Source organism: Stenotrophomonas sp. Steno-C17, assembly GCF_056393165.1.
Map to the genome: position 1 here is coordinate 1 of NZ_JBWJPD010000027.1, position 52,714 is coordinate 52,714.

Consider the following 52,714-nt stretch of genomic DNA (forward strand, 5'->3'; position numbering starts at 1 on the left):
AGTCGAGCCAGCCCGACGCTACTGCCGTTCAAGAAGGAAGCATGTGTATGGAAGCAGCCATCCCCATCGCGATGATCGGTGCCCTGCTGGGCACGCTCATTGGCTTCATCGGCCCGGCGCGGTGGCCCTGGCAGTTGCTGAGGTTGGCGCCGCTGCTGGTGCTGCCGTTCGCCCTGTACATCCTGCAGCACACCAGCTGGATACTGGGTGGGGGCGGGCCGTGGGTGAACGCCGCCCTGATGGCGCTGGTGGGCGCGGTGGGCTACCTGCCGTCGGTGCTGGCCGTGGCCGTGCTGCGCTGGGCAATCTGGCGCCGAGGCTGAACCGACGCCGCAAAAAAGTCCTCAAGGCCCGGCAATGGCGGCCGATATCCAGACTGCCTCCCTTGCCGGAGGCGCTTGCTGCCGCTCCGCGCCATCGCTCGAGTGACGCCGCCCCCCAGGTGTCTGCAGGTTCCAGGCAATCGATGTTCCCGTGGGTATTCCGCCCATGGGTCGCACCGCTCACGGAAACCAAGGAACAGACCATGCTCATGCCAGGCTTCACCGCGGGCGCGCAGGCGCCGGCAGACACACCGTCCCGTTGGTCTTTCTGGCGCGCCCTGCAGGGGCGCCTGGCCGGCCAGGGCGGCAATGCCGCGACCGAGACGGCGGCCGAGCGCGAGCGCGCCGACATGGCCGCACAGGTGGTGGCGCTGCACCGGGTGCAGGCGGTCATCGAGTTCGCGCTGGACGGCACCATCCTGCAGGCCAACGACAACTTCCTGCAGGCGGTGGGCTACACCCTGGATGAGATCCGGGGCAAGCACCACTCCCTGTTCGTCGATCCCGACCAGGCCCGCAGCGCCGAGTACCGCGCGTTCTGGGCACGCCTGGGGCAGGGTGAGTTCGACGCCGGCCAGTACCGCCGCTTCGGCAAGGGCGGCCGCGAGATCTGGATCCAGGCCTCCTACAACCCGGTGCTGGATCGCCACGGGCGGCCGGTGAAGGTGGTGAAGTTCGCCACCGACATCACCGCGCAGAAGCAGCAGGCCGCCGAGCTGGCCGGGCAGCTGGCCGCGATCGACAAGTCACAGGCGGTCATCGAGTTCAGCATGGACGGGCGCATCCTGGCCGCGAACGCGAACTTCCTGGCCGCCACCGGCTACACGCTGGACGAGGTGAAGGGGCAGCACCATTCGCTGTTCGTTGAACCGGAGTACCGCGCCAGCCCTGCCTACAAGCAGTTCTGGGAAAAGCTGGGGCGCGGCGAATACGATGCGGGCCAGTACCGGCGGCTGGGCAAGAACGGCCGCGAGGTGTGGATCCAGGCCAGCTACAACCCGATCCTGGATGTGAACGGGCGGCCGCTGAAGGTCGTGAAATACGCCACCGATATCACCGCGCAGATGCACGAGAGCCAGGCCATGCAGGAGGCGGTGGCGCAGACCCGCGAAGTGGTGGCGGCCGCCAAGCTGGGCGATCTGACCGGGCGCATTCCGCTGGATGGCAAGCGTGGCCCGGTGGCCGAGCTGTGCGAGGGCGTGAACGCGCTGGTGGAGACCATGGCCGGCATCATCGGCCAGATCAAGTTCGCCGCCGACACCATCGCGGTGGGTGCCAGCGAGATTGCGCTGGGCAACAGCGATCTGTCGCAGCGCACCGAACAGCAGGCCGCATCGCTGGAGGAAACGGCTGTTTCGATGAAGGGCCTGGCCGACACCGTGCAGCGCACCGCCGGCAATGCCCGCCAGGCCAGCACGCTGGCCGGCGGCGCGGCCGAAGTGGCTGCGCGCGGTGGCAGCGTGGTGCATGAGGTGGTGTCCACGATGGCCGTCATCAATGCGTCGTCGCGGCGCATCGTCGACATCATCGGGGTGATCGACGGCATCGCCTTCCAGACCAACATTCTGGCCCTGAACGCCGCGGTCGAAGCCGCGCGCGCCGGTGAGCATGGGCGTGGCTTTGCCGTGGTGGCCACCGAGATCCGTGAGCTGTCACAGCGCTCGGCCAGTGCGGCCAAGGAGATCAAGCGGTTGATCGACGAATCGGTGGCCAATGTCGGCGCCGGTACCGCCCAGGTGGAAAGCGCCGGGCGCACCATGGACGAGATCGTGCGCGACGTGCGCCGGGTGAGCGATCTGATGGCCGACATCAGCAGCGCGGCGCAGCAGCAGAGCGACGACATCCAGCAGATGAACCAGGCCGTGGACCTGATCGACCAGGGCACGCAGCAGAACGCTGCGCTGGTGGAAGAGGCGTCCGCTGCGGCGCGCAGCATGGAAGAGCAGTCGGCACATCTGCTGCACACCGTGGCCGGGTTCCGGGTCGAGGCCGGGGCAGGGCATGGGCCGGCCGGGCATGCGCCGGTGCTGCGGGTGGTGTGAGCGCGCCAGGGGCCTGAAACGCCAAAGGCCAGGTCGGTGACCTGGCCTTTGATGCGTTGGTGCCGGTGAAAGGACTCGAACCTTCATGGGGTCACCCCCGGCTGATTTTGAGTCAGCTGCGTATACCATTCCGCCACACCGGCAGCAGCGGGCTAGTGTAACCGAGCCCGACGGCTGTTCATAGAGGGCGCCGGGAACTGAGACGATTCCCCCGTAATTTGTCGGTAACGGCACTGTGATGGCTATACTGCAGCGGCTTAACACGTGCCGGAGCAAGAGCCCATGTCAGCGTTGCAGGACCTGCGGGTGCTGGTGGTCGAGAACGACGAAATGAGCGCTTCGCTGCTGCAGATGCAACTGGAGCAGTTCGGCGCCGACGTGGTCGGTGTGGCCGCTTCGGTGGCCGAGGCGCTGCGTCTGTTGGCGGCGCAGAAGCCGGACGTGGTGCTGCTGGATTACCGCCTGGCCCGCAACGAAACCAGTGAGCCGGTGGCGGCGGCGCTGGTCGAGGCCGGTGTGCCGTTCGTGCTGGCCACCGGCATGAGCGCCGCGCAACTGCCGGCATCGATGACAACGGCGGTGCTGCTGGTCAAGCCCTATCTGTCGGCCGATCTGTGCAGCGCGCTGCAGCGTGCGGTCGGGCGATCCAGTCAGGCGGCCTCTTCGTACACGTAGTGGATGTCCTCGCGGTCGTCCAGGATCGCGTACTGAAGCCCCAGTTGATCCGGATCCGGATTGAGCCACTGGTCCAGATGTTCGGGCCTGATCGGCACCACCCCGCGGTCGTGTCCGGCGGCGGCGACGTCGCTGGGCGGCGCATCGGTGATGGTGGCAAACGATAGCAGCCGACCTTCCGGCCCCTCCCATTCGGCCCACAGGCAGGCCAGCAGCAGGTCGCGCGGCGGGTCGGGGCGGAATTCCAGCACCACGTCCTGTTCCTTTTCATCGGTGTCCAGCTGTCGCCCGGCGATCGCATGGCGCGGCACGTGCTCGTAGAACGCGCGCACCATCACCACGCCGTGGCGAAGGCCGAACGCACCACGCCAGTAACCTTCCAGACTGTCGCGGCGCGCATTGTAGGTGCCCGGATAGAGCACATCGTTGCGCGCGGGCTTGTCGGGCAGGCGGCATTGGTAGCGCATTGGCTTGATCACCCGCTGGCCGTTCTCGCTGACCATGACCGGCGCATAGGTGCCGGGGAAAATGCGGTTGTCGCGCGGCAGCAACTGCACGCGGTGCAGGTCGTCCAGGCGCGCCTGTGCGCGCTCGATGCGGTTGCCGGCCACGCGCAGGTCGTTGCGCGCCTTCTGCGTGGGCCGGGTGGCCAGTGTGGCGGCGGCAATGTCGCGGCGCTCGCTCTGTCTGGCCAGCTCCGCCTGCAGCGCCTGCTGTTCTTCGGCGTGCCACTGCTGGATCTTCGCCACGATGTCGCGACCCTGTTCGGTGCGTGCGCCGGCAAAACCATCGTCCATGGCCTTGGGGGTCCTGGGCCGCTTCTTGCCGGGATCATGTGCGTACAGTTCGGCAAATTCTTCCAGCGACAGCACGGCGCCGTATTCACGCACAAGCTTGGCGTAGTCGGCGCGGATCAGGGCGGAATAGCACATGCGGGCGTGGCCGGTGGGGGTCGCAGCAGTTGCGACGGGAGTGCGGCAGGATAGCCGGACAATCCGGGAGAACGTGTATGAATGCTGCAAGCAACTGCCTGTTCCGTGAAGCGGTGCCGACGGTGGAGGACTACTGCCAGTTGCGGGCCCTGGCCGGGCTGAGTGCCAAGACCGCCGAGGCGGCACAGCGTGCGTTGCCCAACACCGTGTTCGGGGTGTGCGCCTACCAGGGCAGCGAACTGGTGGCGATGGGCCGGATCGTCGGTGACGGCGGCTGCCATCTGCAGGTATGCGACATCGCGGTGCTGCCGCGCCTGCAGGGGCAGGGGCTGGGCAAGCAGGTGATGGCACGGCTGGATGCGTGGATGCGGGCCAACCTGCCGCCGTCAGCGTATGTGAGCCTGCTGGCCGATGGTGAGGCGCATCGGCTGTACGCGCAGTTCGGATTCGCGCCCACCGCGCCGGCTTCGATTGGCATGTACCGGCGGTTTTGAATGCAGGGCGGCGAGGCATTCATCCACGCATGCCGGACCACTCCGGTAGATCCACGCCATGCGTGGATGCACCCGCCAGGATCGCAGGCAAAAAAAAACCGGCCGAAGCCGGGTTTTTCAAAGAATTGGCGTCCCCACGGGGATTCGAACCCCGGTCGCCACCGTGAAAGGGTGATGTCCTAGGCCTCTAGACGATGGGGACGCACGAAAACTTCAAGTTGTAGAACCTCGACGGCCTAATGTCGAAGTGGTGGAGCCAAGCGGGATCGAACCGCTGACCTCCTGCATGCCATGCAGGCGCTCTCCCAGCTGAGCTATGGCCCCAATGAAACTCCGGATGATCTGCCGGGAGCAGAGTCCGTTTTGAAACTGGCGTCCCCACGGGGATTCGAACCCCGGTCGCCACCGTGAAAGGGTGATGTCCTAGGCCTCTAGACGATGGGGACGCACGAAAAACTTCAAGTTGTAGAACCTTCGACGGCCTAATGTCGAAAGTGGTGGAGCCAAGCGGGATCGAACCGCTGACCTCCTGCATGCCATGCAGGCGCTCTCCCAGCTGAGCTATGGCCCCGTGTTACCGAGCCGCCTATCTTACCAACGTATTCACCTTTGTGGAAGCTTTTTTTTCGCTTTCTTCGTTGGGGTTCCACCAGGCCACGAGGGCAGGGGATCCGCAACGCCACAACCTGAACGCCGGTGGGCGGTGAACAAAAAAGACCCGGTTATCGGCCGGGTCCTCGTTGTTCATGATGAGTTGGCGTCCCCACGGGGATTCGAACCCCGGTCGCCACCGTGAAAGGGTGATGTCCTAGGCCTCTAGACGATGGGGACGCAGATCTCATCAATGTTCTTTGCGACCTTTCGACGGCCTAATGCCGAAAGTTTGGTGGAGCCAAGCGGGATCGAACCGCTGACCTCCTGCATGCCATGCAGGCGCTCTCCCAGCTGAGCTATGGCCCCACGTCGCTGAGGAGCGAAATAATAGCTGTGCCCCGGGGGGTTGGCAAGCGTTTGTTGCACTTTTCTTCACGTTGTCTGCGACGCCCGTGTCAGCCACCCGGCAGACGCTGTGCGCGCAGGCGCAGCGCGTTGCTGATCACCGAAACCGAACTCAGGCTCATCGCCACCGCTGCCAGCATCGGCGACAGGGAAATGCCCCAGGGCACCAGCACGCCGGCCGCCACCGGAATGCCGAGGCCGTTGTAGAGGAAGGCGAAGCCGAGGTTCTGCCGCATGTTGCGCACGGCCGCACGCGACAACTGGCGCGCACGCAGGATGCCGCGAAGATCGCCCTTCACCAGCGTGATCTGTGCACTGGACATGGCCACATCGGTGCCCGTCCCCATGGCAATGCCGACATTGGCGCTGGCCAGGGCGGGTGCGTCGTTGATGCCATCGCCGGCCATGGCCACGGTGCGGCCCTGCGCCTGCAGACGCTCGATCAGCGCCGCCTTGTCGGCCGGCCGCGTTTCACCATGCACTTCATCCAGGCCCAGCGTGCTGGCCACGGCCTGTGCCGTCAGCACCCCATCGCCGCTGGCCATGATGATGCGCAGGCCGTCCTTGCGCAGTGCCGCGATCGCTTCGGCGGTGGTGCTCTTGATCGGATCGGCCACCGACAGCAGTCCGGCCAGTCGGCCGTCAGCGGCCAGGTACATCACACTGGCGCCGCGCCGGCGCAGGTCGTCTGCGATGCGCTGCAACGCGGAAACGTCGATGCCCTGGGCGTCCATCAGCGCGGTGTTGCCAAGCCACAGCTGTCGGCCGTCCACGCTGCCGCGCACGCCCAGCCCGGTGATCGAATCGAAGTCCTGTACAGGCAGCAGCGTTACGGCGCGCGCGCGGGCCTCGGCCACGATCGCGGCAGCCAGTGGATGTTCGCTGCCCTGGTCGAGGCTGGCGGCCCACTGCAGTACCTGGTCGGGCGCGTGGTCGCCGGTGCCATGCACCGCGTCGAATGCCGGGTGGCCTTCGGTCAGCGTGCCGGTCTTGTCCACCACCAGCGTATCGACCTTCACCAGCGCCTCGATGGCCTCCGCGTCGCGGAACAGCACGCCGTGCTGGGCGGCGCGACCGGTGGCCACCATGATCGACATCGGTGTGGCCAGGCCCAGTGCGCAGGGGCAGGCGATGATCAGCACGGCCACGGCACTCAGCACGCCGTGGGTCCACGACGGCTGCGGGTCGAACAGCCCCCAGCCGAACAGCGTCAATGCGGCCACCGCCAGCACCGCCAGCACGAACCAATAGGCGACTTTGTCCGCCATGCGCTGCATCGGCGCGCGCGAGCGCTGCGCCTGTGCCACCAGTTGCACGATCTGCGCCAGCATGCTGTCGTCGCCCACACGCTCGGCTTGTATCACCAGCGCCCCCGAGCCGTTCATCGTGGCGCCGATCACGCTGTCGCCGGCCAGTTTGCTGACCGGCACCGGTTCGCCGGTGAGCATCGATTCGTCCAGCGTGGAACGACCTTCCAGCACGCGGCCATCCACGGGCACCTTTTCACCGGGACGCACCCGCAGGCGGTCGCCGGCCTTCACGGCGGCCAGCTCCACGTCGTGTTCGCTGCCGTCGGCGTCGATGCGTCGTGCAGTCTTCGGTGCCAGCCCCAACAGCGCCTTGATCGCCGCCGAGGTGCGGGCGCGGGCACGCAGTTCCATCAACTGGCCGAGCAGGGTGAGCGAAATGATCACCGCCGCCGCTTCGAAGTACACACCCACGTGCCCATGCTGCTGGAACGAGGGCGGGAACAGGCCCGGGGCGACGGTGGCCACCACGCTGTAACCGTAGGCGGCAATCACGCCCGTGCCGATCAGGGTCCACATGTTCGGGCTGCGGTTGGCGATCGACTGCGCCCAGCGCTGCAGGAACGGCCAACCGGCCCACAGCACCACCGGGGTGGCCAGTGCGCCCTCGATCCACACCCGCAGGGTGGGTGAAAGTGCATGCAGCAGCGGCGTCATCGCCAGCATGGCCAGCGCCATGGTTGCCGCGCTCAAGGGCAGCGACACCCAGAAGCGGCGGCGGAAATCGGTCAGCTCCGGGTTCTCGCCTTCGTCCAGGCTGGGCATCATCGGTTCCAGTGCCATGCCGCAGATCGGGCACGTGCCTGGGCCTTCCTGCACGATCTGCGGGTCCATGGGGCAGGTGTACAGCGTGCCGGCCGGCACGTCCGGGGCGACGTGCGAGGCGGGGTCCAGATAGCGCTGGGGATCGGCCACGAATTTCTGGCGGCAACCGCCGCTGCAGAAGTGGTAGTCCTTGCCCTGATGATGGGCATGGTGCGCGGTGGTGGCCGGATCGACATCCATGCCGCAGACCAGATCCTTCACCGTGTTGGCCGTTTTCTTCGTGCCACCGCAGCAGCCGCTCTTGGCCGCGGGGGCGTTCTGCAGCGGGCCGTGCGCGTGCCCGGAGTGGGGGCTGTTCATGCGTTGTCCTCGGTCAGGGCGGCCAGGATCGGGCACTGTTCCAGTGCGCCGTGGCCGGGGCAGGCGTCCACCAGTTGCGACAGTGCCGCCTGCATGCGCTGCAGTTCGGCCATGCGCTGTTCGATGTCGGCCAGGCGCGCCCGGGCGGTGTCGCGCACGCTGCCCATGTCCTGGGCGTGGCGGTCGCTCAGCGCCAGCAGTTCGGCAATCTCCTCCAGGCTGAAGCCCAGCGCCTTGGCGCGCCGGATGAAGCGCAGGCGACGCAGGTCCTGCTCGCCGAAGATGCGGTAGCCACCGGCGGACCGTGCTGCGGTTGGCAGCAGGTGCTGTCGCTCGTAGTAGCGGACGGTATCGATCGGCACGCCCGCCTGGCGTGCCAGTTGCCCGATGTTCATGGCGCACTCCTGTCTGGATCTGGCGCCATTGTGAACCTTTGAGTCTGGTCCAGAGTCAAGGGTTGCTGTCCGGCGGTCCGCATTCATGGACATTTGCAACTTTCTTCATAGCCCCGCCTCCGGGGCCGTTTCTACCCTTCGCTTGTACCGGCCGCTGGATGGCCTGAACGAACGGAGGAAGGGCTGTGGACGCACTCAATAGCGAAGGATTCGTGGAAGTTGCAGTGGTGGAGTACCCGGGTGGTGATCCCTCGGCGGCGTCTGTCCTGGCCGAGATGGCGCATGTTGCCAATCGCCTGGCGCAGCAGAAGAAACGCGCCTACCCGAGGGTGCTGATCACCCGCTGGATCGTGCCGGCCAGCCATACCGGTGTGCACCGGCTGGCGGGCGCGGACATGCTGGACGCGGCCATTCCTGCGGTGATCGCGTTGCCGACCCTGGTCAGCTCCGGGGCGGCACTGCGTGCCGAAGATGTCCTGCTGGACTGGCTGCGGGCACATTACGACGGCGGCAGCCTGCTGGCGGCGGCCGGCGATGGCGTGGGCGTGCTGGCGCGCGCCGGGCTGCTGGCCGGGCGTACCGTGTCGGGGCCCGATCTGAGCCGCTACCCGGGCCTGCAGGGGCAGCCTTCCAGCTGGGCGCCCAGTGAACGGGCGCTGGTGGACGATGGCGATGTGCTGACCGTCGGTGGCCCGCAGGCGTGGCGCTACATGGGCCTGCGGCTGCTGTACCGCCTGCACGGGCAGGGGGTGGCCAGCGAGGTGGCCGCGCAGCTGGGCATCACCGTGCCGGTGGCGATCCAGCAGGACCTGGAACGTTTCAGCGCCAATTTCGCCCACGGTGACCGCGACGTATTGAAGGCGCAGCGGTGGCTGCATACCACGGCGGCACGGGGCGCCACGCTGACCAGCATTTGTGAAATGTCCGGGCTGGAGCCGCGCACGCTGCAGCGCCGCTTCCTGAAGGCCACCGGGCTGCGGCCGATCGAGTACTGCCAGCGGCTGCGCATTGCCAAGGCACAGGCCATGCTGCAACAGGGGGCCAGCATCGATGAGGTCGCCTGGGGCGTGGGATACGCCGATCAGAGCGCGTTCCGGCGCCTGTTCCTGCGCATCATCGGCATGACGCCGGCCAACTATCGCCGCCACGTGAGCTGCAACAAGCGACGGGAGCGCGCGGCAGTCGCAGCGGCCACCGCCACCGTGCGTGGGCTGCGGCCCTCGCCGGAGCTGCAGATGCGGCGGGACGCGGCGTGAGGTGACGCCGGGCCGCCCCTTGCCTTTGCAGCGGGCGGCTTTGAACATGCAGTGTGCTGTCGTGGATTGAAACGCGTATGTCGAGTGTAGGGCCGGTACCCATGCCGGTGATCGTGATTCTGCTGGCGCTGTTGGCGGCCATGGCGCTGGCGCGGCTGTGGCCGCGTGCCGGTATCGCTGCTGCGAAACCGTCGGCCGCGGGAATGGTGCTGGACATGCTGCTGGTGGGCCTGCTGTGCGGCCGGGTGGCCTTCATCGTTGCGCATTTCGAGCTGTATCGGCAGGCGCCGTGGTCCGTGCTGCAGATTGCCGACGGTGGCTACTCGCTCCCTGTGGCGCTGGTATCGGGCGCCGGCTGGGGCCTGTGGGCGATGCGCCGGCACCCGTCGCTGCGGCTGTCCGTGCTCTGCAGCGCGGGGGTGGGTGTACTGCTGTGGGCCGCCGGTGGCCTGGCGCTGTCGCAGTGGCAGGGCACGCACATGCCTCTGCCCGCCGTACAGACCGTGGACCTGCAAGGGCAGGCGCGGCCACTGCAGCAGTTTCAGGGGCGCCCGCTGGTGCTGAATCTGTGGGCGACCTGGTGCGGCCCCTGCCGCCGCGAAATGCCGGTATTGGCCCAGGCACAACAGGCCCATCCACAGATCCAGTTCGCCTTCGCCAACCAGGGCGAAACCGCCGACGACGTGCAGGCATTCCTGTCCAGCGCCACGCTTTCGCTGGACAACGTGCTGCTGGACGAAGCGTCTGAGACGTCGGCGGTGCTGGGCGTACAGGCGTATCCGGCCACCCTGTTCTTCGATGCGCAGGGGCGTCTGCAGGAACTGCACGTAGGCGAACTGACGGCCGCCGGTCTTGAACACAAACTGCGCCGGCTGCGGTAGCCTGCCCCGGCATTTCATTTCGGAGTTTCCATGCTGTCCATTTCCCCGCGCTTTGCGCACAAGGCCCTGATCCTGCCAGCCCTGTTGGCCCTGGCCGCCTGCAGCCAGGCGCAGACCCCGCCGGGCAAGACGGACGCCCAGCCGGCGGCTGCCGCGGCCGCCAAGGGCGATCGCCCGGCGGTGTTGAAGGGCATCGAGAAGCACGGCTTCCAGGTGATGGCCGAGTTCGATGCGCCGGGTGGCCTGCGCGGCTTTGCGGGTGTGGTCAATGGCCAGCAGCCGGCCGCCGCTTACGTGACGGCCGACGGCAAGAACGTGCTGGTCGGCAGCCTGTTCGATGCCGAAGGCAATGAAGTGGCCGCCGACACGGTGGAAAAGCTGGTGTCCGGCCCGATGTCGGCGGCCATCTGGAAGGATCTGGAAGGCAGCGCCTGGGTGCGTGATGGCAAGGCCGACGCGCCGCGCGTGGTCTACACCTTCAGCGATGCCAACTGCCCCTACTGCCACAAGTTCTGGGAAGCGGCACGGCCGTGGGTCGACACCGGCAAGGTGCAGTTGCGCCACGTGCTGGTGGGGGTCATCCGCGAGGACAGCCCGGCCAAGGCGGCGGCGATCCTGTCCGCACGCGACCCCACTGCGGCACTGCTGCAGAACGAGCACCAGTTCGAGCAGGGCGGCATCAAGCCGGTCGCCACCATCAGTCCTGAACTGGCGGGCAAGCTCAATGCCAACCAGGAACTGATGATCAAGCTGGGCTTCCAGGGCACGCCGGGCATCCTGTTCCAGGATGCGCAGGGTCAGGTGCAGCGCCGCTCGGGCATGCCGCAGGGTGCCGATCTGCAGACGGTGCTGGGCCCGCGCTGATCGCGCAGGGGCGTGTGCCGACGGGGTCGGCACACGTCGGTAGTACTGTCGCATTCTGCGACATTGGCGCTTCGCAGCTTGCGCAGCCGCCTTGCCGGTGTCACCGATGAAGCGTGACCTGGTTCAAGACTTCTGCCTTGATCGCAATCAAGGCCAAAAGCGACACGCTGACTACGCTGGTGTGCATGAAATTCCGCACGCCAGCGCATGTCGCACGGTCCGGCCGCTGGCTGAAAACGCAGCGCCGCGACGTGCCATTCACGACACTCTCACCGCGCGCTTGTTACCCAGACCGCTGCGACCGCTACCTCTTCGGCAGCGCGGTCGCAGCGGCGAAGACGTCGACAGCCGCAGGGCAGTGTCATCGTCCTGTTGCCTGCAATCGGCAGGCTGTCAGCGCTCGTCAACGCAGTACCTGCATTTCCAGTAGCGGCGGGGTGTGCACCCGGCAGCGCGCATGCGCACGCCGGCAGCGCCCCGCGATCGTTCGTTTGGGGAGAATGCAATGCGCGTTGCGGTACTGAGTGTGGCGTGTGCGGCGGTGCTGGCAGCAGCACCTGCCCAGGCACAGGAAGGTGCGGCCGATGATGCACAGGCGCTGCGGCGCGAGATCGACGGCGTGCGGCAGACGCTGGAGCGCCTGCAACAGCGCCTGGACCGGCTGGAGCAGCGCGAGGGCAGTGCCGCAGTCGCTGCGCCGCCGCCGCCGCCGCCGGCAGCACTGCCCAGGCCCGAGCCGGCCTCGCCCGCAGTGGTCGGCGCAGGGGCAGGACTTCACCCCACCCAGGTGCCGGGCGTCGCGCAGCCGGTGCTGCCGCAGCGTGATTCGGTGTCCGATCCCTCGACGGCGGCCTCGCGCCCCGACAGTGCGGCCGGGCCGACCGATCCGGACCTGAAGGGTTTCTTCGCCATTCCCGGCACCGACACGGTGATCCGCATCGGCGGCTACGCCAAGCTCGATGCCATTGCCGATTCACGTGCGGCCGGTGACGAGGACCAGTTCATTCCTTCGTCGATGCCCGTCGGCGGCAACCATCGCGATGTGTCCAACTTCAACCTGCACGCCAAGCAGACCCGTTTCAGTTTCGAGGCGCGGCGGCCGACCACGCACGGCAACCTGCGCTTCTATCTGGAAAACGACTTCTTCGGCAGCAGCGACGGCTATCAGTTCCGGCTGCGCCATGCCTACGGGCAGCTGGGCAACACCTATGCCGGTTACGGCTATTCCAGCTTCATGGACGCCGACAGCCTGCCCGACACACTGGATTTCGCCGGCCCCGGTGGTGCGGGCTACCTGCTGGTGGCCGGCATCCATCACAGTTTCGCGCTCGGCAAGGGCGCCACGCTGACGCTGGCAGCTGAAGACCCGGACACCGAGCTGGCCGGAGCCAATGACAGCGTGATTGCCGCCAACCGGCTGCCGGATGTGACCGTGGCCGCGCGCGTGGAGCGCGACTGGGGCCACCTGCAACTGGGTGCGGTGGCGCGCAGCCTGGCCTACGACGGTGACGGCGAACGCGACCGACGCATGGCTGGCGGCCTGCAGTTGAGTGGTTCGGCGGCGGTGGGCGAGCGTGACCTGCTGCTGTTCGGTGCACTGGGCGGGCGCGGGTTGAGCCGCTACACCGCCGACCTGACCGGTTCCGGCCTGGATGCGGTGGTCGGTGCCGATGGACGCCTGCGCGCGCTGGACGTGCACGGCGGTTTCGTCGGCTACACCCATTACTGGTCCGAACTGTGGCGTTCGAACCTGATCTACGGACAGCTGACGCTGGAGCGCAATGCGGCGCTGCCCGCCGATGCGTTCCGCGAAAGCCGCTACGGCGTGTTCAACCTGATCTGGAGCCCGGCACCGTCGTGGACGATGGGCATGGAGCTGCTGTATGGCCGCCTGGAACAGCAGAGCGGCGCGCGCGGCGACACGGTCCGGGTGCAGGGCAGCCTGCAATACAACTTCATCAAGTAGACGCCAGCGGCGGTACGCCCGCGTTTTCCGTCCCCATGCCCGGTGTTGCCGGGCCCATGCCAGGTTCAGGAGAGTGTCATGGCAGAAACAAAGAAGATCGGGGTGGTCGGTGCCACCTTCCTCGTGGCCGGCAACATGATGGGCTCAGGGGTGTTCCTGTTGCCATCGAGCCTGGCCAAGATCGGTACCGCCTCGATCTGGGGTTGGTTGATCACCACCGCCGGGGCGCTGCTGCTGGCTTTCGTGTTCGCCAAGCTGGGCAAGCTGGCGCCCAAGGCGGGCGGCCCGTATGCCTATGCGCGTGACTGGTTCGGGCCGTACATGGGCTTCCAGACCAACACCATCTACTGGTTTGCCAACTGGATCGGCAACGTGGCCATTCCGATCGCGGCGGTGGGCTATTTCAGTTACTTCTTCCCGATCCTGTCCGAGCCGCTGGTGCGCTGCATCGCCGTGCTGGCGCTGGTCTGGGCACTCAGTTTCGCCAACGTGATCGGTCCGGCGTTCGTGACCAAGGTGCAGACGGTCACCACCAGTTTCGCGCTGGTGCCGATCCTGGGCATCGCGATCTTCGGCTGGTTCTTCTTCGATGCGGACATCTTCAAGGGTGCCTACAACGTATCGGGTGAATCGAACTTCGGCGCCATTTCCAGTGCGGCGGCACTGACCCTGTGGGCGTTCATCGGTGTGGAATCGGCGTCGGTGACCGCCGGCGTGGTGGAAAACCCGGAAAAGAACGTGGCCCGCGCCACCCTGGCCGGCGTGTTCCTGGCGGCGGTGGCTTATATCGCCAGTTCGTCGGTGATCATGGGCATGGTGCCCAATGCCGAGCTGCAGAATTCCGATGCGCCGTTCGCGCTGGCTGCCGCCAAGGCGGTGGGCGGCTGGGGCGGCGGCCTGGTCAGCCTGTGTGCCTTCATCGGTGCCGCCGGTTCGTTGGGCGGCTGGATCCTGCTGACCGCGCAGAGCGCCAAGGCGGCTTCCGATGACGGGCTGTTCCCGAGCATCTTCAGCAAGACCAACAAGGACGACGTGCCGGTGAAGGGCGTGCTGATCGTGGCGGTGCTGATGACCCTGGCCGTGCTGGTCACCTCCACCTCGGAAACCGCCTCGGCACAGTTCGATGTGATCACCTCGGCGGCGGTGGTGCTGACCCTGCTGCCGTACATCTATTCCTGCGTGGCCTGCTATTTCGTGGTGGAGCGCTCGCACACCATCGTGCACACCGGTGCGTTCTGGGCGTTGACCAGCCTGACGGTGGTGTATTGCCTGTGGGCGATCTACGGCTCGTCGGGAACCATCGTGCAGTACGCCTTCCTGTTCGTGCTGTTCATCACCGTGTTCTATCCCTTCTTCAGCGAGGAGCGCCGCCAGCAGCGGCAGCGCACCCGTGAGGCGGCCGCGTTGTCCGGCGGCGCCCAGCGTTCCTGAGTTCGACAAGGAGAATCAACGTGTACTTCAAGTCCCTGGATTACCCGGTCATCGTCATCGATGGTGATTACGAGTCGCCGCGCATCGGCGGCATCCTGATCCGCGCGCTGGTGGAAGAACTGCGCGGCAACGGCCAGCGCGTGCTGTGCGGCCTGAACCTGGATGATGCCCGCGCCGGTGCCCGCACCTACGTGGCGGCGTCAGCCGTACTGATTTCGATCGACGGCAGCGAGGAGGGCGAGGGCGAGTTCCAGCGCCTGGCGGCCTTCCTGCGCGAACAGAGCGCGCGCCGGGCCAATCTGCCGGTGTTCCTGTACGGTGAGCGGCGCACCATCGAGAAGGTGCCCAGCAAGCTGCTCAAGTACATCCACGGTTTCATCTTCCTGTTTGAGGACACCAAGAACTTCGTCGCCCGCCAGGTGATGCGCGCGGCCGAAGACTACATGCACAACCTGCTGCCGCCGTTCTTCAAGGCGTTGATCCACCATGCGGCCGAATCGAACTATTCGTGGCATACCCCGGGCCATGCCGGTGGCGTGGCCTTCACCAAATCGCCAGTGGGGCGTGCGTTCCACCAGTTCTACGGCGAGAACACCCTGCGCAGCGATCTGTCGATCTCGGTGCCGGAACTGGGCTCGCTGCTGGACCACACCGGCCCGATCAAGGATGCCGAGGACGAGGCCGCGCGCAACTTCGGCGCCGACCACACCTTCTTCGTGACCAACGGCACCTCCACCGCCAACAAGATCGTCTGGCACGGCACGGTGGCGCGCGGCGACGTGGTGTTCGTGGACCGCAATTGCCACAAATCGCTGCTGCACGCACTGATCATGACCGGCGGTGTGCCGGTCTACTTCACCCCCAGCCGCAACGCGCACGGCATCATCGGGCCGATCAGCCTGGACCAGTTCACTCCCGAAGCGCTGCAGCAACGCATTGCCGACAACCCGCTGGCCAGCCAGGCCTACCAGGCCGGCTCGAAGCCGCGCATCGCGGTGGTCACCAATTCCACCTACGACGGCCTGTGCTACAACGCCGAAAAGATTGCCGAGGAGATCGGCAGTGCGGTGGACTTCCTGCACTTCGACGAAGCCTGGTATGCCTACGCGGCGTTCCATCCCTTCTACGAAAACCACTACGGCATGGCCAAGGGCAAGCCGCGCGAGCAGGACGCGATCATCTTCACCACGCATTCGACCCACAAGCTGCTGGCCGCGTTCTCACAGGCCTCGATGATTCACGTGCGCAACTCGGCCAGCCGTGACCTGGACGCCGAGCGCTTCAACGAATCGTTCATGATGCACACCTCCACCAGCCCGCATTACGGGGTGATCGCTGCGTGCGATGTCGCCTCGAAGATGATGGAGGGCGAAGCCGGACGCTCGCTGGTGCAGGAAATGCATGACGAAGCCATCGCCTTCCGCCGCGCCATGCTGCACGTGCGCGATGACCTGGGGCGTGACGACTGGTGGTTCAGCGTGTGGCAGCCGACGAAGGTGGAGCGCAGCCTGGACAAGGGCGATACGCCGGCACCGCTGGTGGCCAAGCGCGAGGAATGGTACCTGCAGCCGGACGCGCACTGGCACGGCTTCGACGGGCTGGTGGACGACTATGTGCTGATCGACCCGATCAAGGTGACCCTGCTCACCCCCGGCCTGTCGATGGATGGCAGCATGGGCAGGCTGGGCATTCCGGCGGCAGTGCTGAGCAAGTTCCTGTGGGGCCGCGGCATCACCGTGGAAAAAACCAACCTGTACTCGGTGCTGTTCCTGTTCTCGATGGGCATCACCAAGGGCAAGTGGAGCACCCTGGTGACCGAGCTGATGGCGTTCAAGGAACTGTACGATCGCAACGCGCCGCTGAACCAGGCGCTGCCGACGCTGGCCGCCGATTATCCGGTGGCCTATGCCGGCTGGGGCCTGCGCGATCTGTGCGATGCGCTGCATGCGTTCAACCAGGAATTCGCCGTGGCCAAGGTGATGCGCGAGATGTACGTGGACCTGCCAACGCCGGTGATGACCCCGGCCGATGCCTACAATCACCTGGTGAAGGGCGAGATCGAACGCGTCGATATCGAGCAGCTCAGCGGTCGTATCGCCGCCACCATGCTGGTGCCGTACCCGCCGGGTATTCCCACCATCATGCCGGGCGAACGCTTCGGCGCCAGCGACGAGCCGATCATCCAGTCGCTGCGCATTGCCCGCGAACAGAACGCGCGCTTCCCCGGTTTCGAGTCGGACGTGCATGGGCTGATCATCGAGCACGACGAGGAAGGCATCAGTTACCGGGTGGAGGTGCTGAAGGCCTGACCGTAACGGTCGGCCCTTCGGTGCTGCATGGATACCGCCCGCGAGCAACGCATCCTGCTGCTGTCGATCGGGATGACCGTGGCGGTCAGTGCGGCCGGCTTCCTGGGTGGCCTGTTGGTGGGATCGCAGGCCATCCTGTTCGATGGCATCTACAGCCTGGTGGACGTGGCCCTGACCCTGGTGTCGCTGTCGGTGCTGCGGCTGGTGGCGCGGGAGCAGAGCCCGCGCTTCCAGTACGGCTATTGGCACCTGGAACCGATGGTGGAAGCGCTGGGCGGGGTGATCCTGTCGCTGGCCTGCGTGTATGCGCTGGCCAACGCGGTGATCGGACTGACCACCGGCGGGCATGTGGTGAAGTTCGGACCGGCGCTGTGGTGGGCCGCTCTGATCAGTGCGACCAACCTGGGCATGGCCGCGTTCGTGGCCGGGCAGGCGCGGCGCCTGCGCTCGCCCTTGCTGTGGCTGGATGTGCGCGCTTGGCTGTTGGGCGGGTTGATGGCACTGGCCGTGGTGCTGGCCTTCCTGTTGGCCTTGGCCCTGCAGGACGGGCCGTGGCAGTACTGGGTGCCGTACCTGGATTCGATCGTGCTGCTGCTGATCAGCGTGGCGGTGCTGCCGGTGCCCACGCGGGCGGCGTTCAAGGCGTTGCGCGAGGTACTGCAGGTGGCGCCCGATGACCTGGACCAGCGCGTGCAGCAGGTGATGCAGGATTTCGTGCGCGAGCGGGGCTATGCCGGTTTCACCAGCCATGTGGCGAAGATGGGCCGCATGCGCTTCATCGAGATCCATGTGCTGACCGACGCGGCCACGCCGTTGGGCACGGTGGGCGAGGTGGATGCCATGCGCGATGAGATTGCGGTGCGCCTGGACGCACGCGGCGGCATGTTCTGGCTGACGATCGATTTCACCGCCGACCCGGCGTGGACCTGAGCGGCGTCAGCGCAGGTAGTACTCCACCGGTACCACGCGTTCCTGCGGCGCCGGCAGATCGTCGGGAATGCGCGGCAAGGGCTGCGCGCGGCGGAAGGTCTGCAGGGCGGCTTCGTCCAGCATGGGTTCGCCGCTGCTGCGTTCCAGCAGCAGCGCGCGCAGCCGTCCGTTGCGGTCGACGCTGGCCCGCACCCAGGCAGTGCCCTGCTGACGGCGCGCGCGGGCGGCGCTGGGGAAATAGCGGTGGCGCTCCAGGCGCGCCATCAACCGTGCTTCCCAGCTGTCGCTGTGGGCGCCGGCCAACTGGGGTGCCGGTGGTGCGTCGGGTGTCGGCGGCGCTGCAGTGATCGAGGCCTGTGCCGGGGCGGCGTCGCTGGCCGGCAGGATCAGCGCCGGTACCGGCAGTGGCTGCGCATCTGCGGTGTGCCCCTCACCGGACGCCAGGGTTCCCTGCGGTGCGCGGGTGGGCGGGGGCGGTGACAACGGACGCGGCTGCGGGGCACGCGGTTGCTGCGCCTGGCTGGGGCGTTCGGCGTTCAGTTCTTCCAGCGGCTGTGGCGGTGCGGTGGGCGGCAACAGGCGCAGGCTGATGCGCACCTCTTCCGCTGGGGGTGTGGGTTGCAGTGTGGACGTTGTCCAGTGCAGCAGCGCCAGCACCGGCAGCAGATGCAGGCTGATGGTGATCGCCACCGCCATCCAGTGCGTGCGGCGCTCGCGTGCACCGGCCTGCACCGGGCGGTCCGATGGCAGGGGCGAGGGCAATGAGGGAAGCGCTTGGACAGGCACGGACGGAGTGCGGAGAGCGGGACAGGAACGGCCCGCGGCGGCAAGGGCAGCGCCCGCACCTTACCGCAAAAGAGAATCGTTTGCATTAATGCCGGGCCGTCAGGTCCCGGTTCACGGCGCGGCGTTGACCCCGGGTCGCACGTAGTAGGTCTGGCCGCTGTCGTCCAGGAACAGCAGTTCCGGCTTGCCCTGCCAGGAGGTGAGCATGGCGCCGGTGTTGTTCTGGTGGCGCACCATCAGTGAAGCCCCGCGGTCGGGATTGGCCACCACCTTGAACACTTCGGTGGTGCCGCTGGCATCGTCCAGGGTGAGCAGCGCTTCGCCGCCACGGTCACTGGTGCCGTAGCCGCCGCGTTCCGAGCCGTCAGGGCCGAGCAGGATCACGCCAGACAGTGCCGCGGCGCGCGGGCCCTGGGTGCGCCCTTTGCTGGTCGGGTCGGGTACCGGCGCGCCGACGATGACGCGTGCCTGGCCGTTGGCATCGTGGACGACCAGGCCCCGTGCATGGATCACGCGTTCGGGCGACTGGCTTCTGTGCAGGTTCCAGGCCGTCCAGCCTGAGGTCAGCAGGGCGAGGGTGGATACCCCCAGGGTGGTAAACAGCAACGCACGGGCCATCGTGTAGTCCTTCCTTGGATGTGGCGACGATAGCGGATGCAAAAGCGGATGGGTAGAGCCGACTGGGTAGAGTCGACTGTTAGTCGACTGCCCTTGGAACGGCGTGCAGCAATTCCGCGCTGGCGCGCTAGTCGACTGACAGTCGACTCTACCGACAGTCGACTCTACCGGCAGTCGACTCTACCGACAGTCGACTCTACCGACAGTCGACCCGACACATCAATGACCCTTCAATGGAAATCGCGGCTGTGGCTGCGCAGGCCCTGCAGCAGGTCGTCCAGGCCCAGCATGCGTTGCACGATGACGTGCTGCACGCCATCCACGCGTTCCAGCCGGCCGTCGATCTGCATCAGCTGGGTATCGACCAGGATGCGGTGCTGGCGGTCGGCCACGTGGCGCCAGACCACGGCGTTGACCATGCCGGTCTCATCTTCCAGGGTAAGAAACGTGACCCCGCTGGCGGTCTGCGGCCGCTGCCGCATGCGCACCAGACCGGCGATGCGCACGCGGCGGCCATGCTCGTGCGCGGCCAGTTGTGCAGCATCCAGGCAGCCGCGGCTGCGCAGCTGCGCGCGCAGGAACGACAGCGGGTGGCGGCCCAGCGTGGTGCCGGTACTGCGGTAGTCGGCCTGCATGTCGTCCCAGGCGCTGGGCAGCGGCAGCGGCACGCGTGCTTCGCCGGTGGCGCGGGCCGGGTCGAACAGTGGCAGGCGGTTCTCCACGCCGGAGACGTCCCAGCGTGCGCGGTGGCGATGGCCACTGAGGCCGCGCAGCGCACCGGCATCGGCCAGCAGGCCCTGCTGGCGGCGATCGAGCGCCACACGCTGGCACAGATCACCCACATCGTCGAACGGACGCCGCGCGCGTTCGCGGACCAGCGCCTGCACCGCCTGTTCGCTGCAACCATCGACCAGGCGCAGACCCAGGCGCAGGGCGGCGGCGCCCTTGCTGAAATCGAGCGTGCAGTCCCAGTGGCTGTGGCGCACATCCACCGGCAGCACCGCGATGCCATGCCGGCGTGCATCCTGCAGCAGCTGGTCGGGGCTGTAGAAGCCCAGCGGCTGGCTGTTGATCAGGCTGGCGGTGAACGCGGCCGGGTGGTGGCACTTCAACCAGCAACTGACATAGGTCAGCAGGGCGAAACTGGCGGCGTGGCTTTCCGGGAAACCGTAATTGCCGAAGCCCTTGATCTGCTCGAACAGATGTTCGCCGTACTCGCGGCTGAAGCCATTGCGCAGCATGCCGGCCAGCAGTTTTTCCCGGTGCGGTTCCAGCCCGCCGCGGCGCTTCCAGGCGGCCATCGAACGGCGCAGCGCATCGGCCTCGCCGGGGGTGTAGCCGGCCGCTTCCACCGCCAGCTGCATCACCTGTTCCTGGAACAGCGGCACGCCCAGGGTGCGGGCGAACACGCGTTCCAGCTGCGGTGGATAGAGCGGGTTGGCCGGGTCGTTCAGCGCATCGGGCCCTTGTTCGCGCAGGATCCGGCGGCGTTCCAGGTAGGGGTGCACCATGTCGCCCTGGATCGGCCCGGGACGCACGATGGCTACTTCGATCACCAGGTCGTAGAACGTGCGTGGCTGCATGCGCGGCAGCATGGCCATCTGCGCGCGCGATTCGATCTGGAACACGCCGATGGTGTCGGCGGCGCAGATCATGTCGTAGGTCGCGCTGTCCTTGGCGGGCACCGCATCCATGCGGCCGCTGTGCAGCCCGTGCTGCTGCAGCAGGGCCAGGCACTTGCGGATGGCGGTGAGCATGCCCAGCGCCAGGCAGTCGACCTTCATCAGGCCGGTGGCGTCCAGGTCGTCCTTGTCCCACTGGATGACGGTGCGATCGGCCATGGCCGCGTTTTCCACCGGCACCAGGGTGGACAGCGGATGTTCGGAGATCACGAAACCGCCTGGGTGCTGCGACAGGTGGCGCGGAAAATCGATCAGCTCGGCGGTGAGCGACAGCAGCCGCCGCATCAGCGGTGTGTCCGGGTCGAAGCCGCGTTCGCGCAGGGTATCGGGCAGCGGTATGTGGCCCCCCCAGTGGTCCATGGCCGCGCCCAGCTCGTTCACCTGGTCCATCGGCAGGCCCAGCGCGCGGGCCACATCGCGGATGGCACTGCGGCCGCGGTAGCTGATCGCCACGGCGGTCAGTGCGGCGCGTTCGCGGCCATAGCGCTTGAACACGTACTGCAGCACTTCCTCGCGGCGCTCGTGCTCGAAATCGATGTCGATGTCCGGTGGTTCATCGCGTTCTTCGGAAATGAAGCGCTCAAACAGCAGGTTGCTGCGCGCCGGGTCGATCTCGGTGACGCCCAGCACGAAGCACACCGCCGAATTGGCCGCCGAACCGCGGCCCTGGCAGAGGATCTGCTGGCTGCGGGCGAAGCGCACGATGTCCTGCACGGTAAGGAAATACGAGGCGTAGTTCTTCTTGGCGATCAGTTCCAGTTCGTGTTCGATCTGCTGGCGCTGGGCCGGCTGGATGCCGTCTTTCCAGCGCTCGGGAATGCCTTGTTCCACCAGGGCGCGCAACCAGCTGTCCGGGGTGTGCCCGGCCGGCACCAGTTCGCGCGGGTAGGTGTATTTGAGCTGGTCCAGGCTGAAGTGGCAGCGCGCGGCGATGTGCAGGGTTTCGGCCAGCAGTGCGGGCGGGTACAGCTGGGCCAGTGACGTGCGTGGGCGCAGGTGGCGTTCACCGTTGGGAAACAGGCGCCAGCCGGCTTCGGCCACGCTGCAGCGGTGGCGGATGGCGGTGAGGGTGTCCTGCAGGGCGCGGCGACGGCGCACGTGCATGTGCACATCGCCGCTGGCCACCAGGGGCAGCGCGTGGCGTTCGCCGAAGGCCTGCAGCTGCTGCAGGCGGCGCGCGTCGTCGTGTTCGTGGTGCAGTTCCACTGCCAGCCACAGGCGGTCGCCGAAGCCGGTGCGCAGCGGCTGCAGGTGGCTGGCATCGGGCTGGCGGTCCAGCCACAGGCACAGCAGGCCGTCGGGCAGGCCGTGCAGATCATCGGCCAGGCAGCGGTACTCACCCTTGCCAGCGCGCCGGCGGCAGGTGGTGATCAGCTGGCACAGGCCGGCGTAGGCATCCTGGTTGGTGCACAGCAGGGCGATCTTCGGCCCGTCCTCGATCTGCAATTCGGCGCCGACGATCAGCGCCACGCCATGCGCCTTGGCTGCCTGCCAGGCGCGGACGATGCCGGCCAGCGAACATTCGTCGGTGATTGCCAGGGCGTGGTAGCCCTGGCTGGCGGCGCGCGCGAACAGTTCATCGGCGGTGGACGCACCGCGCTGGAAACTGAAGGCCGACAGGCAATGCAGTTCGGCGTAGGCGGGTAGTTCTGCGTGCATGCCGGTTCAGCCGAACCAGCCGTGCAGCATCCACGGCGCATGCGGGTCGTTGCGCGGTCGGAACGCCCAACCGCGTTGCCCGTGCGCGGTTTCCACCACGTAATAGTCGCGCCGCGCATCGGCCTGGTCCCACCAGCCCGATTCGATCCGTTCCGGGCCAGCAACGATGCGCAGGCGCGGGTCGCGCAGCGGCTGCGGTGCCTCCAGCAGCCAGCCGGGACGCAGCGGCCAGTAGCCGGGCGGCTTGGCCGGCGGCTGCGTACCGCTGGCGCGTTCGGGGCGATGGTCGGCCTGCACCGCCAGCGGTTGCACGGCATCATCGCCCAGCCGCGCACGCAGGCGTTCGCGCAGCTGGTTCCAGGGCATGGCCTGCGCCGGGCGGGTGTCGAACAGATCACGCGCGACCGGCACGAACGGCGGCAGTTGCTCGGCCTGCAGGCGCAGCGCGCGGCTGCCGGCGGGCAGGGCGAAGGCTTCCATGCGGTTGCGGGCGATTTCGAACAGCAGCGCGGCATCGCGTTCGGGCGCCAGCAGGCCGATGGTCAGCACGCTGGCCGGCAGCAGGTCGTGTTCGAAGTGCAGGTCGAAGCGCTGCACGCCGCCATCGCGCGAGCAGAGGAAGGCGGCCAGGTCCAGCAGCAGGCGCCGCAGCGGGAACAGCAGGGCCTGGCTGGATTCGATTTCGTATTCGAATTCGATGCGGGCATCGAAACGGTCCGGGGGCTGGTAGTAGCGCAGCGGCGTGTTGTCCAGGCCGCGCACGGCATCGAGCTGCTGCAGCACCTGCGGGGCGAAGCGGCGGGCCAGGCTGTCGCGCGGCAGGTCGAACACCGCGCCCAGCGTGCGCAGGCCGGAACGGCCGAGTACGGTGACCGCATCGGCCGGCAGGCCACTGCGGGCCAGTGGCAGTGGCGCCAGCGCGGCTGCCAGCTGCGCAGCATCGATGCCCAGGCCGTCGTGCACATTGGCCAGCACGCGCGCGGCATGCGGGTTGGGCGCGGCCACCAGGCGGTGGCGGAAACCGAGTTCATGCAGGCCGTGGCGCAGGCGCTGTTCGATCCGCGGCCAATCGCCGAACAGGGCACGGCTGGCGTGGATTTCCAGCACCAGCGCATGCGGGAAATCCAGGCTGACCTGTGAACTGTAGGCGTACAGCCAACTGGCCAGCAGCTGTCGGGTCTGCTGTTCGGCGGCGGGATCGTAGTCGTGCAGCTGCATGTCCTGCACCAGCACCTGCGCGGCCGACAGCAGCATGCCCGGGCGCAGGCCGGCGGCGCGTGCGGCCGGGCTGACCGCACGCAGCACCCGGCGCTGCGCCGGGCCCTGCAGCAGCACCAGCGGCCGCTGCGGGTCCGGCTGCTGGCGCAGCACGCTGTCCAGCGCCAGTTGCGGCAACAACAGGCAGGCCCAATGCATGGCGCGGCCTCAGTGGGCGATGGCCAGCGGCAGCGGCTGCGCAGGCGGCAGCCCACCGCGGCACTTCAGCACGCGCACCTGGCCGGGGTCGAGCTGCAGGCGCAGGCTGGCCGGCGAAGGATTGCGCGCGGCGCGCGCTTCGCGGAACACGAAGCCCAGGCACTGGCCACTGTCGGCGGCCACCTGCAGCCGGCGCAGGGAACGATCATCGGCCTGCTGCGGCCAGCACAGCACCGCCGCACAGGCGGCCGAGCGCAGGCATTGTTCGGCCGCCCACAGCGCCTGCTTCGGCGCGGCGTGGATGATCTGCAGCTGGGCCAGGTCCAGCCCGGCCGCGGCCCAGGCCGGGGCATGCGGCCGATGCGGCGGGGCGACCAGCACGATCGGCCGATCGCGCTGGCTCAGCTTCGCCAGTGCCGGCCAGACCAGGGCCAGTTCACCCACGCCGGGGCAGGCCAGCAGCACTTCGCACAGCCCGCTGGCGGGCCAGCCGCCGCCGGGCAGGCGGGCGTCCAGGGCCGGGTGGCCGCTGGCCAGATGGTCGCTGGCCGGGCCGTGGCGGGCCGGGCCGCGCCACAGCTGGCGGCCATCCAGCAGGCGGTCCAGGGCGACGACGGCACCCATCAGCCGGTCCCCCAGGGGAGGCGCCGGGCAGGCTGGAAGCGGCAGCAGTGGACGGAAACGGCAGGCATGGAACGAGTATCGACAGGCCGGTATCAGGGGCTGAGACCGGACATGCTACTCGCCTTGTGAGTAGAATTACTAATGAAATCGTGGGGTGGGTTTCAGGTTGCTGAAGGGGGGTAAGGAGTGCCGACCAAGGTCGGCATCTACCCGGCATGGGACGCCATACGTGGATGCGGTGCCGTGCGTTCGCCGGGCATGGCCCGGCGCTACCCGGCGCGTTACCGGTGTACCGGCAGGGCCACCGGGCGCAGCGGGGCGGCGTCGCCACCGCGGATCTTCAGCGGGCCGCCGATGAAGGCGAACTCGTAGACCTGGTCACGGGCCAGTTCGTCCAGCGCCACCAGTTCGATGATCGGTGCACCCTGCTGGGCCAGCAGGTAGGTGTGCAGCGGCACATAGTCATCGGACACCTCCGAGGGGAAGGTCTCGAAGCTGAGGTTGTCGGCGCCGACGATCATCGCGCCACTGTCTTCCACCAGGAAGCGTGCCGCGTCCAGGCCCATGCCCGGCGGGTTGGCCATGTAGGCACCGGGCTGTTCGAACAGGCGCATGCGGCCGGTGCGGATCAGCACCACGTCGCCCTGCTGCAGGGTGACGTGCTGGCGTGCCAGGGCATCCTTCAGGTCCTGGCGGGTGACCCGGTAGCGGTCCGGCAGCATGTCCACGCCCTTGGCGCCGGCCACGTCGATCAGTACGCCGCGGGCGATCAGCGGCGGGAATTTCTCGATGCCGGTGACCTTCCAGCCACGATCGCCGAGATGCGTGTCGGCCTCGAAGCCATTCCAGATCTTTCCGTGGATGCCGAAGTGGTTCAGCGCATCGATATGGGTGCCGGTGTGGCTGTACATCGAAAACGCGGTGCCGGTGTAGCTGCGGGTGAGGTTCATGGCCTGGCCCACGCCCATCGGGTCGTCCACCACGGTGCCGCGCGGGGTGTGGGTCATCCAGAACTGGTAGTGCGGGTCACCGGCGTCCTGCCAGCTGGGCATGCCGACAAAGTACTCGGTGGCCAGGTCGTAGGCCTTGCCGCCGCTGACCCGCGACAGGATGGCGGCACGCGAGGCCTCGGTGATCAGGTTCAGTCGTCCGATCTCGTCCCTCGGCCCCCAGGGGCTGGTGCCGACCTGCTGGCCGGAAGGAACGTGTTCGTGTGCGGACACGGCGGTGGATGCAGCAGTACTGGCCAACAGCAGGGCCAGTGTGCTGGCCAGGGTAAGTGGGGTCATCGGGTTTCTCCTTGCAGGGTGGGGAAGGGCGCGGCGGTGGCCGCGACCAGGGGCGCCAGGGCCTGGCGCAGATGTGGCAGCGGCAGGGTCTGCAGGCGCAGGCCGTTGCCGCCGATGACGGTGGGAATGGAACGGATGCCAAGGGCGGCGGCTTCGGCGCGGTCGGCCTGCACGCGTTGGCGCACGGCGTCGCTGCGCATGTGGTCAGCGAAGACGCCGCGCCGATGGCCCAGTGACTCGGCGATGTCCAGCAGGACCTCGGCATCGCCGATGTTGCGGTGCTGGTGCAGGTGCGCCCACTGCACTGCATCGAACATTGCGCCATGGGCATCGTTGCCGCCGAGCCTGCCGGCGGCCTGGCAGGCCAGTGCGCCCAGCCAGCCGGAGGGGTATTCGAACGTCTGCGCGCGCATGCCGTCGATGTCGATGCGCGCGGTGTCTTCATGTGCCGCGCAGTCGGCCCAGTGGCGCAGGATGGTGTCCTTGGCGCGGGGCATGGAACCGAACACGTTGATCATCCGGGCGCGCGAGTCCTGCAGCACGAAGCTGCGGTGGCGCACCTGGATGCCCAGTTCGGCCGAGACCTGCTGCAGGCGCGGGGCCAGTACGAAGCACCAGCCGCAGACCACATCGTGGAAGAAATCGACCACCGGCGCGGCGGTGGTGGGGGAAGGAGCGGAAGACATCTGCCTGCCATCGGTGAGAGGGGAGGCGGCAGCGTAGGCAGCGCGGCGCGGCCGAAACAGCGGGTTTCGGGCAGCTCAGTTTTCGCTGGCGGTTACGAATCCAGTCCCGCGCAGCCGGGCAGTTCGGCGTGCAGGAAATCGATGAAGGCCCGCACCTTGGGCTGCAGGTGGCGGGCGGTGGGGTAGACCGCATGCACGAAGCGCGGTGGATAGCGGTGGTCGGGCAGCACCTGCTGCAGGTCGCCGCGTGCCAGCGCGGGCGCGGCCAGGAACGAGGGCAGGGCGCCGATGCCCATGCCGGCCACCAGCAGGTCGCGCAGCAGCAGGCTGTTGTTGGCGGTGACCCGTGCCGGCAGGGTGATCGTGACTTGGCCATCGGGGCCCAGCAGCGGCCAGCTGCCCGGGGAATCGGACAGGCTGTAGGCCAGCACGCTATGTGCATGCAGATCCTGCACGGTGTGCGGTGCGGGGTGCTGCTGCAGGTAGCACGGTGCCGCGCACAACACCTGCTGCAGCGAGGCCAGCCGCCGCGCCACCAGGCGTGAATCGTCCAGCTCGGCGCGCAGCCGCAATGACACATCGAAACCTTCGCCCACCGCGTCGAGCAGGCGGTCTTCCATCACCAGGTCCAGCGACAGCTGCGGATGCTGCTGCAGGAAGCGCGGCAGCAGCGGCGACAGCGTGCTCAGCGCGAACGACTGCGGCGCGTTCACCCGCAGGCGCCCGGCAACCTCGCCCCGCTGTTCGGCGATGCCGCGTTCCAGCGCGTCCAGTTCGTCCAGCAGGCGGCAGCACTCGCGGTAATAGGCGTGGCCGGTTTCGGTCAGGCTCATGCGCCGCGTGGTCCGCTGCAGCAGCACCACGCCCAGGTGCGATTCCAGCGTACGCAGCTGCTTGCTCAGGCCGGCCGCTGACAGACCCAGGTCTTCGGCCGCGCGGGCCAGGCCGCCGCGTTCGACGATGCGACGGAAGGTGCGCATCAGGTTGAAGGAATCCATGCCGCCCCCGGCGCGAAGAGGGCGCCATTGTAGATCCACGCCATGCGTGGACGCCCGCCCGGCGCACGGATTGCGCCGTTTGTTCAAGCCAGCAACCCACAGGCCGCGCCAGCATGCAGGCCTCCTCACTCCCGGGTTGCCCATGAAGTACTGGATGCTCCGCCTGTATGCGCCGTTGTTCCTGTCTGGATTCGTTGCCGCGGCCGTGGCCTGGGTCGGCCATCGGCACGGTGACCCGCTGTGGCTGCTGGCCCTGCTGGCGGTGGCCATTGCCGTTTCATTCGCCGCCGAGCGCGTCTGGCCATACGATCCCGCATTCAACCAGGCGCACGGCGACCGCCTGCGTGACAGCCTGCATGCCCTGGTCAACGAAGCTCTGAATCTGCTGTCGATCGCGGCGGTGCCTGTGCTGGCGGCGATCATTCCATGGCAGCTGTGGCCGGTACAGTGGCCGTTCGCGTTGCAGGTACTGGTTGCCATCGTCGCCGCCGATCTGGGCATCACCCTGGTGCACTACGCCAGCCACCGCATCGGATGGCTGTGGCGGCTGCATGCGGTGCATCACAGCGTGACCCGCATGTACGGCTTCAACGGCCTGATGAAGCATCCGCTGCACCAGGCCGCCGAAGCACTGGGCGGCGTGCTGCCATTGCTGGTGCTGGGCCTGCCGATGCCGGTGGCGGCGGTGCTGGCCTTCGCCATCGCCATCCAGTTGCTGCTGCAGCATTCCAACGTGGACATGCGGCCGGGCGTGCTGGGCCGGGTGATGGCGTGGGCGCCGCTGCATCGCTTCCACCACATGCGCTACGGCACCGCAGGCGATGTCAACTTCGGGCTGTTCCTGACCGTCTGGGATCACCTGCTCGGCACCGCCTTCGATGCGCCGGGCTACCGGTTGCGCACGCATGACCTGGGCATCGGCAGCCAGCCAGACTATCCGCGTGACTACGCCGGGCAGTTGCTGGCGCCGTTCCGCGATCTGCCCCACGGCGAGGTGCCTGCGCTGCCCGATGGCCTGCGCAGGCGCGACTGAGCGCAGGCTTCAGATGGCCTGCAGCTGCAGCCCCTGCAACTGCGCGGCGCCGATGCCGAACATGCGGTGCAGGCTGCGCGAGAGATGGGCCAGATCGGCGAAGCCGGCCGCGTGCGCACTGTCGGTCAGGCTGTGTCCAAGCAGATGATGCGCCAGTGCGCTGCGCAGCCGCTGCCACAGCACCCAGCCGCGCAGGGTCACGGCCAGGTCGGACTGGAAGCGCCGATGCAGCTGGCTGGTGGACAGGTGCGCCGCCTCGGCGATGGCCGACGCCGGTACCGGGCCCGGCAGGTAGCGGGCAATCTGGGCCAGGGCGGCCTGCACGCGACGGTCCAGCGGCTGCGCGCGGCCCAGCCGGGGCAGGTGCGCGCGCAGGTCGTCGAGCGTGGTGGGCAGCGCGTGCAGTTCTTGCTGGATCTGTGCGGGATCGGCGTGGGTCGGTTCGAGAAACAGCGTGCAGCCGTCCGCGGGCGCGGCGAGGATGGCGTGCGGCACAAAGGACGGCAGCCACAGGCGCTGGCCCTGCTGCGCCACGCCATTGATCTGGACATGCCAGGCAGCGGTTTCGCTCAGCAGCAGCTGGTGGGCGTAGTGCGCGTGCGTGCCGCTGTCACCGGCATGGCCCTGCAGCACTGCCACGTGAGCATGCAGCAGCAGGGTGCCGTTCCAGGGCCGGGCAGGTGAGGACATGCAGCGATTGTAGATCCACGCCATGCGTGGATGGATCTCCATCTGAATCGAATATCTCGTGTTGCATTCGAAAAGCATCCACGCATGGCGTGGATCTACTGGGTACCAGCCAACTGTCGAAGGCGGGGCACTGTGGGTGTGCGGGGTGTGAGCCGCATGGATGCGGCGACCAAGCCTCCACGGATGGATTCACGGCGTCCCCGCACACCCACAGTGCCCCGCCATCCTACGGAATGCGGAATTTGATCTTGCTGTTGCGTTTGCCGTTGTCGCTGCGGGTGCCGGGCGGCAGCCCGGCCGTCGCATCACCGTCCGTGTGGATCCGGCCGGTGGTGTACGTACTCGACCACGGTACCGTCGGGATGCACGGCGTTGAATGCCGCGCCGGTGGGGACCACCTGCAGCGGGAAGATGATCTGCGCACCGGCCGCGACCAATCTGTCGTGATAGGGCCGCACATCGTCAACCAGCAACGTGCCGGTGGTGGAGGTGAACGGCGCCAGTGCGGTGTCATTGCCCTCGATCAGCAGGAAGGCACCGACCATGGCCAGGCGCAGGCCGGCATCGGGAAACGGGAAGCCCGCGTCGGCCACCACGCCCTGCAGTTGTTCGTAGAAGGCGACCCGCGCTTCCAGCTCCCCCGGGGCCACGAAGACGCGGATCAGCACGCGTGGGCTGCGCTGACTGGAGGTATCACAGCGGTCGCGCCAGAGATGGTCGAAGTCGCGGTGCAGGGTCATGGGCAGCGCTCGGGGCCGGGAATTCCATTATCGGCAGCACCGCGCGCGCCACTGATGACCAGCAGTGATGGCCTGATAACCGGCGTGGGGGTGGGCGCCTGTGACTTAGGTCCTGTTGACAGCGATGAACGCCCTCGCACAATCTTCACAGGATGGGTCGCCGTGTGCGGCCCGGGCAGGCAGGTTGTCACGCCGGGAGGAGGGTCCCGCGCGCAGACCGGCCCGTCCTTTGGCCTGCAGGTGTTGCCCGGCAACGCTTGCGCGGCATGACGCTGCACCCTTCGGCGGCACTTTCCCTGGACCGATTGCCTTGGCAACGGAATTACGCCTGCCGATGAAAACGTTTACAAAGCCGCTTGCCCTGTCCCTCGCCCTGTCTGCTGCATTGGCCGCCCCGGCCTGGGCCGATCCGGCCGTCTTCACCGTGCTGACCCTGGAGCAGGCGCCCACGCCCGAGGCCATGCCGGCCCTGGCAGCGCAGCTGAAGACCCTGCAGGTGGACGCGGTGAGTGTGCGCCAGGTGCAGCGCGGCATCGGCCAGGTCGATCCGCTGCAGCTGCTGGCCGATGGCCTGGGCTACGACTACCGCTTCATTGCCGCCGGCAAGGACAACGGCCAGACCCAGCAGGGCCAGGCCGTGCTGACCCGTCTGCCGATCGCCGCCGAAAGCGGCCCGGACCAGCCGGGCCTGAACTACCTGCGCCTGGATGATGGCCGCCACACCGTGGCCGTCTATACCGACGCCGGTGCCGGCGCTGCACGGTTGCCGGCGCTGGTGTCGCGTTCGCGGCTGGGTGCACCGGCGGTGCTGCTGGGGGCGGTGGCGGCCGAGTCGGCCAAGGCGGCCGGTTTCGATCCGTCGCGCGTGGCCCTGGAAGCCGATGCCAGCTATTTCAGCGATGGCTTCCAGGCGGCCAGCAGCGCACCGTTCAAGATCGATGGCAGTGGCCTGCAGGCGACCCTGCTGACCCTGGCCTATGCGGCCGACAAGGGCGGCGAACGCCCGTGGATGGACGCCACCCTCACCGCCGATGCGCGCGCTGCGCTGCTGCTGAAGGCGATGACCGAGGACGAGAAGTTCCAGATGCTGCACAGCTACTTCGGGCTGGGCAAGGACGGTGGCCCGCTGCCGGAAGGCGCGGTGGGTTCGGCCGGCTTCGTGCCGGCGGTGCCGCGCCTGGGCATTCCGGCGCAGCAGTCGGCCGACGCCGGCGTGGGCGTGACCAACCCCGGTGGCATCCGTCCGGGCGATTTCGCCACGGCCATGCCGTCGGGCCCGTCCACCGCGTCCAGCTGGAACCGCGAAGTGGCCTTCGCTGGTGGCGCGACCATGGGCCGCGAGGCGTGGCAGCAGCGCTTCAACATCCTGCTTTCGGGCAGCGTGAACCTGCAGCGCGACCCGCGCAACGGCCGCAATTTCGAGTACGCCGGTGAAGATCCCCTGCTGGCCGGTTCGATGGTGGGCGCGCTGATCCAGGGCGTGCAGAGCCAGCACGTGATCTCCTCGATGAAGCACTTCGCGCTGAACGACATGGAGACCCGCCGCAACTTCCACGACGTGCGCATCGGCGAGCAGGCCATGCACGAATCGGACCTGCTGGCCTTCGAGATCGCGCTGGAAGCCGGCCGCCCGGGCGTGGCGATGTGCTCGTACAACAAGATCAACGGCACCTACGGCTGCGAGAACGGCTACCTGATGAACCAGGTGCTGAAGCAGGAGTGGAAGTTCCCCGGTTTCGTGATGTCCGACTGGGGCGGCGTGCACAGCGGTTCGAAGGCGGCGCTGGCTGGCCTGGACCAGCAGTCGGCCGGTGAAGTGTTCGACGCGGCGGTGTTCTTCGACGAGCCGCTGCGCCTGGCCGTGCACGGCGGCGTGGTGCCGCAGGCGCGCCTGAATGACATGGTGGCGCGCATCCTGCGCACGATGTTCCTGCACGGCAACTTCGACAACCCGCCGCAGCACCAGAAGGTGGATGCCGAGGCCGGCTTTGCCGTGGCCCAGCGCACGGTGGAAGAAGGCAGCGTGCTGCTGCGCAATGAAGGCAACCTGCTGCCGCTGGCCGACAGCGTGAAGCGCATCGTCATCATTGGTGGCCACGCCGACAAGGGCGTGATCGGTGGCGGCGGTTCGTCGATGGTGGGTGTGACCGCCAAGGGCACCAATGCGGTGCCGGGCGTGCTGCCGACCACCTGGCCGGGCCCGGTCATGTTCCATCCGTCTTCGCCGCTGGAATCGCTGCGTGCGGCGCGTCCGGACGCGACCATCGACTATGTGGACGGCCGCAATGCCGCTGCGGCCGCCAAGGCCGCCGCGCAGGCAGACGTTGCCATCGTGTTCGCCACCCAGTGGGCGGCCGAATCGGTCGACCTGCCGGACATGAAGCTGCCTGACAACCAGGACGCACTGATTTCCGCGGTGGCCAAGGCCAACCCGAAGACCGTGCTGGTGCTGGAAACCAATGGCCCGGTGCGCACGCCGTGGCTGGCGCAGGTGCCGGCCATGCTGCAGGCCTGGTACCCGGGCATCCGCGGTGGCGAAGGCATTGCCGCGCTGCTGACCGGCCAGGTGAACCCGTCGGGCCGCCTGCCGGTGACCTGGGTGGTGGACGAATCGCAGCTGCCGCGCCCGCACGTGGATGGCCTTGGTTTCAAGCCGGCCAAGCCGTTCGGCGATGTGTTCGATTTCGATATCGAAGGCGCCAACGTCGGCTACAAGTGGATGGCAGCCAAGGGCCTGACCCCGACCTTTGCCTTCGGTCATGGTCTGTCCTACACCTCCTTCGCCTATGACAACCTGAAGGTGAGCGTGGAAGGTTCGCGCCTGGTCGCCAGCGTGGACATCCGCAACACCGGCAAGCGCGCCGGTGCCGACGTGGCCCAGCTGTACCTGAAGCTGCCGGCCGGCAGCACCACGCCGATCCGCCTGATCGGCTATGACAAGGTGACCCTGCAGCCGGGCGAACAGCGCCGCATCCGCATCGAGGCCGAGCCGAAGACGCTGGCGCACTACGATGCGCAGGCCCGCCAGTGGAAGATCGACGGCGGTACCTACCAGGTGCAGCTGTCGCGCACTGCGGCCGAACCGCTGCAGAGCGTGGACGTGCAGTTGGCCGAGCAGGTGCTGCGCTGATTCTGCAGGTAATGGATGCTTGACGACACGGCCCCGCAAGGGGCCGTGTTTGTTTGTGGGGGGTGTTGGGTTCGCCGGGCATGGCCGGCGGGCGCCGTCAGCATCCGGCCGGGCCGGCGAACCAAGTGCGCAGGAAGTCGATCAGTTGCCGCACTTTCGGCGACGGTTGCGTGCAGTGCGGATACACCGCGTACACGCTCTGCTGCGGGAAGCGATGCTGGCGCAGTACCGGCCGCAGGCGATCGTGGGCCAGATCGTCCTCGATCAGCCAGCGCGGCAGTACGGTGACCCCGGCGCCGGCCAGGGCGAAGGCGCGCAGGCTGCTGGCACCGTCCACGCGGATCACGGCGTTGCCGGGGTTGGTGGCGAACAGAGCGTCGCTGCCGTCGGGTGCGACTACCGGCACATCGGCCAGGCGCGGATAGCCCAGGCGGGGCAGGGTACCCAGCTGCGCCGGATCGTCCGCTGCGACGGCGCACGGCAGGCGTGCCAGCAGTGCGGGGGCCGCCACCGCGCACAGCGGGTGCCGTTCCAGTTCGCTGGCGTGCAGGCTCGAATCGGCCAGGCGGCCAAGGCGGATGGCCAGGTCGAAGCGTTCGGGAATCAGATCGGCCGGTGCCGGTGACGTGGACAGGTGCAACTGCAAGGCCGGGTGGCGCACACGGAACGCTTCCAGCGCGGGAATCAAGCGTAGCTGCGCATACTCCGGCGTGGTGGTCAGGCGCAGCGTGCCCTGCAGCTGATGCTGGTCGCGGCGTGCGGCATCGATTGCGGCCTGTGCTGCGTCCAGCGCCTGCACGCAGTGCTGCAGAAAATGCTCGCCGGCCTCGGTCAGGGCCAGGTGGCGGGTACTGCGCAGCAGCAGGGTGACGCCCAGCTCCTGCTCCAGCCGTTTCAGGTTGAAGCTGACCACCGCACGGCTCAGGCCCAGCCGTTCGGCAGCGGCGGTCAGGCTGCCGGCCTCGACCACGGCACGGAAGATATCGAAGCGATCCAGGCTGACCATGGGGCGGGCATTGTCAAAGGAGATTTGACAGTGTTGCAGCCGTTGCCGTGTTTTTCCAACAACGCACAGGCGACATGCTGGCCGCCTCCCCCCGCTCGAGTGCCGCCGATGCCATCCGCCCGCCTGCGCCATGAGGCGATCTTCCTGCTGGTGTTCGCCCTGGACCTGGTGAACATGTTCATCGCCACGGTGGCCTACCCGGCCTTGGCGGCCGAGCTGCAGGCCGATGTGGGTACGCTGGCCTGGGTCGGCACCGCCTACATGCTCGGCCTGAGCGTGGTCATCCCGCTGGCGCCGTGGCTGGCCGCGCGCTGTGGCGAGCGGCGCATGCTGCTGGGGGCGCTGCTGCTGTTCGCGGCGGCGGCGGTGTTGGCCGGGGCGGCGTCCAGCATCGGCGGGCTGCTGGGTTGGCGGCTGCTGCAGGGGCTGGCGGGTGGTCTGCTGATTCCCGTTGCGCAGGCGGCGGCGTATCGCCACTGCACGCCCGAGCAGCGCGGCGCATTGACCCGGCGCATTCTGCTGGTGGCGTTGTTGGTACCGGCATTGGCGCCTGCGTTGGGCGGCCTGCTGGTGCAGTGGTTGTCCTGGCGCGGCGTGCTGTGGGCCAGCCTGCCCATGGTGGTGGTGGCCGCGGGCCTGGTGTCGGTCTGGATGCCGGCCGATGGCACGCGAACGGCGCCGCGCCTGCAGGGCTATGCGTTGGCCACGGTGATGCTGGCGCTGGGGGCGTTGCTGCTGGCCCTGACCTGGCTGGGCGAGCCGGGCCAGCGCGCAGCGGGTGCGGCACTGCTGCCGGTGGCGGCCGTGCTGGCGGCGGCCCACCTGCGGCATGCGCGCCGGCAGGCGCAGCCGCTGCTGCGCTGGTCGCTGCTGTCCCATCGTGGCCTGCGCCTGGCGATGCTGCTGTACCTGGCCGTACCCGGTGTGTTCATCGGCAGCCAACTGGCCAGCACCTTGCAGTTGCACCAGGCCGGTTACAGCGCAGCCCGCATTGGTGCGCTGATGCTGCCGTGGGCGCTAGCGTCGGCCGTGGCGATCACCGGCAGCCGGCGGCTGCTCGCGCACTTCGGACCTGCGGCGGTGCTGCGCATGGGCATGGTATTGCAGGCGACGGGTCTGTTGCTGATGGCGCTGCAGCCACAGCCGCCGTTCGCCATGGCCGCGGCGCTGTTTGCCTTGATGGGAGCCGGCGGAAGCCTGTGCAGCAGCACCGCGCAGACGCTGGCCTTCGTTGGCGTTGAGGGCGACGCGCTGGGCGATGCCAGTGCGCTGTGGAACCTCAACCGCCAGCTCAGTTTCTGCCTGGGCACGGCGGCCATCGCGCTGGTGCTGGCGCTGGCCGTGCAGTGCGTCCCTGCACGGGCCACGAGCGTGGCGCTGGGCCTGGCCGCTGTCCTGACCCTGCTGCCGGTGCTGCTGTTGCGCCGCGCGCAGCCATTGACCCTTTCGCAACCGGAGCACGCCTGATGCAAGACACGGCCGAACATGAGATCCACGTACTGCACGAGAAACTACAGGCATGGTTCCGTGCCGAGGCAGGTGCGGAGGCGCTGGAGGACCTGATGCAGCACTTCTGCGCCGATTTCAGCATGGTCGGCATTGCCGGGCGGCGGCTGGACCGGCAGGCGGTGCAGGCACTGTTCGCGGGCGGGCACGGTGCGCGCCCCGGCCTGCGGATCGCCATTGCCGGCGTGCAGGCCATCGAAGCGCCGCTGCCCCTGGCCGTGTTGCGCTATCGCGAAGGGCATGCGGTGGGTGAGGGAGCCGTGGCCTGGCGGGAATCGCTGGCGGTGCTGCGGCAGGAGGCGGGGCGTTGGCGCTGGCTTGCCCTGCACGAGGTTCCTGCGGGCTGATGGAACCGCCGGGTCCGGCCCGGCGCGCAGCGGCCGCGGGCCGCACATGTGCCATCAGTCGTGCCCCGGACACCACAGAACGCAAAGCCGGCGCACACTTCGACGGGGTGGGCAGGAGTACGCTGGACCCTTTCCTGCCGAGGGGTCATCCATGCATGTGCGTGCCGTTGCTGTAGCCATCGCCCTGTGCCTGTCCAGCAGCGTGCTGGCCGCCGATACCCCGCCGATGACCCCGGACATCAGTGGCAAGCCGTTCGTCGCGCCGGAAATCGGCCGCGACTACGACAAGCGCGTGGTCATGGTGCCCATGCGCGATGGCACCCGCCTGTACACCGTGATCGTGGTGCCCAAGGGCGCCCACAATGCCCCGATCCTGCTGACCCGCACGCCCTACGATGCTGCCGGCCGCGCCAACCGCAGCGACTCGCCGCGCATGCGCGACCTGCTGCCGCAGGGCGATGAAGTGTTCGTCGACGGCGGCTACATCCGCGTGTTCCAGGATATCCGCGGCAAGTACGGGTCCGAAGGCGATTACGTGATGACCCGGCCGCTGCGCGGGCCGCTGAACAACACCAAGGTCGACCACGCCACCGATGCCTGGGACACCATCGACTGGCTGGTCAAGCATGTGCCCGAAAGCAACGGCAAGGTCGGCATGCTGGGCTCATCCTACGAAGGCTTCACCGTGGTGATGGCGCTGACCAACCCGCACCCCGCGCTGAAGGTGGCCGCACCGCAGAGCCCGATGGTGGATGGCTGGATGGGTGATGACTGGCTGAACTACGGTGCGTTCCGCCAGGTCAACTTCAACTACTTTGCCATGCAGACCGAGAAGCGCGGCAAGGGCACGCCGCTGCCCAGCCTGGGCTACGACGACTACAGCACCTTCCTGCGCATCGGTTCGGCTGGCGACTATGCGCGCTTCACCGGCGTGGACCAGCTGACGTGGTGGAAGAAGCTGGTGCAGCACCCGGCCTACGATGCGTTCTGGCAGGGCCAGGCGCTGGATGCAGTGATGGCCACGACCCCGCTGAAGGTGCCCACGATGTGGCTGCAGGGCCTGTGGGACCAGGAAGACATGTGGGGCGCCAACCATGCCTACCAGGCGATGGAAGGGCGCGATACCGGCAATACCCACAACTACCTGGTGATGGGCCCGTGGCGGCACAGCCAGGTGAACTACAGCGGCAGCGAACTGGGCGCCCTGAAGTTCGATGGTGATACCGCGCTGCAGTTCCGCCGCGATGTGCTAAAGCCGTTCTTCGACCAGTACCTGGTGGACGGCGCGCCCAAGGCCGACACGCCGCCGGTGCTGGTCTACAACACCGGTGAAAACCATTGGGACCGCCTGCAGGGCTGGCCGCGCAGCTGCGAGAAGGCGTGCGCGGCGGCCAGCAAGCCGCTGTACCTGCGCGCCGGTGGCAAGCTGGCCTTCCAGGCGCCGGCGGCGGGCGAGGGCGATTTCGAGGAGTACGTGTCCGACCCGGCCAAGCCGGTGCCGTTCGTGCCGCGCCCGGTGCGTTTCGGCGACCGTGACATGTGGACCACGTGGCTGGTGAAGGACCAGCGCTTCGTGGATGGCCGGCCCGATGTGCTGACCTTCATCACCGAACCGTTGCGCGAACCGCTGCGCATCGGCGGCGCACCGGTGGTGCACCTGCAGGCGTCCACCAGTGGCACCGACAGCGACTGGGTGGTGAAGCTGATCGATGTGTATCCGGACCAGGAAGCATCAACGCCGGAGATGGGTGGCTACGAGCTGCCGGTGTCGCTGGCGATCTTCCGTGGCCGTTACCGCGAGAGCTTCAGCGAGGCCAAGCCGCTGGCCGCCAACCAGGTGCTGCCGTACCGCTTCGACCTGCCCAATGCCAACCACACCTTCCAGAAGGGGCACCGGGTGATGGTGCAGGTGCAGTCCAGCCTGTTCCCGCTGTACGACCGCAACCCGCAGACCTACGTGCCGAACATCTACCTGGCCAAGCCGGGCGATTACCAGAAGGCCACGCAGCGGGTCTGGCACAGCGCCGCGCAGGCCAGCTACATCGATCTGCCGGTGTATTGAAGGGGGCGGGGTGACGCCGGGCATGTGTCGGCCAAGGTCGACACATGCCAGAGCAGGCGGTAGCGCCGGGCCATGCCCGGCGCATGCGCGGCTTATGCGCCCAACGCTGGGTAATCGGTGTAGCCGTGCTCGCCGCCGCCATACAGCGTGGCCGGGTCCAGCTCGGCCAGGGCAGCGCCGCTGCGCAGGCGCGCGACCAGATCGGGGTTGGCGATGAAGGCACGACCGAAGGCGACCATGTCGGCGTAGCCGCTGCCGACGGCCTGCTCGGCGCTGTCCACGTCGTAGCCGTTGTTGGCGATCCACGGGCCGCGGAAGCGGGCACGCAGTGCGGCGTAGTCGAACGCGATGTTGTCCCGGTCACCGCCGGTGGCGCCTTCGATCACGTGGATGAAGGCCAGTCCGTCAATGCCGTCCAGCCGTTCCACTGCGCGGTTGAACAGCGGCTGCGGGTCGCTGTCGTGGGCATCGTTGACCGGGGTGACCGGCGACAGGCGCACACCCGTACGGGCCGCGCCGATGGCCTCGGCCACCTCGCGGGTCACTTCGAACAGCAGGCGCGTGCGGTTTTCGATGCTGCCGCCGTAGGCATCGCTGCGCTGGTTGCTGCCATCGCGCAGGAACTGGTCGATCAGGTAACCGTTGGCCGCATGCACTTCCACGCCATCGAAACCGGCCGCGATGGCGTTGCGCGCGGCGATGCGGTAATCCTCGATCAGCGCCGGAATTTCCTCGATGCGCAGCGCACGGGGCGCGGACACATCTTCAAACCCGTTGGCGGTGAACGTCTTGCCGTTCGCGCGCAGGGCGCTGGGTGCTACCGGCACTTCGCCTTCCGGCAGCAGGCTGGTGTGCGAGATGCGGCCCACATGCCACAACTGCAGCACGATGCGACCGCCTTCTGCGTGCACCGCATCGGTAATGGATTTCCATGCCGCCACTTGCTCGGCGCTGTAGATGCCGGGGGTATCCAGGTAGCCCTGGCCAAGCGGGCTGATCTGGGTGGCTTCGGCAATGATCAGGCCGGCGCTGGCCCGCTGCTGGTAGTAGGTGACCGCCAGCGGTGACGGCACGCGATCGGGCAGCGCGCGGTTGCGGGTGAGCGGGGCCATGGCGATGCGGTTGGCAACGGCGATGTCACCCAGGCGGGTGGGCGTGAACAACACGCGGGATTCGGCACTCATCAGGGATCCATGCAATGCAGGGGAGGTGTGGATGAGCATAGGGCCGCGCGCGTTGCAGCGATGGGAAGGATCGTTGCGTGGTACGGGTGCGCCGCGTGCCGTTTCCGTAACACGCCGCGGCGTAGATTCGAGAGCAGGCGGGCAGGCCCGCATCGATTCCCAACACGTGGAGTACACAGATGATTGATTATCAGCTGGGCGGAAAGACCGCCATTGTGACCGGCGGCGTTTCCGGCATCGGCCTGGCCGTGGCCGAACTGCTTGCTGCCTCCGGCGCGCGCATTTCGGTGTGGGACCTGAAGCAGGATGCAGTGGACGCGACGGTGAAGTCGTTGGAGGCCAAGGGCGTCGAGGCGATCGGCATCGCCTTGGATGTCACCGATGAGGCCGCGGTGGAAGCGGCCGTGCAGCGCACGGTGAACGAACTGGGCGGGCTGGATATCGCGGTGAACAATGCGGGTATCGGCGGCCCGGCGGCCAGCAGTGGTGATTACCCGGTTGATGGCTGGAAGCGCGTGGTGGATGTGAACCTGACCAGCGTGTTCCTGTGCCAGCGTGCCCAGATCCAGGCGATGCGCGCGGCAGGCAAGGGTGGCAGCATCATCAACATGGCCTCGATCCTGGGCCAGGTGGGCTTCGCCGGTTCCACCGCCTACGTGGCGGCCAAGCACGGCGTGGTGGGCCTGACCCAGACCGCCGCGTGGGAACACGCCGCCGACGGCATCCGCATCAATGCAGTGGGGCCGGGCTTCATTGCCACGCCGCTGCTGGACAAGATGGATGCGAATGCGCGTGCCACGCTGGAAGCCAAGCATGCCCTAAAGCGGCTGGGTAAGCCGGACGAGGTGGCGGCACTGGTGGCATGGCTGGCCAGCAGTGACGCCTCGTTCGCAACGGGTACCTACTACGCGATCGACGGGGGTTACCTGGCGCAGTAATGCGCTGAGCGAAGGTGACGCCGGGCAGGGCCCGGCGCTGCCGGGTGAACCGGCCGTGCGCGCGCCTTCACTGCGGTGCCACGCGTTTCGCGCCACGCTCCGGGAAAATCCCGGAGCCGGCCGATGGAACTTACCCAGGACGTATCGATCCTGTTGCGCGTGGCCGCCGCCATGGTGTTTGGCGGCGTGCTGGGTGTCGAGCGCGAGATGGGCAAACATGCCGCAGGCCTGCGTACACACATGCTGATTGCGGGCGCGGCGGCGTTGATCGTCGGCCTGGGCGATTCAGTGGCCGAACATTTCCAGCAGGAGCGCTACCGCGACCTGCTGCAGGTCGATCCCGTACGCCTGATCGAGGCCGTGGTGGCGTGCGTTGGATTCGTCGCCGCGGGCACCATCCTGCGTGGCAGTCGCGAGGACCAGGTCAGTGGGCTGACCACCGCCAGTTCACTGGTGATGGCCGCCGCCATCGGCATTGCCGTGGGGATTGGCAAGTATGTGATCGCCATGGGGGTGAGCGTGCTGTGCCTGCTGGTGCTGGCGGTGATACGGCGGGTGGAGAAGAAGCTGTGACTGCCGCAGTGGGGTCGGAGCCCCTGCGGAGATCCGACCCCGCTGCGATCAAGGTCAGATCCCCGCAGGGGCTCTGACCCTTCTGCGCCAATGGTCCTACCAATAATCCAGAACTAACGCTATGGTCTAATAGGCGTCGTGTGGGAATGGCGGTTCAATCCGCCCCAGTGGTGAGTTTGCTGCGAGTAATGGTACGACCAATATTCGCGGGCCACGGACCGCCCCACTGCGGTGGGTTCCCCGTCAACGTCGAGATTTTCCATGCAGCCCTGGCAACACCTGTACGACCCCGCCGGCAACCTGTGGCTGTCCAGCCTGATCGCGTTGCTGCCGATTGCCTTCTTCTTCGTTGCCTTGGCCGTGCTGCGCATGAAGGGCTGGCTGGCCGGCACGATCACCGTGGCCATCGCGCTGGGCGTGGCCCTGCTGTTCTACCGCATGCCGCTGGCGCAGGCGCTGGGGGCGGCCGGCTATGGTTTCGTCTACGGGCTGTGGCCGATCGCCTGGATCATCATCGGCGCGGTGTTCCTGTACAAGGTCTCGGTGAAGACCGGGCAGTTCGACATCATCCGCGCGTCGATCCTGTCGGTGACCGAAGACCAGCGCCTGCAGATGCTGATGGTCGGCTTCGCCTTCGGTGCCTTCCTGGAAGGTGCAGCCGGTTTTGGCGCGCCGGTGGCGATCACCGCCGCATTGCTGGTCGGGTTGGGCTTCAAACCGCTGTATGCGGCCGGTCTGTGCCTGATCGTCAACACCGCACCGGTGGCGTTCGGTGCCATGGGCATTCCGATCATCGTGGCGGGGCAGGTGACTGGCCTGGACGCGTTCGAGATCGGCCAGATGGCCGGGCGCCAGCTGCCGTTCCTGACCGTCATCGTGCTGTTCTGGATCATGGCGATCATGGATGGCTGGCGTGGCATCAAGGAAACCTGGCCGGCGGTGCTGGTGGCCGGTGGTTCCTTCGCCATCGCCCAGTACCTGACTTCCAACTTCATTGGCCCGGAACTGCCGGACATCACCGCCTCGCTGGCTTCGCTGGTCTGCCTGACCCTGTTCCTGCGCCGCTGGAAGCCGGTGCGCATCTTCCGCTTCGATACCGAAACCAGTGCGCAGGCCGCGGCGCAGGCACTGGATGCACCGCGCCATAGCGTTGGCCAGATTGCCAAGGCGTGGTCGCCGTTCCTGATCCTGACCGCCATGGTCACGCTGTGGAGCATCAAGCCGTTCAAGGCGCTGTTCGCCGCCGGCGGTGCGCTGGAAAGCTGGGTGCTGAAGCTGCCGGTGCCCGGCCTGGACCAGATGGTGCAGAAGATGCCGCCGATCGTGCCGGCGCCGCTGAGCTACGAGGCGATCTACAAGTTCGACTGGTTCTCGGCTACCGGCACCGCGATCATCCTGGCGGCGGTGATTGCCATCATCGCCCTGCGCATGCCGGCCAAGGCCGCGCTGCAGACCTTCGGCGAGACGGTGCGCGAGCTGCGCGTGCCGATCTACTCGATCGGCATGGTGCTGGCCTTCGCCTTCATCGCCAACTACTCGGGGCTGTCGGCCACGCTGGCCCTGGCGCTGGCGCACACCGGCGATGCGTTCCCGTTCTTCTCGCCGTTCCTGGGCTGGCTGGGCGTGTTCCTCACCGGTTCGGACACCTCGTCCAATGCGCTGTTCTCGGCGCTGCAGGCGACCACCGCGCAGCAGATCGGCGTATCGGACGTGCTGCTGGTGGCGGCCAACACCACCGGCGGGGTGACCGGCAAGATGATTTCCCCGCAGTCCATCGCCATCGCCTGTGCGGCGGTCGGCCTGGCCGGCAAGGAATCGGACCTGTTCCGCTTCACCGTCAAGCACAGCCTGATCTTCACCACGATGGTCGGGCTGATCACCCTGGCGCAGGCCTACTGGCTGACCTGGATGATTCCCTGAGCCATGGCAAGCGCGTTCCTCCAGCGTTGCGCGGTTCGGGCGACAATGGCGCCATGAGCATGCAACGGGTTTCGGACAAGGTGGCCGCGCAGCTGCGCGTGCTGGTGCAGGAACAGCAGCTGCAGCCGGGCGACCGGCTGCCAGCCGAGCGTGCCCTGGCGGTGCAGCTGGGGGTATCGCGCACCGCGCTGCGCGAGGCCATCGCGCAGCTGGCCAGCCAGGGCCTGCTGACGGCCCGGGTGGGCGGTGGTACCTACGTGGCTGCACCGGCCGCGCGCGCCCGACAGACGCTGGACGAGCCACTGGCACCGTACCTGCCGCTGTTCCAGGGCGACCCGGAATACCGCTTTGATGTGCTGGAGATCCGCCATGCGCTGGAAGGCGCCACCGCTTGGCACGCCGCATTGCGCGCGACCGATGAGGACCGCGCGCGCATCGCGGCCGCGTTCCAGACCATGATGGACGCGCACGGCAAGGATGACCCTGCCGGCGAGGCGCAAGCCGATGCGGCCTTCCACCTGTCCATCGCCGAGGCATCGCACAACCTGGTGCTGCTGCAGGTGATGCGGGGCCTGTTCGAACTGCTGCAGACCAACATCTCGCAGAGCCGCGAGAAGCTGTACACCTCGGCCCGGACGTTCTCGCCGCTGTCCGACCAGCACCGCGAAATGATGGATGCGGTGCTGGCCGGTGACCCCGAGCGCGCGCGCGCCGCCGCGCATGCCCACCTTGAATTCGTGCACACCACGCTGCGCACGCTCGATGACAACGAAGCCCGGCGTGCACGGGCCTCGCGTTTACCGTCCCCGCACGGCTGATGACTTCCGGTTGACCCCATGATCATTTCCGCCTCCACCGATTACCGTGCCGCCGCGCAACGCCGGCTGCCGCCGTTCCTGTTCCACTACATCGATGGTGGTGCGTATGCCGAGCACACGCTGAAGCGCAACGTTTCGGACCTGTCCGACATCGCGCTGCGCCAGCGCATCCTGCGCAACATGTCCGACCTGAGCCTGGAAACCGAGCTGTTCGGTGAGACGCTGGCGATGCCGGTGGCACTGGCGCCGGTGGGCCTGACCGGCATGTACGCGCGGCGCGGCGAAGTGCAGGCGGCGCGCGCGGCCGACAGTCGCGGCATTCCCTTCACCCTGTCCACGGTATCGGTGTGCCCGATCGAGGAAGTGGCGCCGGCCATCCAGCGCCCCATGTGGTTCCAGCTGTACGTGCTGCGCGACCGTGGCTTCATGCGCAATGCGCTGGAGCGCGCGCAGGCGGCGGGCGTCACCACGCTGGTATTCACCGTGGACATGCCGGTGCCCGGCGCGCGCTATCGTGACGCGCACTCGGGCATGAGCGGCCCCAATGCGCCGCTGCGTCGCATCGGCCAGGCCATCACCCATCCGCACTGGGCGTGGGATGTCGGTCTGTTCGGCCGCCCGCACGACCTGGGCAATATTTCCGCCTACCGCGGCCACCCGACAGGGTTGGCGGACTACATCGGTTGGCTCGGCAGCAACTTCGATCCGTCCATTTCCTGGAAGGACCTGGAATGGATCCGCGAGTTCTGGAAGGGGCCGATGGTGATCAAGGGCATCCTCGACCCGGACGATGCACGTGATGCGGTGAAGTTCGGTGCCGATGGCATCGTGGTGTCCAATCATGGCGGTCGCCAGCTCGATGGCGTCCTGTCCACCGCGCGGGCGCTGCCGGCCATTGCCGATGCGGTGCAGGGCGACCTGAAGATCCTGGCCGACTCGGGCATCCGCAACGGCCTGGACGTGGTGCGCATGCTGGCGCTGGGCGCCGACACGGTCCTGCTGGGGCGTGCCTTCGTGTACGCACTGGCGGCCCAGGGCGAGGCCGGGGTGACCAACCTGCTGGACCTGATCGCCAAGGAGATGCGGGTGGCGATGACGTTGACCGGCGCGCGCCGGATTGCCGATATCGGCCGCGATTCGCTGGTGCGCCTGCCATGAGCGATGCCTCTGCCGTGTTGGCGCAGCTGCGCGACGCCGTGGGCCATCGCCACGTGCTGACCGGCGACCGCGCCACGCGCCGGTTCCGCCGCGGCTACCGCTTCGGTGAAGGCCCGGTACTGGCGGTGGTACGCCCTGGCACGCTGCTGGAACTGTGGCGCGTGCTGCAGGCTGCCGTGCAGGGTGGAGCGGCCATCATCCTGCAGGCCGCCAACACCGGCCTGACCGGCGGCTCGACCCCGGATGGCGATGACTATGGGCGCCCGATCGTGTTGATCAGCACGCTGCGGCTGACTGGCATCCAGCTGTTGAACGGTGGCCACCAGGTGCTGTGCCTGCCGGGCGCAACCCTGGACCGGCTGGAACAGACACTGTCACCGCTGGGGCGCGAGCCGCACTCGGTGATCGGCTCGTCGTGCATTGGTGCCTCGGTGCTGGGCGGGGTCTGCAACAACTCCGGTGGTGCATTGGTGCGTCGCGGCCCTGCGTACACCGAACTGGCGCTGTATGCGCAGGTGGACGCGCAGGGTCGGCTGCAGCTGGTCAACCATCTGGGCATCGCCCTGGGCGATACGCCCGAGGAGATCCTGCAGCGTCTGCAGGCGGGGCAGTACAGCGCTACGGACGTGGGCGATGGTGATGGCCGGGCGGCCTCCGACCAGCTCTATGGCGACGACGTGCGCAAGGTCGATGCCGATACGCCGGCACGCTTCAATGCCGACCCCGGCCGCCATTTCGAAGCGGCTGGTTCTGCCGGCAAGCTGGCGGTGTTCGCGGTGCGCCTGGATACGTTCGAGAAGGAAGCGGCCGAGGTGTTCTATATCGGCAGCAACCACACCGCCACGCTCACGGCCCTCCGCCGCCAGCTGCTGACCGGTTTCGAGCGCCTGCCGATCGCGGGGGAATACATCCACCGTGATGCCTATGACATCGGCGAGCGCTACGGCAAAGACACCTTCCTGCTGATCGACCGGCTGGGCACCGCGCGCGTACCGGCGGCCTTTGCCTTGAAAAGCCGGGTGGATGGCTGGTTCGAGCGGATCGGACTGCGCGGCGTCACCGACCGGGCGATGCAGGCACTGACCGCACTGCTGCCCTCGCACCTGCCGGCGCGCATGGGCGAGTTCCGCCAGCGCTACGAGCATCACCTGCTGTTGAAGGTATCGGCGCAGGACGCTGCAGAGACCGAGCGCTGGTTGCGCGAGTGTTTCGCCAACCACGAGGGCGGCTTCTTCCGCTGCACGGCAGACGAAGGGCGCAAGGCCTTCCTGCATCGGTTCGCCGTTGCCGGCGCTGCCGTGCGCTACCGTGAAGTGCATCGCGCCCAGGTGCAGGACATCGTGGCGCTGGATATCGCACTGCGCCGCGACGACGCCGACTGGTTCGAGACGCTGCCGGCGGATATCGACGGACGCCTGCTGCACAAGCTTTATTACGGCCATTTCCTTTGCCATGTGTTCCACCAGGACTACATCGCGCGCAAGGGCGAAGACCCGATGGCGATCGAACATGCGATGTGGGCCCTGCTGGATGCGCGCGGGGCGGAGTATCCGGCCGAGCACAACGTGGGCCACCTGTACCCGGCCAAGCCGGCGTTGGCGGCGTTCTACCGGCAGCTGGATCCGAGCAATACGTTCAACCCCGGCATCGGCCATACTTCGAAGGCGAAAGGATGGGGCGGGTGTGATTGCAGCGCCTCGGATAGGGTGTGATTGCACCGCTTTGGTGGGGCGGGATTGCAGCGCTTTGGTAGAGTCGAGCTTGCTCGACTGAACGAAGGCAGTCGAGCAAGCTCGACGCTACGAAATGCCGAAGCCAGAGCAGTCGAGCAAGCTCGACTCTACTATCATGGAGCGATGATGCACATCACGATGTCCCGCGCGGCGCTGGCCGCGCTGTTGCTGGCCACGCCGGCACTTACCCTGGCGCAGGCCGCGATCCTCCCGCATCAGCGCGACGCGGCTGGCAATGTGCTGGAACCGTTGGGCCAGGTGCTGCGGGCGGACGAAGGCGGCGGGCCCTCCGGTCTGTTTGAATGCACCCGCGATGGCGTTTGGTGCGTGCGCGTGCAGCCGGCCTCTGCGGACGGTGGGCGGCCGAACGTGCTGGAAGTCCTTGAAGAAGTGGAGGGCGAACGCGAGCCGCACGCCTACCACGTGAGCATCGATCTGCCGCCCGACGGCGAACTGTCGGTATGGCCGTGGATCGTGCGCATGGCGGCGGGCGTGGGTGCCGATCAGGTGGTGGCCGATCCGCAGCAGCGTTCGCGGCAGAACGTGCTGGTCGGCGGCATCAGCCAGGTCAGCACGATGTACTCCGGTGGCGGCGCCGACGCCTCACGCTTGCAGCTGGCGCGGCTGCGGCATCTGCAGGACGGCATCCAGGTCGACAACGATGTGCTGGGCGTGGCCTGGCAGGGACATGCGCAGATCCGCGCCTGCTTCAGCGAGCAGGACACCCGCCAGCGTGCGGGCGCCTGCCATGACACCTACGGATTCTCTGCCCGGCTGGCGCTGGATGCCGCTGCAACGGGCATGCCGATACTGCGTTACCAGACCGTGGCCACGCGCTACCCGGCCGGTGTCTCGCGCAGCCAGGATTCGCTGGCCAAGCCGCCACTGACAAAGCAGGACCTGCGCACCGAGCAGGACCCGGCATGCACCTACGTGCGCACGTTCCGCTTCAGCGGTGGCGCATATCTGCCCGACCAGACGCTGCCGGATTGCTCGGGTTACACGGATTTGTAGCGTCGAGCTTGCTCGACTGAACGAAGGCAGTCGAGCAAGCTCGACTCTACGAAATTCCGGAGCAAGAGCAGTCGAGCAAGCTCGACTCTACGAAATTCCGGAGCAAGAGCAGTCGAGCAAGCTCGACTCTACGAAATTCCGGAGCAAGAGCAGTCGAGCAAGCTCGACTCTACGAAATTCCGGGGCCAGGGCCGGCGGGCGGGCGCGGTGCTATTCGCAACGGGCGGCGGTGATGATGTTGTCCTTGTCCACGAACACGCGCAGGCGGTCGGGGCGGATGTCGCGGGTGGTGATGGTGTTCGGTCCGATCGGGTTGACCAGGCCGGCGCCGCTTTCGCGGGACAGGCGCCGCATGTTCGCTTCGTCTGCGGGCTGGCCGACGGCCCAATCCAGCGTGCTGGCGTTGCACTGGCCGCTGCCGCTCACCTGCGGGCCAGGCGTGCTGACACAGGCCGACAACAGCAGGGCCGAGGCGGGCAGCAGCAGGGACAGGCGGATGGCGGTCATGCGGGCGCTCCTGCGCAGGGGAATGGCTGCACGATAGCACCGCCGTGGTGCAGCACACAGCGATGGGATCATTGCCGGTGCCGGCGCCACGCTGCATAGTGCGCGGTGTGTCGACGCGGCGTCGATGGGCAGGGCCGGGCCTTTCCGGCGCAGGCGTGTGATCGCAGATGAAGGCAGCCCGTGTCCACTCCTCGCGGTTCCTGGCAGGTGTGCTGAGCCTGGGCATGGCGGCGCTCGCGCAGGCCCAGGCCGAGCCGACGCCGGTGGCGGACGGCGCGCCGTTCGGCGCCTGGCGCAACCTGCAGACCGAAACCGGCTATGTCCCGGCGCAGCGCAACTTGGCCTTCGCCATGCTGCCGCAGGCGGCGACCCGCGGCGACCGTTTCGCGATCCTGGACCGCGAGGGTCGGCGCACGGTGTGTTGCCTGCAGGTGGCCAGCCCCTCGCTGGGGGTGAACGCGCTTCGCGAGCAGTACCACCTGCCGGCGGTCTGGGTGGCCGACCTGGGCAATATGCACAGTGCCGCGCGCCCCTATGTGCCGCACGTGTATGCCATGCAGCGGGTCGATGAGCTGGTGGATTACAGCTTTGCCGATGTGCCCGGCGCCTACAGCGATCTGGGCGGCCTGCTGCTGCCCGAAGGGGCCGCGGTGGACAGCGCGGGCACCCGCGTGCGTTGGGGCGAGGCGCAGTACCTGCTGACCTTCCAGCGGTTGCCGCAGTCCGATGAAGAGGGCGCGCTGGACCGCTACACCCTGCAACCGGTGCCACCAGGCCCGCCGCTGCAGATCGAAGTGCCCTTCGGCACCTACTGAGGCCGTGCCGGGAGCCGGTAGAATGGCCCGCCGCCTGTCCGGATCCTGCCGTGTTCCCGCGTTCGTTGCTGCTGTTGTCCCTCGCCGCTCTGGCCGGTTGTGCCAGTGCGCCGCCACCGCCGGCCCATTCCGATGCGCTGTGGCGGGTCATCCAGCGCGACTGCCGCAATCCACAGGGGCCGCAGGGCAGCTGTCTGCAGGTTGATGAAGCGGCCGACCGGCGCGATGTGCTGGTCAAGGATACGCACGGCGACTACCAGTTCCTGCTGATGCCGCTGGACAAGGTGAGCGGCATCGAAAGCCCGGCGCTGTACCGGCGCGGTGTCCCCAATTATTTCGCTGCGGCGTGGCAGGCCCGCGTGCACAGCGAACGGGCGCTGGGCCGGGCGCTTCCGCGCGAGGTGGCCAGCCTGGCGCTGAACTCGCCGCACGGGCGTTCGCAGCACCAGCTGCACATCCACGTGGACTGCCTGCGCGCCGATGTGCTGCAGGCGCTGGACGCACAGGCCGCTGCGCTTGGGCCGGAATGGGCGCCGCTGCCGGTTCCGCTGCGTGGCCATGCCTATCAGGCGCGGGTGCTGCCCGGTGCGGAACTGACCGCCAATCCACTGAACCTGCTGGCCTACGGCTTGAGCGGCGTGGCAGAGGTAGGCCAGTGGAGCCTGCTGGTGGCCGGCCGCCAGGACGTGCAGGGCACGCCTGGCTTCGTGCTGCTGGCGACCCGGGTCGATCCGGTGAGCGGCAACGAAGCCAGTGCCGAGGAACTGCAGGACCATGCGTGCTCGGTGCTGACCGGCGCCGGCCAGGCGCTGGAGCGCGTGCGCTAGCCGGTTTCGTCCTGGCGGCGGCGCCAGTCCGGCGCGGTCAGCGCGTGCAGGTGCCGGTCCTGCCAGTGCTGGCCGTCGAAGTGCTGGCCGCGCAGCACGCCTTCCTGTTCAAAACCGGCATCTTTCCACACCGATGCGACGGCCTGCGGGGTCTGTGCCGGCAGCAGCACATACAGGCGGTGCAGGCCCACCTGCTCGAACAGGAACGGGCACAGGGCGCGAAGTGTGTCGCGCAGGGACTGCGTGCCCCCCCAGGGCGCCTGGCAGAACGGGTGCAGTTCGGCGCTGCGCGCCTGCGTCGATTGCAGGCGCACGCCCAGTTGGTCCAGCAGGCGGCGGCTGCTGGCGTCGAACACGCCCAGCAGCAGCTGGTCATTGTCGAACTGCAGGCGCGAGCGCTGTACCCCGATCAGCAGCTGCACGTCGGCGTCCGGGCGGCAGCCGAAGCCATGCCGCGCGCGGCGCTGCACGCACAGGCCCAGCCAGTCGTTGAGGTCGTTGCGGTGCAGCGCGCGCACGAACACGCTGCCATGGGTCAGATGCAACAGGTGTTGGCGCAGCACCGGGTGCAGCGCGGGAACGGGCGAGGGGACGGGTTCGGTACACATGCATCCGACCTTGCCGCGACGGCGGGCCGAATGCCATCCAATATGTTGCAGATTGCGTGAACGGCGCGCACGCCGCTACGGCAGTGCATGCGCACTGTAAGACTCGATGACGTAGCTGAACGGCTGTTGCTGGCGGTCGCGCAGCAGGGCGCGCACTTCCAGGATCACGCCGTGGCTGCCATCGCTGCGGGCCGGCCAGAAGGTCTGGTCGGCCAGGGTCTGGCGCTGGAACCCCAGGGGCCCGACCACGCGGCCGAAGGGTTCGTCGGTGCTGTCCAGCACCTGGTTCATGGCCGGGCTGAGGCGCGCGGGCAGGTACCAGTTGTCGGCCTCGGACAGGACACGGCTGCCGCAGACCAGCTGCACGCGTCGATAGCGCACGGCCGTGCCATCGCTGGCACCGAGTGCGCGCAGCACCTCGGCCGGGGCCGCCTTGTCCTGGCCGCGCACGCGCACCGCACGCACCCGTGCCTGATCGGCCAGGCCATGCTCGGCACACCAGCTTTCCAGGGTGGCCGTGGCGCTCTGGCCGGACAGCACCCGCTGGTGCAGCCGTTCGACCAGCACCGCCGCCGCAGCGCGCTGCTGCCCGGGCGGGGAGGGCGGCGGGGCGGTGGCCGGGGCGTCACTGGCGGACAGGCTGGCCATCGGCGCGGCGGCCAACAGGGACGCGGCCTGCCAGCGGCGGAGGCGATCGTGGCGGTCGGACGGGCCCATGCGGCATCTACAGCGGGAACAGAGCGCTATGTTACCTGTTCAGGCGTGCCCGCAGCGTGTGGCTGTCGGGCCGCCATCGCCGCATCGAATGGCTGGCATCGCCATATTTCGTTGGCCGATGGCAGCGGGCAGGCGCACGATGGCCGCCTGTTCTGACCTGTGGAGAGACCGATGACCCTTCAATTCGTTCACGGTGGGGTGGATCGCCACGGCGCGCCGCTGCAGTTCCATATCCGTGATGGCCGCTTCCAGGCGGTGAACGACACGGCTGGCGCGGGCGAAGGGGCTGAAAGCGTCAATCTTTCCGGGTTCACCGTGCTGCCGGGTCTGGTTGATGGTCATATTCACCTGGACAAGAGCTTCGTGGGTGACCGCTGGCACCCGCACCAGCCGGTGGCCAGCCTGCGTGAGCGCCTGGCCGTGGAAAAGAAGGCCGTTGCCGCCGCCGCACCCATGGTCGATCGGGCCGAGGCGCTGATCCGCCAGTGCAGTGCGTTCGGCACGGTGGCAATGCGCTGCCATGTCGACATCGACGGCAGTACCGGCCTGCAGCATCTGCAGGCGGTACGCGAAGCGGCCGAGCGCTGCGCCGACCGCATGCAGATCCAGCTGGTGGCGTTCCCGCAGGCGGGGGTGATGTCCTGCCCGGGCACCGCGGCGGTGCTGCAGCAGGCGCTGGACGCTGGCGTGCAGGTGCTCGGTGGCATCGATCCCAGCACCCTGGATGGTGATGCCGACGGCCAGCTTGCGCTGCTGTTCGGTCTGGCCGAGCGCCACGCGGTGCGTCTGGACATCCATCTGCACGAGCCGGGTGAGACGGGGTTGGTGCAGCTGCTGCGCATTGCCGCGCGCACCGAAGCGGCGGGCCTGCAGGGGCGGGTGGCGGTCAGCCATGCCTACGCGCTGGGCGAGGTGCCGTTGGCGCGCGCGCTGCAGGTGGGCGACGTGCTGGCCCGCGCGGGGGTGGCGATCATGAGCAATGCGCCGGGTGATCATCCGTTCCCGCCGCTGCGTGCGCTGCATGATGCCGGGGTGCGGGTGTTTGCCGGCAACGACAACATCCGCGATTGCTGGTGGCCCTACGGCAATGGTGATCTGCTGCAGCGGGCGATGCTGCTGGGTTACCGCTCAGGCTTCTACACCGATGCCGATCTGGATCTGGCGCTGGACATGGTGACCACGCATGCCGCGCAGGTGATCGGGCTGCCGCAGTACGGTATTGGCGAAGGGTTGCCGGCCACGTTCGTGGCGGTGCGCGCCGATCACGGCCCGGCGGCGGTGGCGGGCGTGCCGGTCGAACGGCGCGTGGTGGTGCAGGGGCGGTGGTTGTAGTTGGCAGGGCTGCGCCCTGCACCCGCTCGATGCAACGGCAACGTCCAAAGCAAAAGCGGGCATTCCGTGGGATGGCGGGGCGGTGTCGGAATGCGGGGACGCCGCAAGTACGTCCCTGTAGGCTTGGCAGCCGCATCCATGCGGCTGACACCCCGCACTCCGACACCGCCCCACCTCTGACAGTTCCCCTCTGCTGTTGGTAGGTGTCGACCTTGGTCGACACATCTGTCAGATATCCAAAACTATCTGGGGTCAGAAACTATCTGGGGTCAGAGCCCGTTGCGCAGCAACGGGATCCGACCCCGTGCCTTCCCGACAGATCACTGGAAACTGTCGACGGCGGGGTGGGTCCGGTTGCGGGGGCGTGAG

Annotated in this window: 44 protein-coding genes and 7 tRNA genes; 26 read left to right on the forward strand and 25 right to left on the reverse strand. The window is 67.8% G+C overall.

Annotated features, from left to right (window positions below; genetic code table 11):
- Window positions 1-47 precede the first annotated feature (47 nt).
- Window positions 48-323: a hypothetical protein gene (locus tag AC06FA_RS18480; protein ID WP_478069555.1), complete on the forward strand. Its 276-nt coding sequence runs from the start codon at window positions 48-50 to the stop codon at window positions 321-323.
- Window positions 324-526: 203 nt separating this feature from the next.
- Window positions 527-2,365, forward strand: a complete 1,839-nt coding sequence (locus AC06FA_RS18485; protein ID WP_478069556.1) for a methyl-accepting chemotaxis protein — start codon at window positions 527-529, stop codon at window positions 2,363-2,365.
- A 57-nt stretch (window positions 2,366-2,422) separates the two neighbouring features.
- Here the strand turns inward: AC06FA_RS18485 and AC06FA_RS18490 are convergent.
- Window positions 2,423-2,508, reverse strand: a tRNA-Leu gene (locus AC06FA_RS18490).
- 139 nt (window positions 2,509-2,647) lie between these two features.
- On the opposite strand from AC06FA_RS18490, the gene AC06FA_RS18495 reads away from it, so the two are divergent.
- Window positions 2,648-3,040, forward strand: coding sequence for a response regulator (locus AC06FA_RS18495; protein ID WP_478069557.1), 393 nt, complete (start codon window positions 2,648-2,650; stop codon window positions 3,038-3,040).
- On the opposite strand, the gene AC06FA_RS18500 is transcribed toward AC06FA_RS18495, so the two are convergent.
- Window positions 3,016-3,972, reverse strand: coding sequence for an SOS response-associated peptidase family protein (locus AC06FA_RS18500; protein WP_478069558.1), 957 nt, complete (start codon window positions 3,970-3,972; stop codon window positions 3,016-3,018). The two genes, AC06FA_RS18495 and AC06FA_RS18500, sit on opposite strands and share 25 nt — an antisense overlap.
- A 77-nt stretch (window positions 3,973-4,049) precedes the next feature.
- Here AC06FA_RS18500 and AC06FA_RS18505 point away from each other — a divergent pair, with 77 nt between their 5' ends.
- Window positions 4,050-4,466 (forward strand): GNAT family N-acetyltransferase, encoded by a 417-nt coding sequence (locus AC06FA_RS18505; RefSeq protein WP_478069559.1) that lies wholly within the window; start codon window positions 4,050-4,052, stop codon window positions 4,464-4,466.
- Between the two features lie 126 nt (window positions 4,467-4,592).
- Here the strand turns inward: AC06FA_RS18505 and AC06FA_RS18510 are convergent.
- The 8 genes from AC06FA_RS18510 to AC06FA_RS18545 all read right to left on the reverse strand — a co-directional run bounded on the left by AC06FA_RS18510 (window position 4,593) and on the right by AC06FA_RS18545 (window position 8,292).
- A tRNA-Glu gene (locus AC06FA_RS18510) sits at window positions 4,593-4,668 on the reverse strand.
- Between the two features lie 46 nt (window positions 4,669-4,714).
- Window positions 4,715-4,790 (reverse strand) — tRNA-Ala (locus AC06FA_RS18515).
- Between the two features lie 46 nt (window positions 4,791-4,836).
- A tRNA-Glu gene (locus tag AC06FA_RS18520) sits at window positions 4,837-4,912 on the reverse strand.
- Window positions 4,913-4,961: 49 nt separating this feature from the next.
- A tRNA-Ala gene (locus AC06FA_RS18525) sits at window positions 4,962-5,037 on the reverse strand.
- A gap of 184 nt (window positions 5,038-5,221) precedes the next feature.
- Window positions 5,222-5,297, reverse strand: a tRNA-Glu gene (locus AC06FA_RS18530).
- Between the two features lie 53 nt (window positions 5,298-5,350).
- Window positions 5,351-5,426, reverse strand: a tRNA-Ala gene (locus AC06FA_RS18535).
- 89 nt (window positions 5,427-5,515) lie between these two features.
- Window positions 5,516-7,897: a heavy metal translocating P-type ATPase gene (locus AC06FA_RS18540; RefSeq protein ID WP_478069560.1), complete on the reverse strand. Its 2,382-nt coding sequence runs from the start codon at window positions 7,895-7,897 to the stop codon at window positions 5,516-5,518.
- Entirely contained in the window at window positions 7,894-8,292 is a 399-nt protein-coding gene (locus tag AC06FA_RS18545; protein WP_312710391.1) for a heavy metal-responsive transcriptional regulator, read from the reverse strand. The genes AC06FA_RS18540 and AC06FA_RS18545 overlap by 4 nt, the downstream gene beginning before the upstream one ends.
- Window positions 8,293-8,567: 275 nt before the next feature.
- On the opposite strand from AC06FA_RS18545, the gene AC06FA_RS18550 reads away from it, so the two are divergent.
- The 7 genes from AC06FA_RS18550 to AC06FA_RS18580 all read left to right on the forward strand — a co-directional run bounded on the left by AC06FA_RS18550 (window position 8,568) and on the right by AC06FA_RS18580 (window position 17,929).
- Window positions 8,568-9,548: a GlxA family transcriptional regulator gene (locus AC06FA_RS18550; RefSeq protein ID WP_478069595.1), complete on the forward strand. Its 981-nt coding sequence runs from the start codon at window positions 8,568-8,570 to the stop codon at window positions 9,546-9,548.
- A 77-nt stretch (window positions 9,549-9,625) separates the two neighbouring features.
- Entirely contained in the window at window positions 9,626-10,429 is an 804-nt protein-coding gene (locus AC06FA_RS18555) for a TlpA family protein disulfide reductase (protein ID WP_478069561.1), read from the forward strand.
- A gap of 30 nt (window positions 10,430-10,459) precedes the next feature.
- Entirely contained in the window at window positions 10,460-11,293 is an 834-nt protein-coding gene (gene dsbG, locus AC06FA_RS18560; RefSeq protein ID WP_478069562.1) for a thiol:disulfide interchange protein DsbG, read from the forward strand.
- 505 nt (window positions 11,294-11,798) lie between these two features.
- Window positions 11,799-13,259 carry a DcaP family trimeric outer membrane transporter gene (locus tag AC06FA_RS18565; protein ID WP_478069563.1) on the forward strand — a complete coding sequence of 487 codons (1,461 nt, stop codon included), beginning with the start codon at window positions 11,799-11,801 and terminating at the stop codon, window positions 13,257-13,259.
- A 78-nt stretch (window positions 13,260-13,337) separates the two neighbouring features.
- Window positions 13,338-14,690: an arginine/agmatine antiporter gene (adiC, locus tag AC06FA_RS18570; RefSeq protein WP_478069564.1), complete on the forward strand. Its 1,353-nt coding sequence runs from the start codon at window positions 13,338-13,340 to the stop codon at window positions 14,688-14,690.
- 20 nt (window positions 14,691-14,710) lie between these two features.
- On the forward strand, window positions 14,711-16,999 hold the full coding sequence (locus tag AC06FA_RS18575; RefSeq protein WP_478069565.1) for an Orn/Lys/Arg family decarboxylase: 2,289 nt from the start codon (window positions 14,711-14,713) through the stop codon (window positions 16,997-16,999).
- A 27-nt stretch (window positions 17,000-17,026) separates the two neighbouring features.
- Complete coding sequence (locus AC06FA_RS18580; protein WP_478069566.1) at window positions 17,027-17,929, forward strand: cation diffusion facilitator family transporter; 903 nt, start codon at window positions 17,027-17,029, stop codon at window positions 17,927-17,929.
- Window positions 17,930-17,935: 6 nt separating this feature from the next.
- On the opposite strand, the gene AC06FA_RS18585 is transcribed toward AC06FA_RS18580, so the two are convergent.
- The 8 genes from AC06FA_RS18585 to AC06FA_RS18620 all read right to left on the reverse strand — a co-directional run bounded on the left by AC06FA_RS18585 (window position 17,936) and on the right by AC06FA_RS18620 (window position 27,687).
- The gene (locus AC06FA_RS18585) at window positions 17,936-18,691 is read right to left on the reverse strand and encodes an energy transducer TonB family protein (RefSeq protein ID WP_478069567.1); all 756 of its coding nucleotides are present in this window, start codon (window positions 18,689-18,691) and stop codon (window positions 17,936-17,938) included.
- Between the two features lie 135 nt (window positions 18,692-18,826).
- Window positions 18,827-19,333 carry a hypothetical protein gene (locus AC06FA_RS18590; protein ID WP_478069568.1) on the reverse strand — a complete coding sequence of 169 codons (507 nt, stop codon included), beginning with the start codon at window positions 19,331-19,333 and terminating at the stop codon, window positions 18,827-18,829.
- Between the two features lie 230 nt (window positions 19,334-19,563).
- Window positions 19,564-22,674 (reverse strand): error-prone DNA polymerase, encoded by a 3,111-nt coding sequence (locus tag AC06FA_RS18595; RefSeq protein ID WP_478069569.1) that lies wholly within the window; start codon window positions 22,672-22,674, stop codon window positions 19,564-19,566.
- A 6-nt stretch (window positions 22,675-22,680) separates the two neighbouring features.
- The gene (locus AC06FA_RS18600) at window positions 22,681-24,090 is read right to left on the reverse strand and encodes a Y-family DNA polymerase (protein WP_478069570.1); all 1,410 of its coding nucleotides are present in this window, start codon (window positions 24,088-24,090) and stop codon (window positions 22,681-22,683) included.
- A 9-nt stretch (window positions 24,091-24,099) separates the two neighbouring features.
- Entirely contained in the window at window positions 24,100-24,714 is a 615-nt protein-coding gene (imuA, locus tag AC06FA_RS18605) for a translesion DNA synthesis-associated protein ImuA (protein ID WP_108753349.1), read from the reverse strand.
- A gap of 281 nt (window positions 24,715-24,995) precedes the next feature.
- Window positions 24,996-26,003, reverse strand: coding sequence for a cyclase family protein (locus AC06FA_RS18610; RefSeq protein WP_478069571.1), 1,008 nt, complete (start codon window positions 26,001-26,003; stop codon window positions 24,996-24,998).
- Window positions 26,000-26,689 carry a DsbA family oxidoreductase gene (locus AC06FA_RS18615; protein ID WP_478069572.1) on the reverse strand — a complete coding sequence of 230 codons (690 nt, stop codon included), beginning with the start codon at window positions 26,687-26,689 and terminating at the stop codon, window positions 26,000-26,002. The genes AC06FA_RS18610 and AC06FA_RS18615 overlap by 4 nt, the downstream gene beginning before the upstream one ends.
- 92 nt (window positions 26,690-26,781) lie before the next feature.
- Window positions 26,782-27,687, reverse strand: coding sequence for a LysR family transcriptional regulator (locus AC06FA_RS18620; RefSeq protein ID WP_478069573.1), 906 nt, complete (start codon window positions 27,685-27,687; stop codon window positions 26,782-26,784).
- Between the two features lie 154 nt (window positions 27,688-27,841).
- On the opposite strand from AC06FA_RS18620, the gene AC06FA_RS18625 reads away from it, so the two are divergent.
- Window positions 27,842-28,720 carry a sterol desaturase family protein gene (locus AC06FA_RS18625; RefSeq protein WP_478069574.1) on the forward strand — a complete coding sequence of 293 codons (879 nt, stop codon included), beginning with the start codon at window positions 27,842-27,844 and terminating at the stop codon, window positions 28,718-28,720.
- A 9-nt stretch (window positions 28,721-28,729) separates the two neighbouring features.
- Here AC06FA_RS18625 and AC06FA_RS18630 read toward each other — a convergent pair whose 3' ends face one another.
- Together AC06FA_RS18630 and AC06FA_RS18635 are read right to left on the reverse strand one after the other, a co-directional pair.
- On the reverse strand, window positions 28,730-29,434 hold the full coding sequence (locus tag AC06FA_RS18630; protein ID WP_478069575.1) for a helix-turn-helix domain-containing protein: 705 nt from the start codon (window positions 29,432-29,434) through the stop codon (window positions 28,730-28,732).
- A 281-nt stretch (window positions 29,435-29,715) separates the two neighbouring features.
- Complete coding sequence (locus AC06FA_RS18635; RefSeq protein ID WP_108753345.1) at window positions 29,716-30,150, reverse strand: VOC family protein; 435 nt, start codon at window positions 30,148-30,150, stop codon at window positions 29,716-29,718.
- A 334-nt stretch (window positions 30,151-30,484) separates the two neighbouring features.
- Here AC06FA_RS18635 and AC06FA_RS18640 point away from each other — a divergent pair, with 334 nt between their 5' ends.
- Window positions 30,485-33,280, forward strand: coding sequence for a beta-glucosidase (locus AC06FA_RS18640; protein WP_478069576.1), 2,796 nt, complete (start codon window positions 30,485-30,487; stop codon window positions 33,278-33,280).
- 97 nt (window positions 33,281-33,377) lie between these two features.
- Here AC06FA_RS18640 and AC06FA_RS18645 read toward each other — a convergent pair whose 3' ends face one another.
- On the reverse strand, window positions 33,378-34,286 hold the full coding sequence (locus AC06FA_RS18645; RefSeq protein WP_478069577.1) for a LysR family transcriptional regulator: 909 nt from the start codon (window positions 34,284-34,286) through the stop codon (window positions 33,378-33,380).
- Between the two features lie 108 nt (window positions 34,287-34,394).
- On the opposite strand from AC06FA_RS18645, the gene AC06FA_RS18650 reads away from it, so the two are divergent.
- The 3 genes from AC06FA_RS18650 to AC06FA_RS18660 all read left to right on the forward strand — a co-directional run bounded on the left by AC06FA_RS18650 (window position 34,395) and on the right by AC06FA_RS18660 (window position 38,201).
- A complete protein-coding gene (locus AC06FA_RS18650; RefSeq protein ID WP_478069578.1) occupies window positions 34,395-35,753 on the forward strand; it encodes an MFS transporter in 1,359 nt (452 codons plus the stop codon).
- On the forward strand, window positions 35,753-36,139 hold the full coding sequence (locus AC06FA_RS18655; RefSeq protein ID WP_478069579.1) for a DUF4440 domain-containing protein: 387 nt from the start codon (window positions 35,753-35,755) through the stop codon (window positions 36,137-36,139). Before AC06FA_RS18650 ends, AC06FA_RS18655 begins: the two co-directional genes overlap by 1 nt.
- A gap of 151 nt (window positions 36,140-36,290) precedes the next feature.
- Window positions 36,291-38,201, forward strand: a complete 1,911-nt coding sequence (locus AC06FA_RS18660; RefSeq protein ID WP_478069580.1) for a CocE/NonD family hydrolase — start codon at window positions 36,291-36,293, stop codon at window positions 38,199-38,201.
- A gap of 92 nt (window positions 38,202-38,293) precedes the next feature.
- Here the strand turns inward: AC06FA_RS18660 and AC06FA_RS18665 are convergent, their stop codons facing one another.
- Window positions 38,294-39,385 carry an alkene reductase gene (locus AC06FA_RS18665; RefSeq protein WP_478069581.1) on the reverse strand — a complete coding sequence of 364 codons (1,092 nt, stop codon included), beginning with the start codon at window positions 39,383-39,385 and terminating at the stop codon, window positions 38,294-38,296.
- Window positions 39,386-39,564: 179 nt separating this feature from the next.
- Between AC06FA_RS18665 and AC06FA_RS18670 the strand changes: the two genes are divergently transcribed.
- From AC06FA_RS18670 to AC06FA_RS18700, 7 genes are all read left to right on the forward strand, one after another.
- Entirely contained in the window at window positions 39,565-40,323 is a 759-nt protein-coding gene (locus tag AC06FA_RS18670; RefSeq protein ID WP_478069582.1) for an SDR family NAD(P)-dependent oxidoreductase, read from the forward strand.
- A 123-nt stretch (window positions 40,324-40,446) separates the two neighbouring features.
- Entirely contained in the window at window positions 40,447-40,896 is a 450-nt protein-coding gene (locus tag AC06FA_RS18675; RefSeq protein ID WP_478069583.1) for an MgtC/SapB family protein, read from the forward strand.
- Between the two features lie 261 nt (window positions 40,897-41,157).
- Complete coding sequence (lldP, locus tag AC06FA_RS18680) at window positions 41,158-42,816, forward strand: L-lactate permease (protein ID WP_478069584.1); 1,659 nt, start codon at window positions 41,158-41,160, stop codon at window positions 42,814-42,816.
- Between the two features lie 53 nt (window positions 42,817-42,869).
- The gene (lldR, locus tag AC06FA_RS18685) at window positions 42,870-43,634 is read left to right on the forward strand and encodes a transcriptional regulator LldR (protein ID WP_478069585.1); all 765 of its coding nucleotides are present in this window, start codon (window positions 42,870-42,872) and stop codon (window positions 43,632-43,634) included.
- A gap of 18 nt (window positions 43,635-43,652) precedes the next feature.
- Window positions 43,653-44,792, forward strand: coding sequence for an FMN-dependent L-lactate dehydrogenase LldD (gene lldD, locus AC06FA_RS18690; RefSeq protein WP_478069586.1), 1,140 nt, complete (start codon window positions 43,653-43,655; stop codon window positions 44,790-44,792).
- Window positions 44,789-46,504: a D-lactate dehydrogenase gene (gene dld, locus AC06FA_RS18695; protein ID WP_478069587.1), complete on the forward strand. Its 1,716-nt coding sequence runs from the start codon at window positions 44,789-44,791 to the stop codon at window positions 46,502-46,504. Before lldD ends, dld begins: the two co-directional genes overlap by 4 nt.
- Before the next feature lie 147 nt (window positions 46,505-46,651).
- Window positions 46,652-47,539: a hypothetical protein gene (locus AC06FA_RS18700; protein WP_478069588.1), complete on the forward strand. Its 888-nt coding sequence runs from the start codon at window positions 46,652-46,654 to the stop codon at window positions 47,537-47,539.
- A 210-nt stretch (window positions 47,540-47,749) separates the two neighbouring features.
- Here AC06FA_RS18700 and AC06FA_RS18705 read toward each other — a convergent pair whose 3' ends face one another.
- Window positions 47,750-48,046: an I78 family peptidase inhibitor gene (locus tag AC06FA_RS18705; RefSeq protein ID WP_478069589.1), complete on the reverse strand. Its 297-nt coding sequence runs from the start codon at window positions 48,044-48,046 to the stop codon at window positions 47,750-47,752.
- A gap of 167 nt (window positions 48,047-48,213) precedes the next feature.
- On the opposite strand from AC06FA_RS18705, the gene AC06FA_RS18710 reads away from it, so the two are divergent.
- Together AC06FA_RS18710 and AC06FA_RS18715 are read left to right on the forward strand one after the other, a co-directional pair.
- Window positions 48,214-48,861, forward strand: a complete 648-nt coding sequence (locus AC06FA_RS18710) for a decarboxylase (protein WP_478069590.1) — start codon at window positions 48,214-48,216, stop codon at window positions 48,859-48,861.
- 50 nt (window positions 48,862-48,911) lie between these two features.
- On the forward strand, window positions 48,912-49,688 hold the full coding sequence (locus AC06FA_RS18715) for a CDP-diacylglycerol diphosphatase (RefSeq protein ID WP_478069591.1): 777 nt from the start codon (window positions 48,912-48,914) through the stop codon (window positions 49,686-49,688).
- Here the strand turns inward: AC06FA_RS18715 and AC06FA_RS18720 are convergent.
- Both AC06FA_RS18720 and AC06FA_RS18725 read right to left on the reverse strand, forming a co-directional pair.
- Window positions 49,685-50,296 (reverse strand): GNAT family N-acetyltransferase, encoded by a 612-nt coding sequence (locus tag AC06FA_RS18720; RefSeq protein WP_478069592.1) that lies wholly within the window; start codon window positions 50,294-50,296, stop codon window positions 49,685-49,687. The genes AC06FA_RS18715 and AC06FA_RS18720 overlap by 4 nt on opposite strands.
- Before the next feature lie 75 nt (window positions 50,297-50,371).
- Window positions 50,372-51,013, reverse strand: a complete 642-nt coding sequence (locus AC06FA_RS18725; protein ID WP_478069593.1) for a hypothetical protein — start codon at window positions 51,011-51,013, stop codon at window positions 50,372-50,374.
- 171 nt (window positions 51,014-51,184) lie between these two features.
- On the opposite strand from AC06FA_RS18725, the gene AC06FA_RS18730 reads away from it, so the two are divergent.
- Window positions 51,185-52,345 (forward strand): amidohydrolase family protein, encoded by a 1,161-nt coding sequence (locus AC06FA_RS18730; protein ID WP_478069594.1) that lies wholly within the window; start codon window positions 51,185-51,187, stop codon window positions 52,343-52,345.
- Window positions 52,346-52,714 lie beyond the last annotated feature (369 nt).

Bases quoted from the DNA above. Each gene is read 5' to 3' on its own strand.
- AC06FA_RS18480 (WP_478069555.1), top strand. From the start codon at position 48: ATGGAAGCAGCCATCCCCATCGCGATGATCGGTGCCCTGCTGGGCACG.
- AC06FA_RS18485 (WP_478069556.1), top strand. From the start codon at position 527: ATGCTCATGCCAGGCTTCACCGCGGGCGCGCAGGCGCCGGCAGACACA.
- AC06FA_RS18495 (WP_478069557.1), top strand. From the start codon at position 2,648: ATGTCAGCGTTGCAGGACCTGCGGGTGCTGGTGGTCGAGAACGACGAA.
- AC06FA_RS18500 (WP_478069558.1), bottom strand. From the start codon at position 3,972: ATGTGCTATTCCGCCCTGATCCGCGCCGACTACGCCAAGCTTGTGCGT.
- AC06FA_RS18505 (WP_478069559.1), top strand. From the start codon at position 4,050: ATGAATGCTGCAAGCAACTGCCTGTTCCGTGAAGCGGTGCCGACGGTG.
- AC06FA_RS18540 (WP_478069560.1), bottom strand. From the start codon at position 7,897: ATGAACAGCCCCCACTCCGGGCACGCGCACGGCCCGCTGCAGAACGCC.
- AC06FA_RS18545 (WP_312710391.1), bottom strand. From the start codon at position 8,292: ATGAACATCGGGCAACTGGCACGCCAGGCGGGCGTGCCGATCGATACC.
- AC06FA_RS18550 (WP_478069595.1), top strand. From the start codon at position 8,568: ATGGCGCATGTTGCCAATCGCCTGGCGCAGCAGAAGAAACGCGCCTAC.
- AC06FA_RS18555 (WP_478069561.1), top strand. From the start codon at position 9,626: ATGTCGAGTGTAGGGCCGGTACCCATGCCGGTGATCGTGATTCTGCTG.
- dsbG (WP_478069562.1), top strand. From the start codon at position 10,460: ATGCTGTCCATTTCCCCGCGCTTTGCGCACAAGGCCCTGATCCTGCCA.
- AC06FA_RS18565 (WP_478069563.1), top strand. From the start codon at position 11,799: ATGCGCGTTGCGGTACTGAGTGTGGCGTGTGCGGCGGTGCTGGCAGCA.
- adiC (WP_478069564.1), top strand. From the start codon at position 13,338: ATGGCAGAAACAAAGAAGATCGGGGTGGTCGGTGCCACCTTCCTCGTG.
- AC06FA_RS18580 (WP_478069566.1), top strand. From the start codon at position 17,027: ATGGATACCGCCCGCGAGCAACGCATCCTGCTGCTGTCGATCGGGATG.
- AC06FA_RS18590 (WP_478069568.1), bottom strand. From the start codon at position 19,333: ATGGCCCGTGCGTTGCTGTTTACCACCCTGGGGGTATCCACCCTCGCC.
- AC06FA_RS18595 (WP_478069569.1), bottom strand. From the start codon at position 22,674: ATGCACGCAGAACTACCCGCCTACGCCGAACTGCATTGCCTGTCGGCC.
- AC06FA_RS18600 (WP_478069570.1), bottom strand. From the start codon at position 24,090: ATGCATTGGGCCTGCCTGTTGTTGCCGCAACTGGCGCTGGACAGCGTG.
- imuA (WP_108753349.1), bottom strand. From the start codon at position 24,714: ATGGGTGCCGTCGTCGCCCTGGACCGCCTGCTGGATGGCCGCCAGCTG.
- AC06FA_RS18610 (WP_478069571.1), bottom strand. From the start codon at position 26,003: ATGACCCCACTTACCCTGGCCAGCACACTGGCCCTGCTGTTGGCCAGT.
- AC06FA_RS18615 (WP_478069572.1), bottom strand. From the start codon at position 26,689: ATGTCTTCCGCTCCTTCCCCCACCACCGCCGCGCCGGTGGTCGATTTC.
- AC06FA_RS18620 (WP_478069573.1), bottom strand. From the start codon at position 27,687: ATGGATTCCTTCAACCTGATGCGCACCTTCCGTCGCATCGTCGAACGC.
- AC06FA_RS18625 (WP_478069574.1), top strand. From the start codon at position 27,842: ATGCTCCGCCTGTATGCGCCGTTGTTCCTGTCTGGATTCGTTGCCGCG.
- AC06FA_RS18630 (WP_478069575.1), bottom strand. From the start codon at position 29,434: ATGGCGTGGATCTACAATCGCTGCATGTCCTCACCTGCCCGGCCCTGG.
- AC06FA_RS18635 (WP_108753345.1), bottom strand. From the start codon at position 30,150: ATGACCCTGCACCGCGACTTCGACCATCTCTGGCGCGACCGCTGTGAT.
- AC06FA_RS18640 (WP_478069576.1), top strand. From the start codon at position 30,485: ATGAAAACGTTTACAAAGCCGCTTGCCCTGTCCCTCGCCCTGTCTGCT.
- AC06FA_RS18645 (WP_478069577.1), bottom strand. From the start codon at position 34,286: ATGGTCAGCCTGGATCGCTTCGATATCTTCCGTGCCGTGGTCGAGGCC.
- AC06FA_RS18650 (WP_478069578.1), top strand. From the start codon at position 34,395: ATGCCATCCGCCCGCCTGCGCCATGAGGCGATCTTCCTGCTGGTGTTC.
- AC06FA_RS18655 (WP_478069579.1), top strand. From the start codon at position 35,753: ATGCAAGACACGGCCGAACATGAGATCCACGTACTGCACGAGAAACTA.
- AC06FA_RS18660 (WP_478069580.1), top strand. From the start codon at position 36,291: ATGCATGTGCGTGCCGTTGCTGTAGCCATCGCCCTGTGCCTGTCCAGC.
- AC06FA_RS18665 (WP_478069581.1), bottom strand. From the start codon at position 39,385: ATGAGTGCCGAATCCCGCGTGTTGTTCACGCCCACCCGCCTGGGTGAC.
- AC06FA_RS18670 (WP_478069582.1), top strand. From the start codon at position 39,565: ATGATTGATTATCAGCTGGGCGGAAAGACCGCCATTGTGACCGGCGGC.
- AC06FA_RS18675 (WP_478069583.1), top strand. From the start codon at position 40,447: ATGGAACTTACCCAGGACGTATCGATCCTGTTGCGCGTGGCCGCCGCC.
- lldP (WP_478069584.1), top strand. From the start codon at position 41,158: ATGCAGCCCTGGCAACACCTGTACGACCCCGCCGGCAACCTGTGGCTG.
- lldR (WP_478069585.1), top strand. From the start codon at position 42,870: ATGAGCATGCAACGGGTTTCGGACAAGGTGGCCGCGCAGCTGCGCGTG.
- lldD (WP_478069586.1), top strand. From the start codon at position 43,653: ATGATCATTTCCGCCTCCACCGATTACCGTGCCGCCGCGCAACGCCGG.
- dld (WP_478069587.1), top strand. From the start codon at position 44,789: ATGAGCGATGCCTCTGCCGTGTTGGCGCAGCTGCGCGACGCCGTGGGC.
- AC06FA_RS18700 (WP_478069588.1), top strand. From the start codon at position 46,652: ATGCACATCACGATGTCCCGCGCGGCGCTGGCCGCGCTGTTGCTGGCC.
- AC06FA_RS18705 (WP_478069589.1), bottom strand. From the start codon at position 48,046: ATGACCGCCATCCGCCTGTCCCTGCTGCTGCCCGCCTCGGCCCTGCTG.
- AC06FA_RS18710 (WP_478069590.1), top strand. From the start codon at position 48,214: ATGAAGGCAGCCCGTGTCCACTCCTCGCGGTTCCTGGCAGGTGTGCTG.
- AC06FA_RS18720 (WP_478069592.1), bottom strand. From the start codon at position 50,296: ATGTGTACCGAACCCGTCCCCTCGCCCGTTCCCGCGCTGCACCCGGTG.
- AC06FA_RS18725 (WP_478069593.1), bottom strand. From the start codon at position 51,013: ATGGGCCCGTCCGACCGCCACGATCGCCTCCGCCGCTGGCAGGCCGCG.
- AC06FA_RS18730 (WP_478069594.1), top strand. From the start codon at position 51,185: ATGACCCTTCAATTCGTTCACGGTGGGGTGGATCGCCACGGCGCGCCG.